The sequence below is a fragment of the Nonomuraea sp. NPDC003709 genome (assembly GCF_040610775.1).
GTDB classification, from domain to species: Bacteria; Actinomycetota; Actinomycetes; order Streptosporangiales; family Streptosporangiaceae; genus Nonomuraea; species Nonomuraea angiospora_A.
In genome coordinates, this window is the sequence record NZ_JBEXMW010000013.1 from 223,486 (window position 1) to 281,156 (window position 57,671).

Annotated in this window: 42 protein-coding genes and 1 pseudogene (2 of these 43 only partly in view); 22 read left to right on the top strand and 21 right to left on the bottom strand. The window is 69.6% G+C overall.

What is annotated here, in order from left to right; translation table 11 throughout:
- Positions 1 to 79, bottom strand: the start of a protein-coding gene (locus ABZX61_RS35255) for a response regulator transcription factor (protein WP_355200407.1). 608 nt of this gene lie to the left of the window's left edge; 79 of the gene's 687 nt are visible here — the first part of the coding sequence; it begins with the start codon at positions 77 to 79; its stop codon lies off the left edge, out of view.
- A complete protein-coding gene (locus ABZX61_RS35260) occupies positions 76 to 1,353 on the bottom strand; it encodes a histidine kinase (RefSeq protein WP_355200408.1) in 1,278 nt (425 codons plus the stop codon). The genes ABZX61_RS35255 and ABZX61_RS35260 overlap by 4 nt, the downstream gene beginning before the upstream one ends.
- A 93-nt stretch (positions 1,354 to 1,446) precedes the next feature.
- Between ABZX61_RS35260 and ABZX61_RS35265 the strand changes: the two genes are divergently transcribed.
- Both ABZX61_RS35265 and ABZX61_RS35270 read left to right on the top strand, forming a co-directional pair.
- The gene (locus ABZX61_RS35265) at positions 1,447 to 2,037 is read left to right on the top strand and encodes a DinB family protein (protein ID WP_355200409.1); all 591 of its coding nucleotides are present in this window, start codon (positions 1,447 to 1,449) and stop codon (positions 2,035 to 2,037) included.
- Positions 2,038 to 2,103: 66 nt separating this feature from the next.
- Complete coding sequence (locus ABZX61_RS35270) at positions 2,104 to 2,793, top strand: DUF899 family protein (protein WP_355200410.1); 690 nt, start codon at positions 2,104 to 2,106, stop codon at positions 2,791 to 2,793.
- Here ABZX61_RS35270 and ABZX61_RS35275 read toward each other — a convergent pair.
- Both ABZX61_RS35275 and ABZX61_RS35280 read right to left on the bottom strand, forming a co-directional pair.
- Positions 2,790 to 3,146: a hypothetical protein gene (locus tag ABZX61_RS35275; RefSeq protein WP_355200411.1), complete on the bottom strand. Its 357-nt coding sequence runs from the start codon at positions 3,144 to 3,146 to the stop codon at positions 2,790 to 2,792. The genes ABZX61_RS35270 and ABZX61_RS35275 overlap by 4 nt on opposite strands.
- A gap of 6 nt (positions 3,147 to 3,152) precedes the next feature.
- Positions 3,153 to 12,758, bottom strand: coding sequence for a LamG-like jellyroll fold domain-containing protein (locus tag ABZX61_RS35280; protein ID WP_355200412.1), 9,606 nt, complete (start codon positions 12,756 to 12,758; stop codon positions 3,153 to 3,155).
- Positions 12,759 to 12,918: 160 nt separating this feature from the next.
- On the opposite strand from ABZX61_RS35280, the gene ABZX61_RS35285 reads away from it, so the two are divergent.
- Positions 12,919 to 15,609: a LuxR family transcriptional regulator gene (locus ABZX61_RS35285; protein ID WP_355200413.1), complete on the top strand. Its 2,691-nt coding sequence runs from the start codon at positions 12,919 to 12,921 to the stop codon at positions 15,607 to 15,609.
- 15 nt (positions 15,610 to 15,624) lie between these two features.
- Here the strand turns inward: ABZX61_RS35285 and ABZX61_RS35290 are convergent, their stop codons facing one another.
- Positions 15,625 to 16,278: a hypothetical protein gene (locus tag ABZX61_RS35290; RefSeq protein ID WP_355200414.1), complete on the bottom strand. Its 654-nt coding sequence runs from the start codon at positions 16,276 to 16,278 to the stop codon at positions 15,625 to 15,627.
- A gap of 213 nt (positions 16,279 to 16,491) precedes the next feature.
- Between ABZX61_RS35290 and ABZX61_RS35295 the strand changes: the two genes are divergently transcribed.
- Genes ABZX61_RS35295 through ABZX61_RS35315 form a run of 5 tightly spaced genes read left to right on the top strand, consistent with a single transcriptional unit; the run spans position 16,492 to position 23,102 of the window.
- On the top strand, positions 16,492 to 17,214 hold the full coding sequence (locus ABZX61_RS35295) for a sulfotransferase family protein (protein ID WP_355200415.1): 723 nt from the start codon (positions 16,492 to 16,494) through the stop codon (positions 17,212 to 17,214).
- Between the two features lie 49 nt (positions 17,215 to 17,263).
- Positions 17,264 to 17,872: a TetR family transcriptional regulator gene (locus tag ABZX61_RS35300; protein ID WP_355200416.1), complete on the top strand. Its 609-nt coding sequence runs from the start codon at positions 17,264 to 17,266 to the stop codon at positions 17,870 to 17,872.
- A gap of 9 nt (positions 17,873 to 17,881) precedes the next feature.
- Positions 17,882 to 18,409 carry an SET domain-containing protein-lysine N-methyltransferase gene (locus tag ABZX61_RS35305; RefSeq protein ID WP_355200417.1) on the top strand — a complete coding sequence of 176 codons (528 nt, stop codon included), beginning with the start codon at positions 17,882 to 17,884 and terminating at the stop codon, positions 18,407 to 18,409.
- A 51-nt stretch (positions 18,410 to 18,460) separates the two neighbouring features.
- The gene (locus ABZX61_RS35310) at positions 18,461 to 22,642 is read left to right on the top strand and encodes a hypothetical protein (RefSeq protein WP_355200418.1); all 4,182 of its coding nucleotides are present in this window, start codon (positions 18,461 to 18,463) and stop codon (positions 22,640 to 22,642) included.
- 52 nt (positions 22,643 to 22,694) lie between these two features.
- Complete coding sequence (locus ABZX61_RS35315) at positions 22,695 to 23,102, top strand: RNA-binding S4 domain-containing protein (RefSeq protein ID WP_355200419.1); 408 nt, start codon at positions 22,695 to 22,697, stop codon at positions 23,100 to 23,102.
- 548 nt (positions 23,103 to 23,650) lie between these two features.
- Here ABZX61_RS35315 and ABZX61_RS35320 read toward each other — a convergent pair.
- Positions 23,651 to 24,064 (bottom strand): hypothetical protein, encoded by a 414-nt coding sequence (locus tag ABZX61_RS35320; RefSeq protein ID WP_355200420.1) that lies wholly within the window; start codon positions 24,062 to 24,064, stop codon positions 23,651 to 23,653.
- A gap of 197 nt (positions 24,065 to 24,261) precedes the next feature.
- Positions 24,262 to 25,521, bottom strand: a complete 1,260-nt coding sequence (locus ABZX61_RS35325) for a cytochrome P450 (protein ID WP_355200421.1) — start codon at positions 25,519 to 25,521, stop codon at positions 24,262 to 24,264.
- A gap of 255 nt (positions 25,522 to 25,776) precedes the next feature.
- On the opposite strand from ABZX61_RS35325, the gene ABZX61_RS35330 reads away from it, so the two are divergent.
- Complete coding sequence (locus tag ABZX61_RS35330; RefSeq protein ID WP_355200422.1) at positions 25,777 to 26,802, top strand: M36 family metallopeptidase; 1,026 nt, start codon at positions 25,777 to 25,779, stop codon at positions 26,800 to 26,802.
- Positions 26,803 to 27,131: 329 nt separating this feature from the next.
- Here ABZX61_RS35330 and ABZX61_RS35335 read toward each other — a convergent pair whose 3' ends face one another.
- From ABZX61_RS35335 to ABZX61_RS35345, 3 genes are all read right to left on the bottom strand, one after another.
- The gene (locus tag ABZX61_RS35335) at positions 27,132 to 27,284 is read right to left on the bottom strand and encodes a hypothetical protein (RefSeq protein ID WP_350727303.1); all 153 of its coding nucleotides are present in this window, start codon (positions 27,282 to 27,284) and stop codon (positions 27,132 to 27,134) included.
- Between the two features lie 41 nt (positions 27,285 to 27,325).
- Positions 27,326 to 27,742, bottom strand: a complete 417-nt coding sequence (locus ABZX61_RS35340) for a DUF4189 domain-containing protein (protein ID WP_355200423.1) — start codon at positions 27,740 to 27,742, stop codon at positions 27,326 to 27,328.
- Positions 27,743 to 28,390: 648 nt separating this feature from the next.
- Positions 28,391 to 29,521: a helix-turn-helix domain-containing protein gene (locus tag ABZX61_RS35345; protein WP_355200424.1), complete on the bottom strand. Its 1,131-nt coding sequence runs from the start codon at positions 29,519 to 29,521 to the stop codon at positions 28,391 to 28,393.
- Between the two features lie 206 nt (positions 29,522 to 29,727).
- Between ABZX61_RS35345 and ABZX61_RS35350 the strand changes: the two genes are divergently transcribed.
- The 3 genes from ABZX61_RS35350 to ABZX61_RS35360 all read left to right on the top strand — a co-directional run bounded on the left by ABZX61_RS35350 (position 29,728) and on the right by ABZX61_RS35360 (position 34,309).
- Positions 29,728 to 30,981, top strand: coding sequence for an aminotransferase class I/II-fold pyridoxal phosphate-dependent enzyme (locus ABZX61_RS35350; protein ID WP_355200425.1), 1,254 nt, complete (start codon positions 29,728 to 29,730; stop codon positions 30,979 to 30,981).
- Between the two features lie 35 nt (positions 30,982 to 31,016).
- Positions 31,017 to 32,183: an acetamidase/formamidase family protein gene (locus tag ABZX61_RS35355; RefSeq protein WP_355200426.1), complete on the top strand. Its 1,167-nt coding sequence runs from the start codon at positions 31,017 to 31,019 to the stop codon at positions 32,181 to 32,183.
- 359 nt (positions 32,184 to 32,542) lie between these two features.
- Entirely contained in the window at positions 32,543 to 34,309 is a 1,767-nt protein-coding gene (locus ABZX61_RS35360) for a LuxR C-terminal-related transcriptional regulator (protein ID WP_355200427.1), read from the top strand.
- Here the strand turns inward: ABZX61_RS35360 and ABZX61_RS35365 are convergent.
- The 3 genes from ABZX61_RS35365 to ABZX61_RS35375 form a co-directional block, all read right to left on the bottom strand.
- On the bottom strand, positions 34,290 to 35,273 hold the full coding sequence (locus tag ABZX61_RS35365; protein ID WP_355200428.1) for a DUF5996 family protein: 984 nt from the start codon (positions 35,271 to 35,273) through the stop codon (positions 34,290 to 34,292). The two genes, ABZX61_RS35360 and ABZX61_RS35365, sit on opposite strands and share 20 nt — an antisense overlap.
- A gap of 1,119 nt (positions 35,274 to 36,392) precedes the next feature.
- On the bottom strand, positions 36,393 to 37,031 hold the full coding sequence (locus ABZX61_RS35370) for an aldo/keto reductase (protein ID WP_355200565.1): 639 nt from the start codon (positions 37,029 to 37,031) through the stop codon (positions 36,393 to 36,395).
- The gene (locus ABZX61_RS35375) at positions 36,922 to 37,365 is read right to left on the bottom strand and encodes an aldo/keto reductase (RefSeq protein WP_355200429.1); all 444 of its coding nucleotides are present in this window, start codon (positions 37,363 to 37,365) and stop codon (positions 36,922 to 36,924) included. Before ABZX61_RS35375 ends, ABZX61_RS35370 begins: the two co-directional genes overlap by 110 nt.
- Before the next feature lie 333 nt (positions 37,366 to 37,698).
- Between ABZX61_RS35375 and ABZX61_RS35380 the strand changes: the two genes are divergently transcribed.
- Together ABZX61_RS35380 and ABZX61_RS35385 are read left to right on the top strand one after the other, a co-directional pair.
- The gene (locus tag ABZX61_RS35380) at positions 37,699 to 38,658 is read left to right on the top strand and encodes a CPBP family intramembrane glutamic endopeptidase (protein ID WP_355200430.1); all 960 of its coding nucleotides are present in this window, start codon (positions 37,699 to 37,701) and stop codon (positions 38,656 to 38,658) included.
- Between the two features lie 27 nt (positions 38,659 to 38,685).
- Positions 38,686 to 39,426 (top strand): MerR family transcriptional regulator, encoded by a 741-nt coding sequence (locus ABZX61_RS35385; RefSeq protein WP_355200431.1) that lies wholly within the window; start codon positions 38,686 to 38,688, stop codon positions 39,424 to 39,426.
- On the opposite strand, the gene ABZX61_RS35390 is transcribed toward ABZX61_RS35385, so the two are convergent.
- The gene (locus ABZX61_RS35390) at positions 39,345 to 39,557 is read right to left on the bottom strand and encodes a Tn3 family transposase (protein WP_355200566.1); all 213 of its coding nucleotides are present in this window, start codon (positions 39,555 to 39,557) and stop codon (positions 39,345 to 39,347) included. The genes ABZX61_RS35385 and ABZX61_RS35390 overlap by 82 nt on opposite strands.
- Before the next feature lie 507 nt (positions 39,558 to 40,064).
- Here ABZX61_RS35390 and ABZX61_RS35395 point away from each other — a divergent pair.
- Positions 40,065 to 40,460 carry a nuclear transport factor 2 family protein gene (locus ABZX61_RS35395; RefSeq protein ID WP_355200432.1) on the top strand — a complete coding sequence of 132 codons (396 nt, stop codon included), beginning with the start codon at positions 40,065 to 40,067 and terminating at the stop codon, positions 40,458 to 40,460.
- Here the strand turns inward: ABZX61_RS35395 and ABZX61_RS35400 are convergent.
- The 4 genes and pseudogenes from ABZX61_RS35400 to ABZX61_RS35415 form a co-directional block, all read right to left on the bottom strand.
- Positions 40,348 to 41,340, bottom strand: a complete 993-nt coding sequence (locus ABZX61_RS35400) for a transposase (protein WP_355200433.1) — start codon at positions 41,338 to 41,340, stop codon at positions 40,348 to 40,350. The genes ABZX61_RS35395 and ABZX61_RS35400 overlap by 113 nt on opposite strands.
- Before the next feature lie 197 nt (positions 41,341 to 41,537).
- A pseudogene (locus ABZX61_RS35405) lies at positions 41,538 to 42,260 on the bottom strand (transposase); the annotation flags it as partial.
- A 178-nt stretch (positions 42,261 to 42,438) separates the two neighbouring features.
- The gene (locus ABZX61_RS35410; protein WP_355200434.1) at positions 42,439 to 43,185 is read right to left on the bottom strand and encodes a hypothetical protein; all 747 of its coding nucleotides are present in this window, start codon (positions 43,183 to 43,185) and stop codon (positions 42,439 to 42,441) included.
- 10 nt (positions 43,186 to 43,195) lie between these two features.
- Positions 43,196 to 43,798, bottom strand: coding sequence for a hypothetical protein (locus tag ABZX61_RS35415; RefSeq protein ID WP_355200435.1), 603 nt, complete (start codon positions 43,796 to 43,798; stop codon positions 43,196 to 43,198).
- Positions 43,799 to 44,594: 796 nt separating this feature from the next.
- Between ABZX61_RS35415 and ABZX61_RS35420 the strand changes: the two genes are divergently transcribed.
- The 3 genes from ABZX61_RS35420 (at position 44,595) to ABZX61_RS35430 (ending at position 46,226) form a co-directional block, all read left to right on the top strand.
- Positions 44,595 to 45,140 (top strand): hypothetical protein, encoded by a 546-nt coding sequence (locus tag ABZX61_RS35420; protein ID WP_355200436.1) that lies wholly within the window; start codon positions 44,595 to 44,597, stop codon positions 45,138 to 45,140.
- Positions 45,141 to 45,436: 296 nt separating this feature from the next.
- Positions 45,437 to 45,694 carry a hypothetical protein gene (locus ABZX61_RS35425; protein ID WP_355200568.1) on the top strand — a complete coding sequence of 86 codons (258 nt, stop codon included), beginning with the start codon at positions 45,437 to 45,439 and terminating at the stop codon, positions 45,692 to 45,694.
- A gap of 118 nt (positions 45,695 to 45,812) precedes the next feature.
- The gene (locus ABZX61_RS35430; protein WP_355200437.1) at positions 45,813 to 46,226 is read left to right on the top strand and encodes a hypothetical protein; all 414 of its coding nucleotides are present in this window, start codon (positions 45,813 to 45,815) and stop codon (positions 46,224 to 46,226) included.
- A 99-nt stretch (positions 46,227 to 46,325) separates the two neighbouring features.
- On the opposite strand, the gene ABZX61_RS35435 is transcribed toward ABZX61_RS35430, so the two are convergent.
- Positions 46,326 to 47,411: a prephenate dehydratase gene (locus ABZX61_RS35435; RefSeq protein ID WP_355200438.1), complete on the bottom strand. Its 1,086-nt coding sequence runs from the start codon at positions 47,409 to 47,411 to the stop codon at positions 46,326 to 46,328.
- Positions 47,412 to 47,935: 524 nt separating this feature from the next.
- Here ABZX61_RS35435 and ABZX61_RS35440 point away from each other — a divergent pair.
- The 4 genes from ABZX61_RS35440 to ABZX61_RS35455 all read left to right on the top strand — a co-directional run bounded on the left by ABZX61_RS35440 (position 47,936) and on the right by ABZX61_RS35455 (position 50,453).
- Positions 47,936 to 48,229: a hypothetical protein gene (locus ABZX61_RS35440; RefSeq protein WP_355200439.1), complete on the top strand. Its 294-nt coding sequence runs from the start codon at positions 47,936 to 47,938 to the stop codon at positions 48,227 to 48,229.
- 593 nt (positions 48,230 to 48,822) lie between these two features.
- Positions 48,823 to 49,200: a hypothetical protein gene (locus tag ABZX61_RS35445; protein WP_355200440.1), complete on the top strand. Its 378-nt coding sequence runs from the start codon at positions 48,823 to 48,825 to the stop codon at positions 49,198 to 49,200.
- 5 nt (positions 49,201 to 49,205) lie between these two features.
- On the top strand, positions 49,206 to 49,436 hold the full coding sequence (locus tag ABZX61_RS35450; RefSeq protein ID WP_355200441.1) for a hypothetical protein: 231 nt from the start codon (positions 49,206 to 49,208) through the stop codon (positions 49,434 to 49,436).
- A gap of 438 nt (positions 49,437 to 49,874) precedes the next feature.
- Entirely contained in the window at positions 49,875 to 50,453 is a 579-nt protein-coding gene (locus tag ABZX61_RS35455) for an alpha/beta fold hydrolase (protein WP_355200570.1), read from the top strand.
- Between the two features lie 575 nt (positions 50,454 to 51,028).
- Here ABZX61_RS35455 and ABZX61_RS35460 read toward each other — a convergent pair.
- Both ABZX61_RS35460 and ABZX61_RS35465 read right to left on the bottom strand, forming a co-directional pair.
- A complete protein-coding gene (locus ABZX61_RS35460; RefSeq protein ID WP_355200442.1) occupies positions 51,029 to 51,724 on the bottom strand; it encodes a DUF3027 domain-containing protein in 696 nt (231 codons plus the stop codon).
- A protein-coding gene (locus ABZX61_RS35465; RefSeq protein WP_355200443.1) for a DUF5615 family PIN-like protein crosses the window boundary here: on the bottom strand, positions 51,721 to 57,671 show its 3' portion. Its footprint extends 727 nt past the window's final position; the window shows 5,951 of its 6,678 coding nt (coding positions 728-6,678); its start codon lies off the right edge, out of view; it ends in the stop codon at positions 51,721 to 51,723. The genes ABZX61_RS35460 and ABZX61_RS35465 overlap by 4 nt, the downstream gene beginning before the upstream one ends.

The following is a 57,671-nucleotide window of genomic DNA, read 5'->3' on the forward strand; positions in this document are numbered from 1 at the left end:
CGAGGATCATCTCGAACCCCGTCCGTACCAGCTCCTGGTCGTCCACGAGGAAGACGCGGACGAGACGGCCGGGACTCATCGCTCGCCACTTCGCCCCGTGCCGCCCGGCGCGGCGGCAGAGCCCGCGGGTCGCGCGGAAGGCGGCAGAACGGCGACCGGGATCGCGGCATCGACCACGAACCCGCCGCCGGGGCGTGGACCTGCCTCCAGGGCCCCGCCCAGAGCGCGCAGGCGCTCCCGCATGCCGTCGAGGCCGTAGCCAGGCCTGGAGCCGTGGTCCGTGATCGCGTCGGCGACACCGACTCCGTCGTCCTCGACTCGTACCATGATCCCTCCCTGCGTCCGCGCGACCACCACATGCGCTGCCGCGTACGGGCCGGCGTGCTTCAACACGTTCGTCAGTGACTCCCGGACGACACGGAGCACAGCAAACCGTATCGCGGTGGGAACGTCGTCGAACGCGGCCGGCTCGGCTTCGACCTCCACGGCGAGTCCCGCCGCCCGTACCGAGTCGACGAGCTGCCGCAGCTCGGCAAGTCCCAGCCCGGCCCCGCGCAGTTCGTCCGGCCCGTCGGCGTCGGCCTCACGGAGAACCTCGATGACGCCACGCACCTCGGTGAGGGCCGACCGCGCGGTACGCCCGATGGTGGCGAAGACCCTTCCCGCGTCCCCGCGGTCCCAGGGGTGCGCGTGCTCGGCGGCGTACTCCGCGCCGTCGGCCTGCACGATCACGACGGTGAGAGAGTGGGCCACGATGTCGTGGATCTCCCGTGCGGCGGCGACACGTTGCTGCTGCACGACGAACCGTTCGCGGTGCAACCGGCTCTCCTCGAGCCGGGCACTGGCCTCACGCAGCGCACTCATGTTGGCCTGGCGGCCGCGGACGAGATTGCCGATGACCCAGACCAGCACCGACAGAATCCCCAGAACCACCGCGTTCTTGAACACGTTGACCAGGTATTCCGGCGGCGTGCTCCATCGGAGACCGGCGAGCACGCTCCCGGCCAGCGCGGCACCGAGGGCGAGCAGGCGGATCGGCAGAGAGACGACGTGCGCGGCAACGGTGTAGACGACGACCGCTTGCGCGATGTCGGCCGGCAACGGAATCGGCACCACCATGAGCTGGACGCCGAAGACCGCGGCCGACCAGAGGAGCACGGCGGCCGGGAAACGTCGCCGCACGACGAGCGGGAGAATGGCCGCCGTCGCGACGAGGAAGGCGGGCAGCCCCGCAAGAGCGCTCGGCAGGCCGGAAACCAGCCACATCAAACCGGTCAGTGCCAGATCCAGCCGCCTGGGGTGCTCGCGTGACCACTGGTCGATGCGTGCGGCGAGGAAAGTCCGCTGTCTCAAAGGGCTCCCGATCCTTCGTGACCGTCCCGCCGAAGCGGCCGCCCCAGGATAGAGGCCCGGCCGCCGGCGCGGACACCTGGCACAATGCCCGACATGCAGACATCGGACCCGAAAGCGGACCTCCATCACTATCTCAAGACCGTCCGCGCGTCCCTCCTGTGGAAGCTCGACGGCCTCTCCGAGTACGACGTCCGCCGCCCCCTGACTCCGACCGGCACCAATCTCCTCGGTCTGGTCAAACACCTGGCCGGCGTCGAGCTCGGTTATTTCGGCGACACCTTCGGCCGCCCGTCCGGCGAGCCGCTGCCCTGGCTCGAGCAGGACGCCGAGGCGAACGCGGACATGTGGGCGACGCCCGACGAGTCCCGCGAGCAGATCATCGCCCTCTACCGTCGCGCCTGGGCCCACGCGGACGCCACGATCGAGGAGCTGCCCCTGGACGCGACCGGTGAGGTCGCCTGGTGGCCGGCCGACCGCAACCCCGTCTCCCTGCACCGCGTCCTCGTCCACGTGCTCGCCGAGACCAACCGCCACGCCGGTCACGCCGACATCGTCCGCGAGCTGATCGACGGCGCCGTCGGCCGCCAGGACAACGACCTCCTGCCGGGCGCCGACGAGACGTGGTGGACGGACTACCGCGAACGCCTCGAACAGGCCGCCCAGAAGCAGGCCGGCCACCGATGAGTTTGACTGCCGGGCCTGGTCTCTACCGATGCACCTGCAAACCACGCACGTGATCAGTGAGGGACCATGAGCACGAACGCACTACCGCCCGTCGTCGACGCCGACACCTGGCAGCGTCAGCTCGAAGCACTGCGTGCCCGGGAGAAGGCCGCGACCCGGGAACTCGACGCCGTCGCCGCCCAGCGCCGCCGCCTGCCGATGGTGAGGATGCCGGACTACACCCTCGAGGGCGAGGACGGACCGGTTCGGCTGGCGGACGTCTTCGACGGCAAGAAGCAGCTGATCGTCTACAACCACATGTGGTTCCCGGGCAAGGAGTGGCAGTGCCCGGGCTGCACGGGGTTCACCTCGCAGTTCACCCGGCTGGAGTTCCTGGACAGCTACGATGCCCGCTTCGTCGTCGTCACCCAGGGCCCGATCGACGAGGCGCTCGCCTACAGGCGGCGGGTCGGGAACAGGATGACCTGGTACTCCACCGCGAACAGCCCGTTCGGCGCCGACGTCGGCGCACCACCCGGAGAGGGCTTCGCCGTCAACGTGTTCCTGCGTGACGACGACACCGTCTATCGCACCTGGCACACCAACGGCCGGGGCACCGAGCAGCTCACCCACACCTTCGCGCTGATCGACCTGCTGCCGTACGGGCGGCAGGAGGTGTGGCAGGACTCGCCCGACGGCTGGCCGCAGTCGCCCACCTACAGCCGGTGGTCCACCTCCGAGGACCTGGCCGCGCTCTACGGCCCGGACACCGCCTAGGCCGCAGGGGGGACGAGCTCGTAGTCCGGGATCGTGGCTTTCAGCCGCTGGTACGCCTGCTCGTCCGCCTCCCCCGCCGCCGCCTCGGGGATCTCGACGCTGCCGAGGTAAGGCCCCTTCAGGCAGTGGTCGCACCAGAAGTGGGCCTCACCGACGAGCAGGCGAGGGATCCGGAGCCGGTACACCAGGCGGAGGCAGGCCCGTCCGCAGTTCGGGCAGAGCCCGGAGATCGGTCCGGGCAGCTCGGCACGAGCCTGCTCGTAGGCGTGCAGCCAGCTCTCCCATCGGAGCGCCTCGTCATGGGTGTTCGGCAACGGGTCCGCCTCGGTGCTGTCCTCTGCGTACACGTCCATATTCCGTCACTGGTTACGTGGATGGTTGGCCCACCACTCGTCCTCGAAGGCGTAGGCCCGGTCCTCATACGGTCCCGCTTCTTCCTGGGACCTCGGATAGACGCCGCCCTGGCGCAGGTCCTCCACGTGGTACCGCTCGTGGGCGAGGGTGCGGGCCAGCAGTTCCTCGCTGCGGAAGGCCGCTCGCCGGAGCAGGACCGTCTGGTCGGGATAGGTCACCCCGGCCAGCCCGTCCATCCTCTTGTCGATCTTGATGGTCAGGTCGTCGATCCGGATGTCCCAGTCCTGGGCCACCCTCCGGACCGTGTCCATGTTCATCGGGAGCCTGGCGGCCCAGCGCGGCCGGTCGCCGGCGCGGGCCAGCACGAAGGGGTCGTCGGCGGCGAGCGGCCCGCGCGCCCCCGTGCCGGATCCGTCGCCGGCGCTCGCGGTCCCGAGCGGACCGGGTGTGGACAGGCAGGAGGAGCCGGCGCCCGTCACGCCGCGGCAGGGGTCCAGCCGCACCGCCGGGTCCTGCGGGACGCCCGGGCCCGGATCGACGCGGCAGTCCTGCATCGCGTCCGCGCCGAACACCCCCGAGCACTGGCCGACGACGTGCGGGGCCGGGGCGAACCCGCCGTTGGGCTGCCCGTCGCCCGCCCCGGCCTCGGTCGGCGTGAAGGCCACGCCGACCTTGTCCAGGATCTTGTCGATGGCGTTGTCGACCCTGTGCGTGAGCCCCTTGTCGAGCGCGTCGGCCAGCGAGGTGCCCGCCGGACCGGGCAGCCGGTCGTGGTCGATGGGGCCCGGCCTGGTCGCGCGCGTCTTCGCGGCGATGTCGGCGAGCTCCTGGGGCGTGGGCGGCGGAGGCGGAGGCGGAGGATCCGTCTTGGGTGTCTTGTGCGGCCCCTTCCCGCCCGTGCCGGGGGTGTCCTCGCCCGGGCCGCCGCCGGTCTTGCCCTTGCCCGGCGAGCTGCCGCCGTCCGGATACTCGATGTACGGCCCGCTGCCGTCCGGCCAGCCCTTCCACCAGTTGTTCTTCCACCACTTGCCCGCGAAGTAGCCCAGGCCCGCACCGACGCCGACCGCCGCGAGACAGTAGAGCCAGACCGGACCGCAGACCCGTGAGCCGCGCGCGGCCGCGCCGACCTCCCCGCCGCCGACGAGGATGTAGTCGGCCGCGTTCCAGATCGGCCGGGCGATGTCCACCTTGACGACCTTGATCACTTCTTTGGCCGTGCCGCACACGAAGGCGGGGCAGCCGAAGTGGCCGGTCGGGTCCACCCGGTTGAGCGGGTCGCCGTCCGCGTAGGTGAAGCGGTTGCCCTTCATCGACGGCACCGGATCCACCTCGAGCGTGTCCCTGCTGGGGAACGCGCCCGTGCCGGGGTCGTACCAGCGGGCGGCCATGTTGACCTTGCCGCTGGCCGGGTCGGTCCAGCCGCCCTGGTAGCCGACGCCCCGCTTGGTGCCCGAGCTGGCGACGACCTTCCCGTACGGGTCGTAGGCCACCGAATCGGTCAGCGCGCCCGCGCCGGTGAAGGTGGCGGTGAGGTCGCCGTGCCGGTCGGTGTAGGCGTACAGGCCCGCGACGGAGACGAGGTCGCCGGCCGGGTCCCTGCCGTAGAGCTCGGCGCCCGCCGCGGCCGGGGTGTTGCCCAGCCCGGAGTAGCTGAACGCGACGCCCGCGGTGGAGGCGAGCCGGTCCAGCCCGTCGTAGGCGTAGGTCGTGGCACCGTCGCTGATCATCCGGTCGAACGCGTCGTAGCTCGTCGCGCTCGCGCTTCCGCCGGTCGGCGTCCTGGATCTGAGGGTGCCGCGCGCCGTGTAGGCGTAGCCGGCCGATCCGTCGGAGACCAGTTGGTTGCGCGCGTCGTAGACGGCGGCGGCCGGGCCGGCCTTGGTCCGGTTGCCCGCGTCGTCGTACTCGTAGGCGACCGAGTTCCACGAGGTCAGCCTGCCCGCCAGGTCGTAGCCGTAGGTGTTGGCCCCGGCGCCCGCCGTACCGGTCGTGGTCTTGCTGGTGAGCCGGTCGGCGTCGTCGTAGCCGTAGCCGATGGCGGCCAGCGTCGCGCCCGCGGTGGTCTTGAGCGTGTCGGAGGTGGGCCGGTGCAGCGCGTCGTACTCGAAGGAGCGCTTGGCGCCGCCGTAGTCCACGCCCTTGAGCTGGTCCATCGAGTCGTAGGTGTAGGTCGCGGTCCCGCCGGTGAGCGGGTCGCGGACCGTGGCGAGGCGGCTGCCCGCGTCGTAGTCGTAGGTGGCGGTGCCCGCCTTGTCGGTGCGGGTCTTCATGCGGCCGTCGGAGTCGTAGGTGAAGGACGCCGTGCCGGACGGCCCCGCCGTGCTGACGAGATGGTCGCGATCGTCGTAGCCGAAGGTGTCGCCCCCGGCCGAGGTGAGCCGGCTCACGGCGTCGTAGCCGAAGCTGTGGGCGGTCGTGGCGCTCTCGGCGCCCGCGCCGGTCTCCGCGGTGAGCCGGTCCAGCGCGTCGAAGGTGCGGGCGACGGTGACCCCGCCCGGCTTGGTGACCTGGAAGGGACGGCCGGCCGCGTCGTAGTCGGTGATCGTCTGGCGCTGGGCGGGCGTGGTGTACGCCGTGGTCGCCGGGACGAGCATCGCCGTCTGGAGGTTCCACGGATTGTAGGCGTAGGAGGTCGCGTTGCCGTTGCCGTCGGTGAAGCGGGTCCGGTTGCCCACGGCGTCGTAGCCGAAGGTCGTGGTGACGGTGTGCGTGGACGTGGTCTTCTCGTGCTGGCCGGTCATCCGGTTCAGCGCGTCGTAGTCGTAGGTGGCGACCCCGCCGCCGGGTCGGTTGACGGTGACCGGGTTGCCCCCCGCGTCGTAGCCGATCGTCATCGACCGCAACTGGCCGCCCGACGCGTCGAGGTCGGCCATCGCGGTCGCCCGGCCGGCGCCGTCGTACGCCAGTGTGCTGCCGGTGCCGTCCGGTTTGGCGACCTTGGTCACCCGGCCGGCGTGGTCGCGGGTGTACCAGTGGGCCTGGTTCAGCGGGTTGACGTCGACCACGACCTCGCCCGCCGCGTTGTAGCCGAACTGGCTGCGCGCGCCCGACGGCGTGTTGACGTAGGTCAGGTTGCCCGCGTCGTCGTACTCGTAGGTCGTGGTGTACCCGGCCGCGGCCGGTGTGCGTTCGACGGCGGTGGTGGAGATCCGGCGGCCGAGGTCGTCGTACGTCGCCCCGGTCACCCGGCCCGCCTGGTCGCGCGTCCAGAGCCATTCGCCGGCCGCGTCGAAGCCCGACCGCGACCGGTTGCCGGCCGCGTCCGTGGTGGCGACCACGTTGCCCAGCTGGTTGTAGGTGTAGGTGTCGCCGTGGCCGAGCGCATCCACGACGCTCGTCATGCGGCCCAGCGCGTCGTACGTCCTGGTGGTGCTCCCGGTCACCGTGGCTCCGGCGCCGAGCTGCGTGTAGGCGGGCAGGGTGAGGACGAGCGGCCGGCTCATGGCGTCGTAGGTGATCGTGGTCTGGTAGCCCTCGGCGTCCTCGCTCGTCACGACGTCGCCGAAGCTGTTGAAGCCGGTCCGCGTCGTCGGCCTGACGTTGTACGGCGCGCCGCCGAAGTGCTCGATGGCGACCGTCGGCGCCTTGGTCGCGGTGAGCCGGCCCGCCTCGTCATAGGTGTAGTCGGTCACCGCGCCGCGCGGGTCGGTCATCGTCCGCGGCAGGCCCCGCTGGTCCCTGGTCCAGGCGGTCGTGAGCCATTTGTCGCCGTCCCAGACCTTCTGGGAGAGGGGCCGGCCCAGCGCGTCGAGGTCGTACGTGGTCCAGGTGTAGGCGCTGTTCTGGGCCTGGACCAGGGTGATCAGGTGATCGTCGTCGTCGTAGCCGTACGTGGTCTTGCGCTTGATGCCGGTGGGGTCCAGCAGGGCCTCGGTGGTGCGGTTGGCGGCGTCCACGGTGTACGCGGTCGTGCTCTTGCCGTTGCCGGTGATCCGCTGGATGAGGTTGCCCGCGCTGTCGTAGGTGTTCTGCTGGAGCGGGATGTCCCGGGTGGACCCGTCGGCGTTGCGGAAGCCCTCGGCCCAGACCGATTCGAGCAGGTTGTCGTCGAAGTAGCGGTAGCGAGTGGTACGGCCCATGGCGTCGGTGACCGTGGCCAGGCGCCCCGCCGGGTCGTAGGCGCGGGATTCGAGGACGAGCTCCTTGGGGGCGTCGTTGTCCAGCGGGTCGCCGACCCAGTTGGCGATGCTGGTGGTCAGCAGCAGGCCGGTCGGCCCGTAGGTGCGCCGGTGGTCGGCGCCGGTGGCGTCCACGGTGCTGGTGAGGTTGCCGTAGGAGTCATAGCCGTAGGTGGTGGTCTTGCCCGCGGCGTCCTTGACGGACGAGACGCGGGCCGCGGAGTCGTAGGTGTAGTTCGTGGTGCGGGTGGCGTCCTTGCCGGTGGGGTCCGTCTGCTCGACCTTGGAGACGTTGCCGTCGACGTCGTAGGTGTAGATGACCCACGGCAGGTGCTTGACGCCGCTGATCGCGTCCGTGGTCGCGGGGCCGACGGTGGCGGTGAGGTGGTTGAGCGCGTCGTACCCCATCGAGGTGACGACGCCGTTCGGGAACGTGTCGGAGACCTCGGTCACGGCGGTGGGCCGGCCGGCACCGTCGTAGTCGTACTTCGTGGTGAGCCCGGCCGGGTCCACCACCTGGGCGAGGTCGCCGTTCTGGCGGTAGCCGTACCGGGTGGTCCTGCCGCCGGGGGTGGTCACGGAGGCGAGCAGCCCGTCCGGGGTGGTGCCGCCGTCGACGGCGGCCTCGCTGCCGTCGGTGTAGGCGTATCTGGTGGTCCGGCCGGCGGATCCGCTCGCGGGAGGCGTGGTGACGCTGAGCAGGTCGCCCGAGATGTCGTAGGTGTAGCTGGTGCGGTGCGCCGGGTCGTTCCCGGCGCCGGCCCGGGCGTCGTACGCGCCGGTGAGCTTGTCGTTGCGGGGGTCCAGCGGGTCGCCGGAGTCCAGGTAGTAGGTGAAGTAGGAGGTCTGGCAGGAGCGCGGGCCCCGGCAGGTCACCTTCATGACCGGGTTGCCCCGGTCGTCGTTGAACAGCTGGGTGGTGTGCCCGTCCGGGTCGGTCACCGAGGCCAGGTTGCCGTTGAGGTCGTAGCCGTACCGCGTGGTGCCGCCCGAGGCGTCGTACAGCGAGGTCGGGCGGCCGCCGTGCCGGGGGTCGAAGCTGTAGACCATCGGCTTGTCGCCCGGGTCGGCGGCGAGCACGGTGGTGGCGGGGATGCCGAACGTCGCGACGTCCTGGTAGTGCGCCTCGATCGCGTCCGTGCTCAGGCTGCTCCAGTAGATCGCCACCTCGTCGATGGTGCCGGTGAAGTGGCCCAGGGTGTCGGAGGGCTTGGCGGGCCAGTTACCGGCGATGAAGCCGGCGCCGACGTAGACGTGGTTCTGGGCGATGGTGGACACCGGCCCCTTGGACCTGGTCCCGACCACGGCGCCGTCCAGCCAGAGCCACTGGGTGCCGCCGGAGGCCGTCAGCACGACGTGGTGCCAGCTCGCGTCGGTCACGCTCTTGCTCGTGGTGATCGGCGCGACCGCGGCGCCGTCCCAGAACTGGCCGCGCAGCTTGCCGTCCGTCCCGACGTACAGCGCGGGCGTGTAGTTCGCCTGCGGCCCGGCCGGGTCGGTGATGGCCTGGGCCTGGTAGGCGAGCAGGACGCCGGGCTTGGCGGTCTTGAACCACAGCTCGGCCGACAGATCTCCGCCGCCCTTGATCTCCCCGTCGGGGAGCTCCAGGTAGGAGGTGGAGCCGTTGAACCCGGCGGCCGTGTCGCCGCCGGTGGCCAGGAAGATGGGCGCGGTCTGGTTCAGGGAGACGTTGTGGTAGGTCGCGTCGGTGTCGCGCCCGTCGCCGTACGCCGCGCTGGCCGCCCGGGTGCCGGAGTACTCGGCCAGGCGGTAGTACTCGCGCGGCCGGGCGCCCAGGACCGCGCTCGGGTAGTACTCGGTGCTGGCCTGCGTCTGGGCGGGGTAGACCCGCCACTTCCCGCCGCCCGCGTCGGTGACCGAGGCGACGCGGTCGTTCTGGGCGTCGTACGCGAGCGTGGCCTGCAGCTTGCCCGAGGGCAGCTTGACCGTCTCCAGCACGCCCGTGTACTGCCCGGCCGCGTACTGGGCGGCGACCGACGTGGAACCGAGCGGGTGGGTGTAGAAGGCGGGGTCGTCGATCTGGCCGGTGAAGTGGCCGCGCGCGTCGGCGGGCGCTGCGGGGCACCAGCCCGAGGTGGTCGTGTAACCGGCCCCGACGCTGGCGTACGGCAGATGGGTGGCCTTGATCTGCTTGGTGCGGCTGGCCACCATCGACCCGTCCACGTACAGGCTCTGCCAGGTCCCGCTCGAGGTGAGCACCACGTGGTGCCAGGCCCCGTCGTTCACCGCCGCGGTCGACGCCATCGAGCCGCAGCTGCCGTCGTCGGCCATCTGGCCGTGCAGCTTCCCGTCGGTCCCGACGTAGAGCATCGGCAGGAAGCCCCAGGGCAGCGGGCCCCGGGAGTCCTCCAGCGTGTTCAGCTGCGCGCCGTACAGCACGCCGGCCTTGGTGGTCTTGAACCACATGCCGACCGCCGCGTAGGTGGTCTCGTCGGTGACGCTGTACGGCATGCGCAGGTACGAGCTCGTGCCGTTGAACGTCGCCGAGCCGTCCGTGGTCCCGGCCGGGGCGCCCGCCGCGCCGTAGGAGAGGTTGACCGCCTCCGCGTCGTCCTGGCCGACGAACAGCCGGGCCTCGTTGGACGCGCTCTGGTGCAGCCGGTAGTACATCGCGGGGGCGGCGTCCACGACGGCCGTCCGGTAGTGCGACACCATTTTGTAGGAGTATTTCGTGCAGGCCGTCGTCGTGCCGGGCGGGCAGACCTGGGCGAGCAGGCCGTAGCCGTAGCCGTAGGTCCACGCGGGCGCCCCCTGGGCGGGATCGGTGGCGACCGAGGTCACCACCCCGCTGTTCCAGGTGAAGTAGAGGCCGCGGCCGCTGACCTTGTTCACGACCTTGGCGAGGGTGCCGTCGCCGTTGTAGGTGAGGTACTCGGCGTGCTGGTCGTCGTCGTAGATCGCGGTCAACCGGCCGTTCGGGTCGAACACGTACGCGCCGCCGGACTTGTCGCGGAGGAACCAGGCCAGATCGGTCTTCACCAGGCTCACCGACCGGCCCTCGGGCGGGGCGTACGTGCCGTCGGGGTTGCGGCCGAAGCGCGCCTGCCGCCCGTCGGGGTAGGTGACCACGACGTTGCCGGTGAAGTCGTTGTCGGTGACGATCTTCATGTCGTAGGCGGTGGTCCAGCCCACGCCGAACATCCCCGTGCGCGAGTTCAGGCTGCTGTACGAGCGGGTGACCGCCAGCGCGGGGCCGGCGCTGGTGAGGCTCGCGTCCGTGGTGGTGGCCGCGTACTGGCCGGTCAGCGGGTCGATGCCCTTGACGGCGGCCGTGCCGGCGCTGTCGGAGACGTGTGAGGAGACCAGCGGCTGCGGCACGACCGTGCGGAACGTGCTCCACCCGGACGCCGGGCTGGAGTCCTTGCCGTCAGTGACCAGGACGCGCCACATGTACTGCTCGCCCCACTTGAGCTTGCCCTGCGGCACCGCCCAGCTCGCGGTCTGGGCACCGGTGTTGGAGTCGCCCGTGACCAGACCGGCCGCGGGGCACGTGTCGGGGTCGGAGACCAGGCAGACGTTGAAGATGAAGTTCAGCTCCCCGCCGGGCCACTCGTCCCCGTCATGACCGGAGGCCGTGAACTCCGGCGTCAGCGTGGACTCCACGTACCCGCTGCCCGGCCACATCGAGTCGATCTGGGGCGGCAGGTTGAGCACGGTCAGGCTCACGCACCAGACGGGTACGCCCCAGTCGGAGAAGAACTGCCCGTTCGTCACCATGTCCCAGCAGATCTGGTACGAGCCCGGGTTGAGCGGGTCGATCGTGGCGCTCACCTTCGCCGAGCCGTTGTTGCCGATCGTGGAGGGCAGCGCGGCGGCCGCGGTGGAGCTGCCCACGAAGGTGCCGCCGGTGGTGTAGACCTTGTAGCCCAGCTTGACCGTGCCGGGGGACCAGGAGTTCATCCCGTTGTTGATCACCGTGACGGGGAGCCGGCCGGCGCGGTTGGCGGTCACCGGCGGGTCGATCGTGGCGCCGGAGTCGATCGCGTACAGCGCTCGCCAGGGGCTGTAGTCCACCTGCAGGTACGGCGGGTTGGCCGAGTTGGCGCTGGCGAACTCCTTGAAGCTGTCGGCGGTCAGCGCCAGGCCGTTGTTGCCCGCGCCGTTGGCCCAGTCCGACAGGGCGGACAGGCCCGCGCTGTTGATCCCGATCCACGCCCAGGCGGCGCCGCCGCAGGTGACGCCGCCGGTGAAGCCGGCCGAGCCCCAGGTGTCGCCGAGGGTCACGCCGGGATAGGAGGCGATCGTGCCGACGTTCCAGCTGCTGGTGATGGCCTTCACCGTGACGGGGTTGGCCGAGCAGGAGTTCGACAGGGTGTTGTAGAGGAAGAGCGCGGCGCCGGTCACGTAGGCGTGGGGGATCTGGGAGGCGAGGTTGAAGTTGATGTAGGCGTTGTTGCGCTTGGTGCCGTCCTGGGAGCCGACCAGGAGCTGGTCGCTGCCGGAGTGGTTCGCGCCGGAGTGGTTGTCGACGTACGTGTCGGAGGCGGCGCCGCTGGTGGTGCGCACGTACGAGGAGGGGTCGACGACCACCGGGAACGCGCGGTCCTTGTCGCGCAGCCACTTCTGGTCGGCGCTGACGCGCAGGACGTCGCCGACGAGGGTGTAGCGGACCGCGTCGGAGCGGGCGCCCTTGGCGTCCAGCATGAATCCGGCGGGGACGGTGATGCGGACGGCGCCCCGCTCATCCGCGAACTCCACGCCCTGCGACGAGCTTCGCGCCGTCAAGCCCTTGGCCTGGAAGGGGAAGTCCCAGGGGCCGGTCGCGGCCTGGCGCGAGGTCAGGACCAGCGACTCCTTGATACCGTTCCAGGTCGCCTCGACCTCGATGTCCGTCTCAGGCAGCACTCCACGATATTTCGCGATATTTCGCGAAATAGTGGCCTTGGTGCTTTTTGCGCCTTGGAGGGCGAAGGACAGGCTGTGCTCCGCGTCCAGGGTGAGCGATTGGAGCCTGGGGTCGGCGGCGTCGTCGGCCACCTCGACCCCGACGTCGTTGGCCGCCTGCCGCCAGCGCCCGTCCGCGCCGGTCAGGTTGACGTCGATGTCCGCCCACTCCCCCGTGGCCGTCCGGTAACGCACTGGCCTGGAGTACGTGCGCACGGTGTAGGTGTGGTCGGGGTTCTGGAAGACCTTCGACGTCGCGTCTCCCAGCGTGGGCACCGCCTTGCTCTGCTCGGCGACGAACCCGTGGGCTTCCCTCTTGCCCGGTTTGCCGGTCGCCTTGCCCACCCGCTGCGGGGTGTTCGACAGCCGGGAGACAGGCTCGGGCGGCTTCGGGGCCTCCCGCGGCACGGTCCCCTTGGGCGGCTTGGCGGTGGCTCGCTCCGGCGACTCGGTCTTCGCCCGGGTCGCCTCCGCCGTCGCCTGGTGGGCGCGGTTCGCCGCCGAGCCCAGCAACTGCTCGGGGAGCGTGGGCTCCTCGGGAGCCGCGTAGGCTGCCTGACCTGCTACGCCGATGACAAGAGTGGTCACCGTCAGTGCAGCGCAAAGACGGATGGCCCAACGGTTCCTCACGGCGGCGACCGTAATCGCGGCCCGTCCGTCCCACATCAGTACGGATGACGTGGATCAAGCACGTCTGAATGTTCCCGGTTAGGTATGAGATCCACTACGAGTCCGGTACTCTCGCCTCGTGCTGCACGGGCGCATCGCGGAGCAGGCCGGAATCACGCGACTTCTCGCTGGTGAGAGCGGCGCCTTGATGGTCCGCGGGGAAGCCGGGGCGGGCAAGAGCGCGTTGCTCGACTTCGCGGCCGAGATCGCTGGTGATCAAATCGTGCTGCGCGCCTCCGGCACGCCCGAGGAGTCCCACCTTCCGTACGGCGGCCTGCACATGCTGCTGGCGACCACCCGCCCGCACTGGAAACACCTGCCCGCCGGGCAACGCGACCTCCTCGACCGCCTGGGCGAGCCGGAGCCCCTGGGACAGGTTCCCGGCGAACCCGCCTGGCCGCGCTCGCCGTACCTGCCGGTCTGGAACCTCCTGCGCCACCTGGCGGGACGGCGGCCCGTGCTCTGCCTGATCGACGACGCGCACTGGCTGGACCGGGAGAGCCTGGCGGTCCTGTCCTTCTGCGTCCGCCGCCTCGCCGCCGCGCGCGTGGTGATCCTGGTGGCCGCCGAGGGCGAGCTGCCCGCGCTGCGGGAGATCGACGAGCTGGACCTGCGGGGTGTCGACAGGCAGGCGGCGCTGGACATCGTCGCCGAGTGCCGGCCGGGCATCGTCCCGCAGGTGCGTGAGCGGATCGTCGCGGATGCTCGCGGCAATCCGCTGGCCCTGCGCGAGCTGGCCGCGGGGATCGGCCCCGCGCAGGTCGAGGGCAGGCTGTCGCCGCTGGGCCTCCACACCGGCTGGCCCGGACGTTCGCGGCGGGCCGACCAGCTGTACGGCGAGCGCTTACGCGCGCTGCCCGACCGGACCCGCTCACTCCTCCTGCTGGCCGCCGCCGACCCCGCGGCCTCCCTCTCCGAGCTCCTCGCCGCCGCCCGAGCGACCCCGGGCGATCTGGAGCCTGCCGAGACCGCCCAGCTGGTCGAGGTGCGGCCGGCCGGGCTCACCCCTCGCCACCTGCTGATCCTGGTCGCCGCCTACCAGTCCGCGCCGGTCTCGGCCCGCATCGCCGCACACCGGGCCCTGGCCGAGGCGTCGCCCGAGCGGCGGGTCTGGCATCTCGCCGCCGCCGCGCTGGAGCCGGACGAGGAGATCGCGCGCGAGCTGGCGGCCATCGGGACGTCGTCGGCGCTGGAGCGCGCGGCCGAGCTGACCGCCGACCCCGAGTCACGCGCCCGGCACCATGCCGCCGCCGCGCTCGCCGCGTGCGACGCGGGGCACCTGCGCCGCGCGGCGGACCTGGCGACCCGCGCGTCCAAGCTGAGTACCGCACCCTCGACGCTGGCCTCCGCCGCCCGCGTGCTGGCCACCGTGGAGGCCGAGATCGGCTCGCCGGCCAAGGCCGCACGGATGCTGCTGGACTCGGTGGCCAGGATCGACGACGACGACCACGCGACGGCCATCGTCATGATCGCCGACGCGATCCGCCTGTTCGGCTACAGCGGCGACGAGGGGCTGGCCGGCCAGATCGCCGCCGCCGTCTGGGCGGCGCCGGCGGCTTCGCAGGTCGCGTGGCCGGAGACCCAGCCCACCTGGTCCGCTCCCCTGGCCCGGTCGCTCCCCCCGCTGGCGAAGATCATGGCGGGCGGCCCGTTCAGCGGCTTCGCCGCCATCGGCGAGCTGGTCGAGCACACGCCAGCCCTGGCCACCCAGCAGGCCATCACCGCCACCTCTTTGGGCCTGATGGCCGCCGACGCCGGCGCGGCGCTCCGCCTCACCTCCACGCTGGTGGCCGACTGCCGTCACCAGGACCTGATGGGGCTCCTGCCGTACGCCCTGCAGCTCCAGTCCCACGCGCTCCTGCTGAGCGGCCGCAACGCCGAAGCCCTCAGGCAGGCCACCGAGGGGCTGAAGCTCGCCGGTGAGCTCGGCCAGACCCACCGGGTCGGCCACCTGAGCGGCGTGGTCGCGCTGATCGCCGCGATGAACGGCGACGAGAAGCGCTGCCGGGCCTACGCCGAGTCGAGCCTGGCCCACTGCGCCGACCACGACGCGCCGGCCAGCGCCGCGCTGGCCACCTGGGCGCTCGGCCTGCTTGAGCTGGGGCTGGGCCGGGCGGGCGCCGCTGTGGACCTTCTCGAGCGCGTGGTCATCGGCCCGGCGCACCACCCGGTGATCGCGGTCCGCTGCGCGGCCGACCTGGTCGACGCGGCGGTCCAGGCCGACCTGCCCGGCGCCGCCGTCGAGCCCCTCGCCCTGCTGGAGCAGTGGGCGAAGGACACGCGCCAGCGCTGGATAGGCGCGGTGGCGCTCCGGTGCCGGGCGCTGGTCGCGCCGGACGGCGAGGCGGAACCGCTCTTCGTCGGCGCGCTCGACCTGCACGGCCCGCCCCAGGCGTCCTTCCAGCGGGCCAGGACCGAGCTCGCCTACGGGCAGTGGCTCCGCCGTACCAGGCGCAGGTCCGAGGCCCGCTCCCACCTGCGGGCCGCGCATGCCGCGTTCGAGCAGCTGGGCGGGCTCCCCTGGGCGGAGCGCGCCGCGACCGAGCTGAGCGCGGCCGGGGAGCCGAGCCCGGCGGAGCCGCTGCCGGCAGCCCTGCGCGGGCTGACGCCGCAGGAGCGGCACGTGGTGTTCCTCGCCGCGCAGGGGGCGTCCAACCGGGAGATCGCCGCCCGGCTCTTCCTCAGCCCGCGGACCGTCGGCTACCACCTCTACCGCGCCTTCCCCAAGCTCGGCATCACCTCGCGGACCGAGCTGGCGAATCTGCTGTAGAGGCGGCGGGCGGCCTCAGGGGTAGAACGCGGCCAGCTTGGCCTTGATCTTGGCGACGGTGCCGTCGAAGGGCATGAGCTGCGGGTCGCCGTGCCGGTAGTCGAGGAGCTGGACGGCGTACACGGCGCGACCCTGGCGGACCACGGCGACCCAGAAGTGGTAGGTCAGGGTCGAGTACGGGTTCGTGGCGGCGGTGACCCGCAGGACCTCCACGCCGTCCGCCTCACCCGCCCGGGCGATGTCGAACACCGCCGAGCCACTCTCGCCCGGCTGGTTGCGGTCGACGCAGGTCGCCAGGTCGGCCCGCCATTGCCGCTCGAAGGCGGCCGCGCCGTCCGCGCTCGGGAAGACCCAGACGTCGTTGTAGGAGTGGAACCACGTCGGCGTGGAGAATCTCGCGCTGACGCCCGCGCTCGCGCCGGTGTCGCGCCCGTACTCCCAGCAGGTCGGGCCGGTGACGCCGGGCTCGAAGTACGGGTTGACCCATGGGTCCCCGTACGACTCGCCGGCCGGGGGCTGATCCGCCTTGGTCAGCAGCACGCCGCGGTCGACTCCGGCCTGGGCGGTCGAGGCCAGTGGGACGGAGGCGGCCGCGGGGAGGGCGGTGAGGAGCATCGCGCAGACGACGGTGGCACCGCTCAGAGCAGCCCGGACTGCGGATAAGTGCATGTGGTGTCCTCTCTCCGAAACTTGACTCCATTGATCATCCGATGTCATGCGGGAGAGTCATGCAGATTCGGCAATCGTGATCGAAGCGCAACAAAGATCACGGGCATCGCGGCATGATCCCCTACCGACGGAAAAATGTACAGCCGTTGAGTTTTGTCGCCCGTCCTCCTAGCCTGAGGGCGACCGTCATCGCGGACGACAGGGGAACTCGGCATGATGAAAGTCATCGGCGCGGGCCTTCCACGCACCGGCACCACGTCAATGAAAGCCGCGTTGGAGCGGCTGGGCTTCACCCCCTGCTACCACATGGTCGAGGTGATGACCCATCCCGGCCACGTCGATCACTGGCTGGAGGCCACCGCCGGGAAGGTCCGGACCCGGGAGGACTGGGACCGGGTCTTCGAGGACGGCTACCAGGCGGAGGTGGACTGGCCCGCCAGCTTCTACTGGCGGGAGCTGGCCGACGCCTATCCCGAGGCGAAAGTCATCCTCACCGTACGTGACCCGCACAAGTGGGACCCGAGCATCCGGATGTTGCTGTCCGGCGAGAACCGTCCGGCCCCTTCGGACGAGATGCCCGAGCAGATCCGCCAGCTCTTCACGACCATGCAGCGCATGCGGCCCGCTCTGGACCAGATGGGGCGCTCCCTTTTCGGCCCCGACTGGACCTTCGGGAACGACCCCGGCGACGAGGACCTGGTCGTCGCGGCCTTCAACCGGCACTCGGAGACGGTGAAGCAGAGCATCCCGGCGGATCGGCTGCTGGTGTTCGACGTGCGGGAGGGGTGGGAGCCGCTGTGCGCCTTCCTCGGCGTGGACGTCCCGGCCGGCGAGCCGTTCCCGCATCTGAACGACGCCGAGTCGATGCGGCAGGCGTTCGAGCGGATGAAGGCGGGCGACATGTCCGGCTTCCCGCTCGGCCGGCCCGGCGGCTGACAGGCCGGTAGTCGATAGCATCGGCCTGCGCAGGAAGAGGTGACCAGCAGTGACCGATGTCATCGAGCAGGCCGGCAACGGTGAGAGAAAGGGCGAGCGCACCCGCCGCCGCATCCTGGAGGCAGGGCGGCGGGTGTTCGGCGAGGTGGGCTACGACCGCGCCACCATCCGGGCCATCGCCGCCGAGGCGCAGGTGGACAAGTCCTCGGTGATCCAGTATTTCGGCACCAAGGAGCAACTCTTCCGCGAGGCCCTCGACCTCCGCATCAACGTGGACGCGCTCACCGTGGACGGCGACCCGGCGGCCTCGGCGGAAAGGTACCTGCGCGCCATGCTCGAACGCTGGGCCGCCGCCCCCGACAGCCCCATGGCCGTGCTCCTGCGCACCAGCCTGACCAGCGAGGAGGCCGCCGACCTGCTACGCAGGCACATCACCGCCGAGGCCATCGACCGCATCGCCTTCCACCTGGAGGGCCCGGACCCGCGGCTGCGGGCGGCGCTGGCCGGGGCCGTCATGTTCGGCATCACCTTCCACCGCCACCTGCTGCGCACTCCCGATCTGGCCGGCGCCCCGCTGGACGACGTCCTGCGCCTGGCCGTCCCGCTCATCCACGAACTCCTCGCACCGCCGCCCGCGACCGCCACCCGAGAACCCTGACGGCCCGCCATGATGAGCTGGACCTACGAGGCCGAATGTTGGCTCACCTCAAGCGCTCGGCCCCGGCTCTCCTCGATCCACGGCACCGGGCTGTTCGCCATCAAGCGGATCCGCCAGGACGAGGTCGTGATGCGGCTCGGCGGACGCGTCATCGGCGATGAGACTCTGGCCCGCCTCACACCGCCCTACAGCAGCCTCACCGTCGCCGAAGGCGTCCACCTGCTTCTCGATCCCGCTCACCCGGTGCGCTACGGCAACCACTCCTGCGACCCCACTCTCTGGCACCGTGACGCGACAACGGTGATCGCACGACGCGACATCGATCCAGGCGAGGAGCTCACCATCGACTACGCCACGCACACCGGCGTCGAAGCGTGGTCGATGGCCTGCCGCTGTGACACGCCTTCGTGCCGTCGCGTCGTCACCGGCCACGACTGGCGGCTGTCACGGCTGCAGGCCGCCTACAGCACCCATTGGAGCCCGCCCCTGCTCGAACGCATCGAGGCGACCTCTGTGGTCGGCGACCAGCCGGAGTGACCGCTCCGCAAACCCCCGGCGGGGAGAAGTGCTTTCTGCGACGATGGCCGCATGGACGGGAGGGGCCAGGACCACACGGTCAACGTCGTGACCGGCGACGTACACGGGGCCCTCGTCCAGGCCGGGTCCGTCAGCGGCGGCGTCCACGTCCACATGCCGTCGCACCGCTCCGCCTCGCCGCGGAGCCGGGCTGCCGAGCGGCCGTCGTGGCTGGCCCGTCTGTCCGACGGCACGGCCGGCGTACTGCTGGGCCCGCGCCGGATTCTCGCCCTCGGGTCTCCGTCGTCGGCCGAGACACTGGTCGACCTGCCTTTCGGCGGGATACACGGGCGTTCGGCCACGGTCGCGCTGCGCGGGCCCACCGCCACGGTGCTGGAGTTGACCGAGCCCGTCGACGTCATCGGGGCGCCGTTGGCCGCGCCGGCCCTCGGCGAGGGGCACGAGTTCGTCACGCACGGGTTTCCGGGCGGCGGGAACGACATCGCCCAGGTCCGGGGTGTCCTCGACGGTCCGGCCGGGCCCGCAGGACAGTGGTTCGGCGTGCGCCCGGTCGCGGCGTCGTGGCAGTCCGACGCCGGGTTCGCCGGGGCGCCGGTGTTCGACCGGGAGGCCGACGCGGTCGTGGGTCTGCTCGCTCCGGGCTCGGGCGGCGCCCGGGTGCTTCCGCTCGCGACCCTGCTGGAGCCCTGGCCGTGGCTGCGCGGCCTGCTGGGGTGGCGGCTCGACCACGACCCGGCGCTGCGTACCCACTGGTTGCCCCGGGCCCGCGGGTCGGAGGTCGAGTCGGACTCCGGCGCCTCGTACTTCACCGGCCGCACCGAGGCCCGGCGGGAGGTCTGTGGCTGGCTCGAGAGCGGTCCGCCACTGCTGGTGGTCACCGGCGGCCCGGGGACGGGCAAGTCGGCCCTGCTCGCCCATATTCTCGTCGGCACGGATGCGCGGTGGGCGACGAGCGTGCCGGCCGACGGGCCGCGACCGGCCCTGGGCGCCGTCGACGTCGCCGTGCACCTCAAGGGCCGCACCTTCGACGAGGTCGTGGACCGGCTCGCTGTACTGTCGGACGTACGCGCGGCCGATCCGGGGGAACTACTGGTCGCGCTGCGCGAGCGGCAGGCGGCGGCCGGCCGGCCGGTCACCGTGATGTGCGACGCGCTCGACGAAGCCGCCACCGTCGAGGAGTCGCTGAGGATCGCGCGGCTGCTGAGCGAGCTGGCCGGCGCGGGCGTGGCGCGCGTCGTCGTCGGGGTCCGGACCGCGCCGGCGGGGAGCACGCGCGCCCGCGTCCGGCGAGCCTGGGGACGCTCGACGCCGACCATCGACCTGGAGTCCGAACGTTACCTGCGCCGCGACGACATCGCCGAGTACGTCGCCCGGCGTCTGGCCGGCGAGGACACCGAGGGCCGCTACCGCGACACGCCCGCCCTCGCGGGCATCGCGGCGGAGGTCGCCGCGCGATCCCGGCACAGCTTCCTCGTCGCCCAGCTCACCAGCCGCTGGCTCCTCCTCCCGGGCACCCCGGTACCCCAGGTCGGCGTCGCCCCGGACGAGGAGCTGCCCGCGACCGTCGGCGAGGCCATGGAGAAGTACCTCGACGCGTTCGGCCCGGACAAGGCCCTCGTCGAGCGGATCCTCACGGCGCTGGCGTTCGCCGCGGGCGGTGGACTGCCCCGCAACGACCTGTGGCTCCGGCTCGCGGAGGCCCTCAGCCCGGGGTACACCGCGTCGGCCGCCGACCTCACGCGGGTGTTCGACTCCGCCGCCTCGTACCTGGTCGAGGTCACGGTCCGCCCGGACGGCTCGCCGACCTACCGTCTGTACCACGAGGTCCTCGACGAGCACCTGCGTGCGAACTGCCCGGTCCGCGCCCCGCACAGCGCCGTCGTGCGAACTCTGGCGGGCTCGGTCCCCGTACGGGAGGGCCGCCGGGTGTGGACGGACGCGGACCCGTACGTGCTCACCCAGCTCGCCGGGCACGCGGCGCGCGCGGGCTCCCTGGACGACCTGATCACGGACGGCGGCTTCCTCGTTCACGCCGATCCGAGCCCGCTGCTCGCCGTCCTGCACGAGGCGGTGACCACGGAGGGCCGCCTGGCGGTGGCGTGCTATCGCGCCTCCAGCGCCGACCACCGGCACCTCGACCCGAGCGCCCGCGCCCGGGTGCTCGCCCTCGACGCCGCGCGGCTCGGCGCCCCGGACCTCCATGCGCAGTTCACGCGGGAGTCGCCGGCCTGGCCCGTCCGGTTCGCGACGGGAGCCCGCCAGCACGGGGCCCTGCTCGCCACGCTGAACGCCCGCCAGGGCAACATCAGCTCGATCGCGGCCGGGATGTACAACGGCCGCCCCGTCGCGGTCAGCGGCAGCGAGGGCGGCCGCATGCGCCTGTGGGACGTCGCCGACCAGCGCCCGATCGGCAGCGTGATCGAGGGCTTGCCGTGGTCGTCCTACCAGTCGCCGGAGCTCGCGCTGACGACGCTCGACGGCTGCCTGCTGGCCGTCGTCGGCGGGTCGAACCGGGTGCAGGTGTGGGACCTCCTGGCGGCGCGCCTGATCGCCGAGCGGACCATCGCTCGCGGCTCGATCCACCAGGTCGCGGTGACGGAGCTCGACGGCCGGCCGCTGTGGGTGAGCGTCGGCGACGAGGGCATGCATGTGTGGGATCTGCGCACCCACGACCTCATCGCGGGCCCCCTGGGGGAACGTCTCTACTCCGTCGCCTTCGCCGAGCTGGACGGCGATCCCGTCGTGGTCACGGGAGGGCGGTCCGCCGTGCGGGTCTGGGATCTGCGATCAGGGCGCGAGATCGGCCCGGCGATGGACAGCCCCGAGCCGGTCTTCCACCTCGCGGTGACCGAGGTGGCGGGACGACCCGTCGCCATCACCGGGAGCGGGGACGGCTCCGGCACGCTGCGGCTCTGGGATCTCCGCGAACGCCGCGCGATGGGCGAGCCCCGGACCGATCATGGCTGGTCGGTGTCCGGCATCGCCGTCACCGAGCTCGACGGCCGTCCCGTCGCGGTGACCTCGTCCGGGCACAACCAGCCGGGTCCCGACGACGAAGACACCACCTTGCTGGTGTGGGACCTGCTGGACTGGCGACTCCTGGGCCGGCCGCTGACCGGGCACACCCAGGGGACCCAGGCCGTCGCGGTCACGCAGGTCGAGGGCCGTCCGGTGGCCGTGACCGGAGGCGGGTGGGACGGCACCGTACGGCTGTGGGACCTGACCCTCGCCGACCAGCAGCTCGGCACCCCGGCACCCGGACACGGGCAGCACATCATGGAGTTGGCCGTGCTCGACCGCGGCCGGCACCGCCTCGCCCTGTCGGTCGGCCTGGACGAGACCGCGTTCCTGTGGGACCTCGAGGCGCGCCGTGTCATAGCGCGGGCGCCCGTCGGCTTCACCCAGGTCGCCGGGATCGACGAGCTCGACGGCCATCCCCTGGTGGTGCTCGCGGGGATCGGTTTCGCCGAGGTCCAGCACCCCGGCACCGGGCTCCGTGTACCCCTCACGACCCGTGACCCGGCCGAGCCGCCCTACGCCGAGAGCGTCGAGGCGGGAACGACCGGACGGCTCAACGGGCGGCCGGTCGCGGCGCTCGTATCGGCGGGAGAAGTGCTGCGGCTCTACGACCTCGCCACGGGAGAGCTCCTCGGCCCGCCGGTCGACGTCAGCGTCCAGGACGAGCAGCGCGAGCCGGTGGACCGGCCGGCGGCCGTGTCGCTGCTGGCCGTGAACGGCAGGCCGGCCGCCGTGGTGCTCACCGGGCACCAGTACACGGGCGAGAGATTCTTCGTCGGCCTCTGGGAACTCACGGACGGTTCGCACCTCGCCTGGCTCGAACCGGCGGCCTCCCCGGCCGTCGCGACCACGACCGTCGCCGGCCGGCCGGTGGTGGTCACGGCCGGCACGCAGGGAACCCTCCGCGTGTGGGACGCGGCGGGGCGGCAGACCCTGCGCACGATCCCGACCGGCGCGGACCGCATCCGCTTTCTCGCCGCCGGTGTGCTCCACGGGCGTCCGGTCGTGCTCGCCGCGAGCCACGACGGCCCCGTGACCACGTGGGACCTGACGACCGGCACGGCCCTGGACGAGATCCGGCTGCCCGACACCTGCCGGGGATTCGCCCTCGGCGAGCGCGGCGTGCTCGTCATCGGGATCCAGAACGACATCGCCGTCATCGAGACCGAGATCCAGGGCGTCGTCCCGGAACTCGGCACGCCGTCCGAGCCGTGAGCCTCCTGTCGCGCGATCGACGGGTTGTCACGTCACTCAGTACAGTGTCGGGGTGTCAGGTGAGCAGGTGAGTGCGCGGGTGGACAGCTGGATCTGGTCGGTGCGGCTGACCAGGACCCGTTCGATCGCGTCCGACGCCTGCCGGGGCGGTCACGTCCGGGTCAACGGGGTACGGGTCAAGCCCGCGCACGTCGTCCGGGTCGGTGACGAGATCCGGCTGCGGCACGAGGGGCGCGAACGCATTGTGGTCGTCTCCCGGATCATCACCAAGCGCGTCGGCGCCGCCGTGGCCGCCGAGTGCTACGTCGACAAGAGCCCTCCGCCTCCTCCGCGCGAGGAGGCGGTGACGGTGGCCGTCCGGGCTCGTGGCGCGGGTCGCCCTACCAAACGCGAGCGCCGCAGCATCGACAAGCTGCTCGGGCGCCGGGCGGCCGAGGAGCGGGGGCCCGCCCCCGAGTGAACGGTTGGCCGCGTCGCTGAAGTGGGTGAGACCAGGGCGGTTTCTCCACAGCTATCGCATGGCCGCAGGCGGGGCGGTACAACGACAACCGGGTAGTCGACGGCAAGAGCGCCAGAACAAGCAGAACCGGTTCTTCGTGGACACCAAGACACCCGGCCATCCGATGGTGCTGCGTCACGAAGTGGCAGTGCAACGGCGCCAGGTCGGACGCCCCAGGCCGGACCGGGCCGATCGAGCCGTCCTGGCGGCCTTGGCCCGGTGGCTGCCGGCGGTGCTGCGCGCCCATCGGCTGGTTACCCCGGCGACGCTGCCGGCGTGGCATCGTCGTCTGCTACGACGGGCCTGGACCTAGATCAGCGAGGCGACCGTGCGGCGCATTCCGCGCTCCCGCCGCTTCGCTCCGGCGCCCCGTCATCTCCTGGCGCCCCTTTCTACGTTTGCCGGCCAAGGGGCTCCTGGCCTGCGACTTCTTCCACGTTGAGACGATCTTCCGGCAGCGCCTCCACGTGTTGTTCGTGATGGAGGTCCGTACTTTGCCGAGCGCTGGATCAGGACGGTGCGCGCCAGTCCGGGGAGGTGGAGATGGTCATGATGGCTCCCACCGCCGTGATCATCGTTGGCCCGACCAACCTTAGCCAGTACAAGTCAGGCAGACCGTCGAAACGAGTCACCAGCCCGTCGGCTTCACTGGGCCACGTCGTGGCCGTGCGCAACAGCGGCATGAGAGTGATCTCGTCGACGAGTGACGATGCGATGTCCGGACCCTTGTCGACGGTGACGTGCCGCACGTCCTCCAGCAGCAGGCTCACCATCGGCCATTTCAGGGTCTGGACGATCTTGATGTCGAGATAGTCGCGCTCGCCGAGAGCCGCGAAGGCCACCGTGTCGAGGAAGCCACCGGCGCAGTGCGCAAGCACCGCGCCGGCTCGCTCACAGGTCATCTGAACCGTGTTGTCCACCATGGGTTGCTCAGCATGGCAGGTTCTCGCCCGTGTGGTGGGACAACGTCTTGTCGCCGGGTCCTGACGGCGTGTGACAGGGCGTACGAGCACGCACCGAGCACGGCCGACATCACTCACGATCACTCCACCGATGACGACAGCCACCCCTGATCCTGTCTCCGCTGTTGCAGTCGGCGGTCTCGCCCGAGTCGGCACGCTCAGCCGTCCTTCATGACGTAGCGGATGGGCAGGCGTTTGAGCCCGCCGACGAATGTGGTGGCGGTCCACACGGGCTCGCCGTCGAGCTCGACGCTCGCCAGCCTGGGGACGAGTTCGGCGAAGAGCGCGCGGATCTCCATGCGGGCGAGCGCGGCGCCCAGGCAGTAGTGGATGCCGAAGCCGAAGGCCAGGTGCCTGTTGGGGTCGCGGCCGACGTCGAAGCGGAACGGTTCGGCGAAGACCTCCTCGTCCCTGTTGGCCGACGGGTACGACAGCAGCACGGATTCGCCCTTCATGATTGGCGTGCCGTTGACCTGGCTGTCAGCGGAGGCGGTGCGCATGAACTCCTTCACAGGGCTCACCCACCGGATCATCTCCTCGACAGCCGTCGGCAGCAGGCCGGGGTCGTCCCGCAGTCGCCGCAGCTCGTCCGGGTGCCGGATGAGCGCCTCCAGGCCGCCCGCGATGGTGGAGCTGGTGGTGTCGTGCCCGGCCGTGGCAATGAGGATGTAGTAGGAGGCGGCGGTGTTGTCGTCCAGCGGCCGGCCGTCGATGCGGGCGTTGGCGATCTCCGAGGCGAGGTCGCCGGTCGGCCTGGCCCTGCGTTCGGCCGTCAGCTCGTGGAAGTAGGCGAAGAGGTCCTCCAGCACGGAGGTGTGGCCCTGCGGGCTGCCGCCGCGCCCGGTCTCCTCGTCGTGCTGGCCGAACAACTCCTGCGTGAGCCGCAACATGCGCGGGAAGTCCGACTCGGGCAGGCCCAGCAGGGTAAGGATGACGTAGAGCGGATAGTGCACGGCCACCTGGCGGGCGAAGTCGCACGCGCCGCCGTACTCTGCCATCCGGTCCACGTGCAGGCGGGCGAGCTCTCGGACCCGCATCTCCAGGGCGCGCATGGCCTTGGGGCGGAACCAGTCGGCCCCGACGGCACGCAGGACGCGGTGCTCCGGATCGTCCATGTGGACGATGCTCCTGAGCGCGGTCCCCCGCGCCCGGCGCGTTTCGAGTGCGGCGTCGAGGTCCGCGGTCCTCAGCACGGGGCGCGGGGCGCTGAGCCACAGGGTGTGGTCCCGCTCGATCTCCAGCACGTCGGCGTGGCGGGTGACCGCCCAGAACGGGGTGTATCCGGGGACCTCCACGCGGTGGACGGGAGATTCACGGCGCAGCAGCGCGAGTGCCTCGTGAAGGCGGGTCTCGTCGGTGTACGCGGCGGGCCTGGCAAACGTCCGGCCGGCTTCGCTCACGGACATGGTGGGGTTCACGGTGAAGCCTCCTGTCTCATCGGGTGGCGCGACATCCAGCCGGGTCCCTTCGGCGCCGTACAGGCCAGGAGGTGCCATTCCCGCGGCGCCGTGTCCCCATGCGGGGAGTCGATTCGATCAGGACCAGGGATCTACTGCTGACCCGGTTCTCTCTGAACGTCGGTGGGGACAAACGTTGCCGCACCGACACGGGGGTGACAAAAGGATCATTGATCCCGTAAGTTCACCGGATTCCCACCAATTGGAGGATCTACGGTGAGCACCCCCCAACGTCGTATGGCTGCGGCCTGCTTGGCGTTCGGCACCATCACGGCGCTCCTCGCGCCGGGCACCGCCCAGGCCACGACCGAGCCGACCGCCACCGTCTTCTACCCCAACGCGGTCCAGAGCACGGGCGACGAGTCCCTCGTCGACGACCACGACCGCGACGGCGCGGCCTTCGCCCCGGCGTACCGCACCGTCACCCTCACCGACCTGGACAGCTCCGGCACCCTCACCGGGCGCTACGTCACGGTCAAGAGCGAGACCGGCAAGGCCGCCAAGACCGTGGACGGTGCCTTCCCGACCTGGCACCGCGACACCGACCAGTTCGAGCAGGTCATGGGCTACTACTGGGTCACCACCGCCCAGCAGTACATCCAGTCACTGGGCTTCGGCTCCCGGCTGCGCCCGGTGAACCAGCGCCAGATCGAGCTGCGGATCAACCAGTACGGCGGCGACAACTCCTTCTTCAGGGAGGACAAGGCCAACATCACCCTCGGCAAGGGAGGCGTGGACGACGCCGAGGACGGCGAGGTGATCGTCCATGAGTACGGCCACTCCGTGCAGGACGGCCAGGTGACCGGCTTCGGCACGACCCTGGAATCGGGCGCGATCGGGGAGGCCTTCGGCGACTACCTCGCCGTGGCCGTCAGCAGCTGGAAGACCGGCGTACCCACGCGGACCCCCGAGGCATGCGTGGCCGACTGGGACTCGGTCCCCTACACGTCGAGGGCCCCGCACTGCCTGCGCCGACTGGACGGCACCAAGCACTACCCCGAGGACATGGTCGGCGAGGTGCACGCGGACGGCGAGATCTGGTCGTCAGCCCTGTACGACATCCGCACCAGGCTTGGTGACACGCTGGGCAGCACGGTCATCATCGACGCGCAGTTCGACTTCGCCAAGGACACCACCTTCAAGGCGGCGGCCGAGGCCACGGTGAACGCGGCACAGCGGCACGGCGGCGACACTGCCGCGGCAGCCGTACGTGCCGCGTTCACCTCCAGAGGGCTTCTCTAGCTCTGCCGGAGCGCGGCCATCGAGATCGGGATGGAGTAGGCGGTGGCACCTCCGCCTACTCCGCCCTCACACAACCTCCAGCCCATGGCCGAAGACGGCCCCGCCTTCACGAGGAGCACTGTTTTGACCTGTGAGGCTCAGAAACTCGGTGCGAAGCCTTCGTCCGAAGAGCATGAGGCTGAGGAGCGCCAAGCTGCTGGTCAGGGTCGCCTGGGATCGTACGCCGTTACTCGGGGCCTGCGTGTTCATCAAGAGTCCACCACAGAGCCATCCCCGGCGGCCTCATCCACGCCAGATCGGCAGCTAACGCCACCCCGAGAACCGGCAGGTCAAAGGCCGAATCCTGTAATTGAGCCCCGCAGCGTCCGCATGCCACGCATGAACGCGGTCATGGAAGCGCCGTCCCGGATCCCATCACCGATCCGGCTGGAATCGTCGACCTGAACGTACGCCGACGAGACCGGCTGGGTGGAGTCCTTCACGAATACTCCCGTGCCGCTTGAACTGCACGGACGGGCCAGCGTTATCCCCATCGCCTGGTGCATTGATAGGCGATCCAGCGACCGCCGCCCGCATTGGCTACGGCGTTCCTCTTCGCCCTGGCGGGCGTGCTCCCCCTGCCGCCCCAAAAGACGTTTCTCCTGGAATTGTAGGCGACAGCGCCGCACCCGTTGACGAAGGTCACAAGGACTTTGCAGCTGGAGCGGCCGCATTCTCTCAGTGCCCGCCGTTTGGCGGAAGCCAGTGTTCTGTAGTCCCAGGACCTGCCGGTCCGGCCGTTCCGCGCCACAGCGATGGCACCGTAATAGTAACGTGCTTGACTTTTCCCCGCAGTAGCCGATGTAGCCGCAACGGCTGCCACGGGAGACGCCATAGCCAGCGCCCCGCTCGCCATAAAGACGCAAGCGGCCATAGCAGTGAGCCTCTTGCCTAGCTGCATGATGTCTTCCCTTCGTGCCGTCCAAGCGGACGGCAGCGTGGTTCGTGAGGAGAGTCTGTATTGTGCCACTTGCAAACCACTTAAACCGATAGATGCTCAAGGGAGCAATGTGAAGGCCGTCAGCGGAACGGGCAGGAGTTAAGCCGCTTGCGCGCCTCGCGGAGCGGCGCCGAGCCAATCCCGTTGCATAGGGCTTGAGCTGCACGTTCTTCAAAGCGTCGTCTATACGTGTCCCGCTCAGAAACCCGATTTCGTGCTCTGAACTGGGGTTTGCTGTGCGCGGAGGTGTTCCTGGTCACCCCTGTGACACTCTTGCGCCAGCACCGCAATCTTGTGGCGTGTCCCTCCAGGTCACAGCGCAAGCACGACAAGCGTCACGCGCAGAGGCCCGAGGTGGTCTGGAACCTCGTCTTCCCGGAACCAGACGGGACCGTATTGTGCCGGCCTCACGCGGTCAACAGGTGATCGGAACAGTCGCGGCGCCATCGGAGCGATCAACCGCGGTGGGGAGGCTCTTGTCCACGTGACAGGACCTGAGCCACGGCGGCGCTCCCAAACCCGCGTGTGATCGCCACTCCGGAGCGGGGACCTTCAACGACCCGCCGGAGGAGAACGTCGTGGCGGTCACGATCAATGTCTCCGCTCAGATCACCAGGAGCGCCCGTTCGAGGGCCGGCCGCTGAGACGGCGTGCCTTCAAGGCGAGGTGCAGGTGGGAGCGCACCAGCCCGTCGCGAAGATCCGCCCCGAGGGTCGTGGCTATCCGGTCGAGCCGGTAGTACACCGTGGTGCGGTGCAGATGCAGCGACGCCGCCGTGCGCTGGACATCACAGCCGGCATCGAGGTACGTCTCCAGGGTCCGCACAAGCTCTTCATCATTTTCGAGCGGGACGAGCACCGGATCAGGCCCCGGCGCGACGGGAAGCAACATGCGGTACGGCCCGGCGCCCGACCACGGTAGAACGCGCGGCAAGGCCGGATCCAACGCGGCCACCCCGGCCGCCGCCCTGGCTTGTCCGTACGCCTCGCGCACCGCGCGAACTTCGAAAGGCACCGGGTCACCGATCCCGATGGCGAAGGGACGACGGGCGGACTTGCGCAGCGCCTCGTCCAAGGCCGTGGGACCGCTGGGACCAGACAAGAGCAGGGCGGTCACGTGCGTGGGAGCGACGAAGCAAGGAAGCGCCCGCGGTAGAGCCGTGCCGAGGCGCTCCAGCTCGGCGGCGGACAAGGCGGGCACCTGCCGGCGGTCGCGACTGATCGGCACGCCGACGCAGATGAGAACCTCGGAGGAGAGCAGCGACGGCTCGAGCACAGCCAGCCGATCACGGGCTCCTTCCCCGGTTCGGTCCGGATCGAGCAACCAGCGGATCAAGTCCTCGCGCTCGTCGCGCCGCCCTGCCAGGACCCGGGCCAGTTCGGCGGCGGCACCCTGCAGCGCGCCGAGCGCAGTCTCGTCGAGCGCCTTACCGTCCGCGGAGGCCCACAGGTAGCCGAGGCATCGCCCATCACGCCGGATGGGGACACAGAAGCGAGCCCGTATGCCGAGCTCGGCGTTCGGGGGCAGGCGGACGACCTCCGTGGCCTTGGAGATCCCGTACCGGTTCTGCCACTCACGAATCTCAGGCGCGACCCGGCGCGACATGACCGAGGCGACGCGGGCCGGGTCCGCGTGCGCGTCCTGCTTGCTGTAGCCGAGCATTCGGCCATCCGTCGAGTCGACGAACAGTCCGCGGCCCAGCCGCTGAGCGAGGTCTTCGAGCAGGTCTTGAAGATCCATGCATGACTCTCCCTCCACCGTGCGACAAATGTCGAGACCGATACGGCACGATCTCGGCGTCGATCCGATGTGCCGGCCGCCTGTCGCTGCTTACCGTCGAACCGCACGAGCCCGAACCGGGAGATGAGACCGTGATGCGTGCCCGCTTTCCCCGACCCTGGATCTCCGCCGCGACCGAACGGCTGACGCGCGAGGTAGCAGGCGCCGTGGCTGGGCGATCCCCCGCCGCCACGTTGGAGGAGATCGGCCGCCTGGTGGCCTGGAATGACCGCATTCACCAGGCTGAGGCGGTCAATCTCAATCCTGCGACGAACGTCATGAATCCCCGGGCCGAGGCGCTGCTGTCGGCTGGGCTCGGCACACGTCCCTCACTCGGCCATCCGGCGGAGAAGTACGAGACGGGCCTGGAGGCCATCGAACGGATCGAGATCATCGCCGCCGAGCTGGCCGCGCAGGTCTTCAACGCCGACTACGCCGAGGTCCGCGTCGGCTCCGGCGCGCTTGCCAACCTGTACGCCTTCATGGCGACCTGCCGCCCCGGCGACACGATCATCGTTCCACCCACGAGCGTCGGCGGCCACGTCACCCACCACGCTGAGGGCGCCGCCGGACTGTACGGACTCACCACCGTCCCCGCCCCCGCCGACGTGGGCGGCTACACGGTCGACCTGACTGGGCTGCGGGAAATGGCCATGCGGCTCCGTCCGAAGTTGATCACCATTGGTGGCAGCCTCAACCTCTTCCCCCACCCGATCGCGGCCGTGCGGGAGATCGCCGACTCCGCCGGAGCACGCGTGCTCTGCGATGCCGCCCACATGTGCGGCATCATCGCCGGTGGGGTCTGGCCGAACCCGCTGCGCGAGGGCGCGCACCTGGTCACGATGAGCACGTACAAGAGCCTCGGGGGGCCGCCCGGCGGGCTGGTGGTCACGGACGATGAGGAACTGGCGCAGCGTCTTGACGCCATCGCCTACCCCGGGTTGACCGCCAACTCCGACGCCGGTCGCATCGCCGCACTGGCCGTCACGATGCTCGACTGGCAGGCGGAGGGGGCCGCCTACGCGCAGGCAATGGTGGCGAACGCGGCCCGGCTCGCGGCCGAACTGCGAGCACTGGACGTGCCGGTGTTCGCGGATGGGACCAGGTCGCACCAGTTCGCCGTGCCCGCCCACCGCTTCGGCGGAGGGCAGTGCGCCTCCCGCCGGCTGCGAGTCGCCAACCTGCTCGCAAGTGGCATCGGCCTGCCTATGGCGCCGGTGGCCGGCGACCTGAACGGCCTGCGGCTCGGCACCCCGGAGATCACCCGTATCGGCATGAACGAGGACGACATGCCCGCTCTGGCCGCCTTCATCGCCCGTGCTCTCGCCTCCGACAGCGTGCCGGCCACGCTGGCGGCCGAGGTCACCGCATGGCGTGCGCCCTTCACCGAAGTGCGCTTCACAGCGGTCCCTCACCGGTAAGGACCGCGTCACGCCCCCCTCGACCAGTAAGGACCATGATGGAGCCGCTTTCCCGTTACAGCGACCGCTATTTGGATGTGCCCCGGCTGACCTGCCAGGTCGGGGTCCCGCTCGCCGATCAGCCCAAGATCGGGCACAACCGCTGGCATCCCGAGATCCCACCGGCCGTGACGGTGGATCCAGGCGGCGAGGTGATCCTGGAGTCAGCCGCTTATGACGACTACCAGATCCACGACAACGGCAGTCTCGACGAGTTGCGCCACGTCGATCTGTCCCGCATGCATCCGCTGACCGGCCCGGTGCACGTCGATGGCGCACGGCCCGGTGACGTGCTGGTCGCGGAGGTGCTCGGCGTCGAACCGCTGAGCGGCATCGCCTTCGCCAACATCCTGCCCGGCACGCCCGGACTGCTTGGCGAGATCTTCCCTGACGGTTATCGCTCGACGTGGTACGCCCGCGGCGGCATCGCCGAGTCGCCGGAGGTGCCAGGCGTGCGCATCCCCGCCCAGCCCCATGCCGGAACCATGGGGGTCGCGCCATCGTACGAGCTGATGCGCCTGTGGGACGAGCGCGAGAAGCCCCTCTACGCCGACGATCGCGCCTTCCCGCCGGATCCGCGCAACGCGTTGCTGCGCGGCCTCGGAGCCGACGCCGCCCGGATGGCGGCCCGAACCCAGCCGCCCCGGGAGAACGGCGGCAACATGGATATCAACACTCTCGGTCCGGGGGCCACGGTCTACTTCCCAGTGTTCGTGGAGGGCGCACTACTGTCGCTCGGCGACCATCATCTCGCGGCAGCGGACGGGGAGTGCAGCTTCAACGCGATGGAGATGGACGGCCGCACCTGGCTACGGCTGCGTCTGATCAAGGACGGCATGGCCCGTCACCGAATCACCACGCCGATCGTCCGTCCGGCGCCCCTGGTCGCGCAGTTCGGTGCCGACCGCTATCTCGGCTTCACCGGTTTCTGCTTCCGCGGCAAGGAGCAGCGGTATCAGGACGCGAGCTTCGCCGCCCAAGAGGCGGTGCGCCGGGCCGTGGACTACCTGACAGGGCTGGGCTACAGCGGCGAGCAGGCGTACGTGATCCTGAGCGTCGCACCCGTCGAGATCCGCGTCAGCTGCATCGTCACCATTCCCAATCCGACGGTGACGCTCTACCTGCCGATCGACATCTTCGACCGGGACGTCTTGCCGAGCTGACATCCAGCCCCGGCCAGGTCGGCGATCACACCGTTCTCAGCGCCTCGGTCGGTGACAGGCGTGCGGCGCGCACGGCGGCAGGAGGCCCGCGACGATCGGCCCCGGCGGCTTGCATCGCCTGCGAGTTGTGAGCGCGGTCCTCCCGCCGGCGCGTCGAGACCCGCACGAGCTGCTGTTCCGGCCGCCGCCCCGGAGCACGCCGTGGACCTGCGGGGCACGATCCGGCTGGTCCGCGAGGTGCCAGGGTTGATGGCACTGATCGCCGGCTCCTCCGCGTCTCAGGGGCCCGGCTGGAGTTCCGGCACCCGCTGATCCGGGCGGCGGTCTACGACGGCGCCCCCTTCCTGGACCGGCAGGCCATGCACCGGGCGCTGGCCACCGCGCTGCCGACAGATGCCACCGCGGAACGGGCCTGGCACCTGGCCGCCGCCGCCGACGGGCCGGACGAGGACGTCGCCACCCTGCTGGAGCAGGCCGCCGAGCAGTGTCTGCGACGCAGCGCGGGTCCGATGGCGGCTCGCATGCTGCGTCGGGCCGCGGAGCTCACGCCGACGCCGGCCGCGGCTGCGCCCCGGCTGGCCGCCGCCGCCCGTGCCGCATGGGACGCCGGCCGCGCGGAGACAGCGCGGCAGCTGCTCGAGGACGCCGAACGCCTGTGCGGTGAGCTTCCCGTCGCGCGGCTGAGCGGCGGATTGCGCGGGATCCTCGAGTTCGCCAACGGCATGCCCGAGCGTGCCCATCGCTACCTGGTCTGCGACATGGCCGTGGTCCCCGAGGCCCACCGCGCGGTGGAGCTGGGAACGGTGGCGGTCCGCGCCGCGTGGTCGGCCGGTCGGCCCGACCTCCAGCAGGAGGCGCTCCAGCAACTGCGGGCCGTGAACACCGACGGTGACCCCGCTCTGTCGGAGCTGTTGCCCGTGCTGCGGAACTGGTGGTCCTGCTATGACCAAACCGGTGAGGTCACCCCGACCTCCCTGACCATGGCCAGCGGCACGGTCGGCCGGCTCGGTACGGCCGCGTGTGAGCTGCTCCCGCCCGTGCCATTGGTCCAGGCCTGGGGCATCGAGGGCGGGCTGCTCGATGTGCTGCGGGTGCAGGCCGCACAGCTGCGGCGTCGGCACGAGCTCACCGCACTGGCAGTGGTGTGCTCGCAGACCGCGATCCTCGACCTCGGTGCGGGCCGGTGGGATGCCGCCGAGGCCGCGGCGACCGAGGGGCTGCAGCTGGCCGAGGAGGTCGGGGCGGATCACGTGGCGACGCAGTGCCACTCGTCTCTCGGGTCGTTGGCCGCCGCCCGGGGCGACAGCCGCGCCGTCGCCGAGCACACCACCCGGATCCTGCAGGTCTCGGTTCCGCGTGGGGTGCGAGCGCTCAGCGCATCGGCGTACTGGCACCGTGGACGGGCGGCGCTGTTCGACGGTCATCCCCAGGAGGCGCTGAGCGACCTGCTGTGTCTCACCGAGCCCGGCCACGAGGCCGCTCACCCCACCTTCGCGTTGTTCGCCGCCGTGGACACCGTCGAGGCGGCGGTGCAGGTCGGGAACACCGACGTCGTCGAGGCTCAGGTCGTCATGGTGGAGGAGTGGGCACAGCGTACGGGCGCGATTTGGGCCCGCACGGCCAGCCGCCGTCTCCGCGCCCTCGTCCAGGGGGGATCGGCGGCCGAGGTCTCGTTCCGAGCCGCTCTGGACGTCGTGGGGGCGGCGGGTGATCCGTTCGAGTATGCCCGCACCCGGCTGCTGTACGGGGAGTGGTTGCGGCGGGCGCGCCGTCGGGCCGATGCCCGGCTCCAACTCGCCGGGGCCGCCAAGGTCTTCGACCGTCTGGGGGCGGGCCCGCTGCGGGCGCGGGCGCTGCGCGAGCAAGCCCTGACCCAACGACCGGCCGCCCCCCGCGTACCCGATCCCGCAACGGCAGCCGGGCTGACCGCGCAGGAGCTGCGGGTCGCGCGGCTGGCCGCGGACGGTCTGACCAACCGGGAGATCGCGGCGCAACTGTTGATCAGCCCTCGCACGGTCGGACACCACCTCGCCAATGTCTACCCCAAGCTGGGCATCACCTCCCGCGCCGACCTGGCCCAGATCGGCTTCGCGGGGGGCCTACGGTTCAGTACGGCCGGTGACTGACCCGGCGGTGGTCCTTGTTTCCTTGAGGTGCAGGGGTCCGGTGCCACCGGAAGGGGTCGTCTTCCAGCGCGGGGCGGTCCCATTGTCCGCGGTTCGCGGCGGCTTCATAGGTGGTGTGGAGGAATTCGGTGACCGCGCGGTCGGGGTCGGGTGCGGCGCGGGCGGCCTCGTAGGGCAGCAGGAACTGCTGGAACTCGGTGCTGAAGTAGGCCCCTTCGGGGCCGACCGGCTGATCGGCGAACCCATCGGGCTCGGGGTAGGCGTAGGAGTAGAAGGCGCCTTCCTCTCCACCGCCGGGCCAGAACCCGCAGCTGGACAGTTCCCGGGAATATCCCTCGACCATGACCCAGTCCCCGCAGTTGGGTACTCCACCAGGGTGCGGCGGAGCCGCCCTTCCGGAGAAGCGGGTGCAGGCGAGGTCCATCCCTCCCCAGAAGAAGTGCACCGGGCTGACCTTGCCGACGAAGTGCGAACGGAACTCGCCGATCACCCGGTTCGCCTGCAGCAACTGTCGCCAGAACAGGGTGACCGCCTCGCCGTCGTAGGAGGCGTGGACGTGGTCTTCGGCGAAGGGGATCGCCGGCTCGACCTCGTTGGGGTGCGGCCGGATCGGTGCCTCGATCCCGAGCTGCTCGAGCATGTCCAGGACCCGGGTGTAGAACTCGGCGACCGGCATCGGCCGGAGCGGGAGGCTCCGCGTGCCGCCGTCGCTGCTGCGGACCTCGAGCCGGTGGCCGACGAAGTCGAACTCGATCTCGAAGGCGCCTGTGCGGTGCGGGATGGCCGACGTCGTCAACCCGCGCGGGCTGACGTACAGGGTCACCTGCCACCAGTGGTTGAGCAGCGGAGCGTGGGCCATGCGAATCTTGCCCACGATCTGGGTCCACATGTGCAGGGTCTCGCGGGTGGGGGTCCAGTCCGAGACCCGCAGGCTCGGCCAGCTCGTCGTGGCGGGGCTGGTCATCGGTTATCACGTCCTTCGCGGCGCCACGAGAGAGTGGCGGTCGTGGTGTTCATGTCCCCGCGGACGGGCTCCACCGGTCATCGGTGAATTCCGCGCCCTCGTGCGACAACGTTGGGCGGCGGCGCGGGGCCCGCAGTGCCCGACAACGACCCGCAGCAAGACCGATATCGGCCCCTTGCGCATCGGGGCGTCGGTGACGTAGATGCCGGTTACGACTAGGCGGACCAGGACCTCCTCGTCGAGACGGACCCCGGCCTCGACGTCGATCCAGACGAAGGAACCGTCTTCTCCTTGAGTACGGCGGCGCGTGCGGGGTGGCTCACGTGCCAAGTATGGGGCGCCGCGGCCCCCGACGGATCGGTCGGTCAATCTGTCGGTCCATCGTGATCGATGAGGGGCGATGGTCGGGCGTCGGAAGGTACGGACTCCGGACTCGTGGTGTGGGGTGAGCTGGGTATCGGACGCATCCGGGGCACCGCAAGGGCGCGCTCACCGTCGAACCACGCTCGCTCTGCCCGGCTGGCGGCCGCGGAAGTGGTCCGGGAAAACGCTCGCTGACCACTGGGGCCGACGGGAAGGCGTTCGTTCTGGAGTCGTTGGCGGCGGTGGGGCCGCCTCAGGATCACCTGCGCATGCGGGCGGTCGCGGAGCGGATTCGGTGGAGAGTCGAGTACGACCGGGCGTTGCCGCCCGCGAGCCCGCCGGATTTCTCGCCAACTCGGTCGGCGGCCTGACCGCCATTTCAACCACCATCGCCCGCATCTAAGCCGTTCGCTTCGCCCGCCGTTGCACGAACCTGGTGAGGTGATCGACATGGCCTCCCCGATGCACCGTCGAAGGACCGTCACTGGACTGATCAGCGAGTGCCGGAAAGCAGCCTGATCGCCCTGCGAACGCCCAGTTCGGCAATGGTATTCGCCGTTCTGGCACCCCACAGGAGTCTCCGTAGCGGAAATGCCGGGATCGGTCCGACAGCTGCCAGATCCGATCGCGGGCATGCTGGGCCGCCTTGTGCCGAGGTCGGCCAGTGGCACGGGCAACCAGATTCTGGCAACGCCCCAGCGCGGCTCGGGCCAATGCCACAACCGTCGCCGGGCTCTCGGTTTCTCCTGGCCTCGGTCAGGAGGAGGCTGCGGTCAGGGTCTGCAGCTCGTCGTCTGACAGGTGCAGGTCCTGCATGGCGAAGAGCGCCGGCAGTTGCTCGACGGTGCGCGCGGAGGCGATCGGCGCGGTCACAGTCGGCTGCTGAGCGAGCCAGGCCAGCGCCACCGTGGCCATCTCCACCCCCTGCGCCGTCGCGACCTGCTGCAACGCGTCGAGCACCTGCACGCCCCGTTCGGTGTCCACGTAGCCCCCAGCGAGTCCGGGAAGGTTGCGCACGTTGTCGACCCGCTTCCCGGGGCGGTACTTTCCGGTGAGGAAACCGGCGGCGAGTGCGAAATACGGAACGCAGGCCAGCCCTTCACGCTGTACGACTTCTCGCCGCGCACCCTCGTAGGTGTCGCGCGAGACAAGGTTGTACTGCGGCTGGAGCGCCACGAAACGGGCCAGACCTTCACGATCGGAGAAGGCCAGGAACTCAGACAGCCGTTCGGGGTTGATGTTGGAGGCCGCGATGGCGCGCACCTTCCCGGCCTTCACGAGGTCGTCAAGCGCACCGATGATCTCGTCTACGGGGATGGATTCGTCCCGGTCGTAGTGGATGTAGTAGAGGGTCGATACGGTCGGTACGCAGGCGCCGTAGGAACTCCTCGGCAGCCGCCTTGATGGTGGCGGGCGCAAGGCCCATGTACTTCGGGTGGTCGCCCACCTTGGTTGCGACTATCACCTCGTCGCGGTTGCGGTGGGTGGCGAGCCAGTCGCCGATGATGGTCTCGGACTGGCCCGGCTCGTTGCCCTGTTCGGGGAAGTAGTTCATGTAGGAGTCGGAGGTGTCGATGAAGTTGCCGCCTGCGGCAACGTAGGCGTCGAGCACGGCGGACCACTGTGCTTTGTCGGCGGTCCAGCCGAAGACGTTGCCGCCCAGGCAGGAAGGGGAGACGAGGAGACCGGACGCCCCGAGGGCGCGAAGTTCAGTCGTGTTCAAGGTCAACTTGTGCTCCGCGCCAGCAATTCCGCGCCGGCTGCATCGCTGATCCCGGCGCGCACGAGGCTCGGGGACTTCCTGCGCCGCTCCCCCGCGACACGCCCCGGCGTGCCCGTGGAGACCGCCCCGACCTGCGGCTCGGCGCCCGCTCAAGATCGCCAAGGACGTAAGGCTGGCGTGTGCTCTACCTACCGGGGTGTGAGACCACAGCAGCCCCCGGCCCCAGAACTCCTGGAGGCGCTGCAGCGGGGATGGCGGGGAGACACGCTTGAGTGTGCCCCCAGGACACAGTGTTCGCTAGTGCGTGGAACACCCATCTCGACCCAGGAGGACCGCCCGATGTCCGTGCCAGAACCCGGCCAGACCCCGGCCACGGCAGCGCGCCCGAGCTCACCGCACCAGGCCGACGACCCGGCATCCGGACGTCGCGAGCCGGGTGTCGACGGCTCCCGGCCGTTCGGTGCCCACGTCCGCATGAGCTGGTGGAGGCCGCTGGTCGTCCTCGTCGTGCCGCCGGTCGTGATGGTGCTCCTGCAGATCCTGCTGTACCAGGTCGTGGGCGTCATCGAGGGCAGCGACGACCCGATGTCCGCCACCTTCACCCCGCTGAAGCTCCTGGCCATCAACCTGAGCGTGGGCATCTCGGGCGTGGTGGCGATCCTGCTGCTGGCACGGCTGGCGAAGGTGCCGTGGCGCAGCCTGATCAGCTCGCCACGGGCGTTCGACGGTCGACGCCTGGCGCAGTACCTGCTCGGCGCGGCCCTGCTGGTGGGCGCCGGCATCGGCGTGGTGGCGCTGGTTGCCCCCGAGTCCCCAGGCTGGGTCGCGTTCGGTGTCTCCGGGACGACGATCCTCATGCTGGTGATCACCGTGCTGAGCACCCCGCTCCAGTCCGTCGGCGAGGAGCTGATGTTCCGCAGCGCCATGCTGCCCGCCGCCGCGTCCTGGGTGCGCGCGGTCCGCCCGGCCCTCGCCGTCGGTCTGGTGGTCTCCAGCCTGGCCTTCGCGGTCGTTCACGGCTCCAGCGACCCCTGGCTGTTCGGCTACTACACCTTCATCGGCGTTGCCACGGGACTGATGGCGATCATCAGCCGCGGCATCGAGGCGCCGGCCGCGTTCCACATCGCCAACAACGTCCTGTTCTCGAGCGTCAACACGCTGATGGCAGACGGCGAGGGATACACCATCGACCGGTCCACCGACACCGGTGACGCGGCCCTGCTGATCCTCGCCGCCGTCAACATCGCCATGGTCGTCCTCGTCTGGGTGCGCGAGCGACGTACACGGATCACGACCTAGAATCGGCACCGGACGAGGTGAGGGCCCATGACCTGGAGCACACGCGAAATCGCCGACCTGGCGGGCACCACGGTGAAGACGGTGCGCTACTACCACCAGGTCGGACTGCTCGACGAGCCCGACCGCGAGCCCAACGGCTACAAGCGCTACGAGGTGCACCACCTGACGCGGCTCCTGCAGATCAAGCGCCTGACCGGGCTCGGTGTGCCGCTCGCGCAGGTGGCCGAGATGGGCACAAGCGGCGAAGGGCAGGCCTCGGTCTTCCGGACCGTCGACGCCGAGCTCGAGGCGACGGTCCGGCGGCTGGAGAGCATCCGGCGAGAGCTGGCCATCCTGGCGCAGCCGGGTGCGTCACCGGAGGTGCCGACCAGCTTCAGCGGCCTCGTCCAGGACCTACGCGACAACGACCGCGCCCTGCTGACGATCTACGCCCAGCTCTTCTCGGACGAGTCGATGGAGGCCCTGCGCCGGACGCTCGAGGCACACCCGAACGACGATCTCGACCAGGCGTTCCGCGACCTGCCCGAAGACGCCGACGATGCCACCCGGCAGGCCCTCGCCGAGCAGCTCGCGCCCTTCATCGTCCCGGGCGCCACCGCACACGGGGTGACGCTGGAGCCGCGGGCCACCACGCCAGGCCAGGCCGAGGCGGCGCGGCGCGCCGTCGGTCACGCCCTCATGGCGCTCTACAACCCCGCGCAGGTCGACGTGCTCCGTCGAGCGCACCTGCTCCACGAGGCCGCCGACGACGGTGACGACGCCCCGTAACCCCCCTCGATGATGTAGACCGCCTCCCACACCCCGCACGGCACGAACCTGGAGAACAGCGCGATGTAGTTGTCGGCGATGTGGTGGTAGCCGAGATGGCGGAACCAGCGCAGGTGCCGGGTGGTCCGGATAAAATCTCCAGCAGCGAGCGTTCCGGCAGCCGGTCCTTGACGGCCGTGGCCAGTTTGAGCGCCTCGGCGCTGTTCCCGGCGACTTGCGGGCCTTGAGCGAGGGTCGGCCCTGTTCGTCGATGGTCAGGTCGGCGTTGTCCGGGTCGCTCGCATCCACGGCCGCGGCCACGTTCTTCATACGGGTCTTCATCTGCGTCACGAACTCCGAGGCCGTGTCAGGCAGGCCGACCTCGGCGCAGTAGGTGGCCAGGTGCGGCTGGCATGCCTCCAGCACGATCCGCTTGACCTCGCCGTAGTCACGCATCTCCGCGGCGTCCAGCGCCCGCGCCTCAGCCGCGAAATGGGTGATCTTGGAGGCGGGCACCCCCTTGAGCCAGGCGTGCGCTTGACCATGTTCCTGGCACACGGTGTGGCATGGGAGACCACCGACTTCGAGTCGGCGCGAGCAACGGCCTACCCGTACCGAAGGGAACCAGGTATGACCTCCGCACAGAACGTTCTGAGGGCATGAAGTTTCCGGTCGTCAAAAGGCTGATCGAAGCCATCAACGCGCATGACCTCGAGTCCCTCACCGCCACCTTTGCCCACGATTTCAGCAGCACATGGCCTACCCACCCTGCCCGGTCTTTCGCCGGTTCCGAAGAGGTGCGCAAGAATTGGGAGTTCATTCTCGCCCAGTTCCCGGATATCCAGGTCTCGGTGACCGGGTATGTCGAGTCCGCGGACGAGTTCTGGGGCGAGTTCCACTACCTTCGCCCGGGTGCGTTCGACATGCGCGGCGTAATCATCGTCAAGGTACGCGCGGATGAGATCGTCCAGTCGCGGTTCTACATGGAGGAGGTCGACGAGACGTCGGTCCCGCACCCCATGCCCGGAGTCGCCGGAGCGCCCACCACGAATTGACGGGGCGGTGGGAACGGGTTGGCCGGGTGGGGTAAACGCCCGGAGTGTCGTGGTCGGCCAAGCGGAGGACGTTGGTGCCCGCCGCGGTGAGGACGTGCTGGACGTGGGTTTTGGCGAGGCCTTTGTAGTGGCATTCGCGTAGTCCGTAGGCGCGGGTGGTTTCGGAGATGGTGGCTTCGCAACCGGCGCGGAGCGCGTAGCGGGCCTTCCATGCATCGGTGTGCTGGTCGGCTCGATTCTGGGTCTGGATTTCCTGCAAGGGCTGAGGCAGCAGGGTGAGGTGCCGGCCTTTGCCGCTGGCGTCGCTGGTGCAGGACTGGCGGTCGGGGCAGGCTCGGCACGCTGCCCGGGGAAAGAGGACGGACAGGCGGGGCGGCCGTCGTCGAGGGCGGGCTTCCAGAGTGGGCTGGTCACGTCGTTGGGGCAGGTAACCGTGCGCCCTCGTCGTCGACGGCGTGCTCGACGCCCGGTCCTGGGTCGGCAACACCCAGCAGATCCTGGACGAGCGGATCAACTCCTCGGGCGGCTCGGCCAAGGCGCTGACCGAGATCCTCCGGCGCTGCGACAAGGCCGGCGAGACGGCCTGCGTCTTCGCGGCCGGCGACCCGGTGCAGACCTTCGACACCATCACCCGCAAGCTCAAGGCGAAGCCACTGGTACTGGAGGGTGTCACGCTCACATACGCGGACTTCGTCGTCGCGGTTTTCGACGGCCTGAACCTGCCGACCGCCGGTGAAGAGGTCACCACCCTCGCGGCCGAGATCTGGGCCGCGCTCGACGGCGATTCCGCAGCCCTCCTTAAACGACTCGAGGCCGCCGCGACGACCAGGCCGGACGGCAACGCGCCGTACGACAACCGCGTTGATTCGGCTTTCGCCATCCTCTGCACCGACGGCCTGTTCCCGGCCGAGGCCGCGCAGTGGCCGGCCGCCGTGGCCGCCCGGGAGAAGGCCGCCCTACACTTCGGCGGCGCGTTGGCCTGGAACGACAGCGCGTGTGCCAGCAGCACCTGGACCGTGCGGGACGAGGACGCGTACACCGGCCCGTTCAACCGGGCAGGCGCAGGACGGCCTGCTGCACCTCCTCGGTGAGGGGGAACCCGATCGAGTACGACAGCCGGCGGGCCGGTTTGGTGAGCCAGGCTAGGAACTCGTGCGTGCCGCCGCCCGAGTCGGTGCGGATGAGCACCTGCCGCCGACGGTGCTTGGGCAGCTGGGCCAGCGCGTGGCGGGTGGCCTCGATGTGGTCGGCGGCGGTGTTGGAGCCGGCGTTGCCCGGTCGTAGCACGATGGCCAAGGGTTGGCCGGAGCCGCCTGGGCCGTGGTCGGCGAAGACCGTCATCAATGGGTGGAAGCCGAAGGTGTGTTTCCAGGTCGGGGCGGCGTGTTGTTTGTCGGAGTGGGCGATGACGATGGTGGCGTCCAGGTCGAGCGGGATCAGCTCGCCGTCGCTGCCCGGCGCCGCGGTTGCGGCCAGTTCCCAGGCGCTCTGGCGGGCGAGGGAGCGGGCGGCGCGCAGGGCTTTGAGCGCTTTGACCTCGTCGCGGGCGAGCCGGTCGATCAGGCGGGAGACGGTCGGGTCGGAGGGTATGGGGCCGAACAGCTCGGGCTGGGCGCGCAGCAGGGCGATGTCTGCCAGGCAGTCCCCGCCGAGGGCGATGGCCAGGCCGGCCACGATCTTGCCGGGGTCGTGCACCGCCCGCTCGGGCCGCCAGCGCTCCAGTTGCGCCGACAGTGCCTGGTCCAGCCCGGTGACGTGCAGGGTTTTGAGCAGCAGCAGGCTTCCGGCGTGGGGCAGCAGCCCGGTGCCGTCGGCGGACGCGGTGATGGTCTTCACGTGGAAAGTGCTTCTTGATCTGGCGTGGACAGAACTCTAGACAAGCCCGACCCTCCCAGCTCAGAAGCACTTTTCTCGTGGAGTCGATCAACCCGCGCGAAATTCACCGCGAAGGCCCGAGGCTAACAAGGGCCCGTCGTGGTCAGCCGCAGGCGGCCGTCGGCGACGGTCCGAACTGCTGCCTTTCCCCAGGCGGGGTCGCCTTCAGCTTGGCGGCGAGGGCGTCCGCGCTGTTGCCTGCCATTTCCTCTTCCAGCCCGGCGTCCGGACCGGCGTCGGCCGCCAGCGTGCGCGCCTCGGCGACGCTCTGCGCACGGCCCTCCATCTCTCCCTGGCCGATGACGTCGCCGTCGAAAGGCAACTCCGAACCCTCACCGAGCCCCATCCACTTCGCGGGCTCCGGAGCGTCGTCCTCGGCGCAGTGCGGCCCTTCCCAGGCGATGGCCAGGATGTACTGGTGCCCTGGCTCGATACGCGGCCGATCGTATATGGCCGTCACGGTCGGACTGTTCAGGTTCCCCTCGGTGAAGGTCCAACCGGACGCGTTGTACTCCCACCCCTTCGGGGCCGTTTGGGCCGCGTCCTCCCGCGACCACAGCACTTCCTTGACCTCCAGATTCACCTTCCGCCCGATCAATCCTTCCCCTCGCTCGATTTCGATCTGGGCGGGCGGGATCGTCTGCTCGGAGGTGGCGTTGACGACAACCACATGGTCGGCGTACGTCACCCAGTCCGTGGCCGTGATGCTGGGCAGGCGGTCGTCTCCTTCGGCCATCACGATCCGGCGCGGCGCGGGTGCACCATCGGCGGCATTTACAGTGGCGACTCCCGCGACGGCGAGAGCCGCGGCAGCTCCGATACCGGTTGCGATATACGCAAAACGCTTCACCGAGGCCCTCCTAATAAGCGCCATTGATGTTCTCCCGGTTATTGGCGCCAAGGTCGTTATGGCCGGTGGAAGGGGTCACCAGACAGCCGAGGCGGGAATCGGTCTTGCTGAGCCGGGGGCTGGCGTTGTCGCCGTGCTGCAGGCCGACGGCGTGCCCGGTCTCATGGCACACTCTCGCGTAGTGGTAAGCCCCGGCGCCCCGAATGCGAATGTACTGCTGATCGCAGTTGTACGGCCGGTCGCCGTCCGCATTGCACCACGTCCTACCGGCCACACTGTCCGGGAGGCCGGTCGAGCCCTCCTGGTAGATGATGTCGGTCTCTCCGCTCCCCTCGAACACCGGCGACGAGTCGTAGTGGAAGGCTAAAGCCGTGGGACGGTACTCTCCGTCAATGGCGGCGTTCACCACCGACCGGTCTTCGGACTCCAGTTTGTATTCGCCGCTGCTGTCCATGTAGAAATAGACCTCGCGGTTGTCGGTCTGACACGGATAATGGCCCATGCCGAGCCAGCAGTTACTGCCGGTCTGCAGGGTCGGGAACATATTGTCGGTGGTGGCGGCCCAGGCCACCCCGACCGCCACCATCAACGGCACGAGCGCCATTGCGATCACACCGGTAACTCGTCGTCGAATGGGCCCGCGACTGAATGCTGACACTCTTCTCCTTCGCGAAGTCATGGAATATGACATGTACCGCGTGATGCAGGTGCCACTCTGGAACATGGGCATGAAACACGTACGGTGCCGCAATACTCCAGCCGCACTTACCGACCTTTGAGTTGTCGTCGCTGGTAGTGGCTTCGACCGGGCGCGACGTACTGGCGTTCAGCATGTCGAAGAACGACGGCAGATCAACTCATTGCGCAGAAGACGTGGGTAGAGCCCGGACAGAAGGAAGTTACGACACCGTTCTTCCGTTCCTCTTCCGTTCCTCTTCCGTTCATTGAGACCCGCAGTGAATGTTGTGCTCTGGCCAACGGCCACCGACGGGGTCCAAGGACTTCCCCAACCTGGTACTGGACAAATAACGGGTCGTAACCGCCCTCAATGAGGTGAGTGACGTAGGAGTGCCGCAGGCAATGCAGGCCGATCTCCGGCGGCAGACCCGCCGCCTCACGGTACTCGGCGAACCTGGCGCCCAGAGGATCCAGCTGCACGCGCGGCGAGCGCTCGCTCGGCCAGAGGGCAGTCCCCCTACGGGATGTCGGGAACAGGTCACGAAACTCGTTCACCCATTGGTCGACTACTCGCACCGACCAGGGAAAGACGGTCGGCACACTGCGCCGCTTGGGCGGACTACCCATCGAACGTAGAGCTCCGCCCAGGTCATGGCCATGTGAGGGCTTCGCGTGGCGTGCGCGAGCTCGGCCACTAGGAGTGGCAAACGCGTGCGGCATGATGATCGGCCGTGCTCCTTCGCCTGGCCTACCTCACCATCACGAACACTTTCGCCGCACTGCGGTTGCTGCCCACGAGCGGTCGGGACAAGGACGTCGAGATCCTCGCCCTGCGTCACCAGATCACCGTCCTTGAACGCCAACTCGGCGCCGACACCAGAGTCAGATTCGCCCCCGAGGACCGAACCTTTCTCGCCGCCCTCCTGACCTCGCTGCCCCGCGAGATCCTGCGCCGACTGCGGCTCCTCGTCCGACCGGACACCGTCCTGCGCTGGCACCGCGATCTGATGAAACGGCGTCACGCCCATACCTGCCGGCCGAAGCGGCACGGGCGCCCGCCCACCGTCCACTCCATCCGCGCCCTCATCCTGCGCCTGGTTAGAGAGAACCCCGGCTGGGGATATCGGCGGGTCCACGGTGACCTCACCACGCTCGGCATCAAGGTCGCACCTCCACCATCTGGGAGATCCTCAAGCAGGAATGCCTCGATCCAGCACCCGAACGGACATCTACTACCTGGGCCGACTTTCTACGCTCGCAAGCTGACGCCCTACTGAATTGCGATTTCATCGAGACCGTTAGCCTTAACGGCCAGCGCCAGTACGTCCTGCCCGTCATCGAGCACGCCACCCGACGGGTGCGCCTGCTCGGCACCACGGCTCACCCGAGGGCGAACCGGGTTCTCCAGGCGATAAGGAACCTGGTGGTGGACCTGGACGATGCGGGCTGCCGGGCGCGCTTTCTGCTCCGAGATCGGGATGGGAAGTTCCTGGCGCTCATGGACGAGGTCCTCGCTGAGGCCAGTATCCAGACGGTGCTCACCGGTATTCGGATGCCGCGGATGAACTCGATCATGGAGCGGTGGGTGCAGTCGTGCCGTCACGAGCTTTTCGACCGCTGCCTCGTATGGAACGAACGCCATCTTCGGCACGCCCTGCGTGAGTACGAACGCTTCTACAACCAGCACCGAGCACATCAAGCCATGAACCAAGCAGCCCCACTGCGTCCCACCCCAGACCCGATCACAGACCCCGAACGAATCATCGACCTGAACATACGCCGACGAGACCGACTCGGCGGCGTCCTCCACGAATACTCACCTGCGGCTTGAACTGCATGGATGGAGTTTTCGGCAGGCGCAATGTCGCTCGATCCGGCGGGGCTGTGACGATGTCGGGGCGCCCTGGCCCACGCTCACCTTCGCCTGCTCGCTGACTCTGGCCAGGCGGGTGTGGCCCAAGCGCAGCGCGGGCGAGCACCGCTACCGCCTGCTCGACCTGGCCAGGGTGGTGTTCCCGGAGGCTGGGCTGTTCCAGAGCGTGGGATTTCCCGAGTACCTGCACGCCGATCCGGTCGAGGATGCCGAAGCGGCGGCGCGGGTGGTGCTGGCCGCGCAGCGGGCGATGGGCACTAATACCCTGGCCGGCCTGTTTGGCGCGGCCGGGCTGGCGTTGTGGCGTTGTGAGCCGGATCGGTGCCAGAGCACCGAGCGGGCCTGGACCTCGCGCCATCCCGTCCGGATCCCGCACCCCTGCGCGATCAGCTATGGGCAGGGGCCGTGGTCGGACGCCCGGCGGCGCGCGGTCTGCCAGGACATCCGTGCGAACTTGCGTGGGAACCCGTTGCTTCTTGAAAGGTGCTAGCTGCTGGCCTCGGTATGACCGCCCCGCCCCCGGGGCAAATGCCGGATTTACTGCGGTCGCAGCGGCCCCGTGACATGCCCTGGCTCCCCGTCTCGAGACTCAGTAGGTGCGGGACGGGTCGGCCGGGTAGACCCCGAGGATCTTCACGTCTGTGGTGAAGAACGCCAACTCCTCCAGCGCGTTCTTCAGGCCGGGGTCCTCGGGGTGCCCGTCAACCTCGGCGAGGAACTGGGTTGCGGCGAAGTGGCCGCCGACCATGTAGCTCTCCAGCTTGGTCATGTTGATGCCGTTGGTCGCGAACCCGCCGAGAGCCTTGTAGAGCGCGGCCGGCAGGTTGCGGACGTTGAAGACGAACGAGGTGACCACCGGGCCCTCGCCGCGCGGTGCCTGCACGAAGTCCGGACTGAGCACCACGAACCGGGTGGTGTTGTGCTCCTCGTCCTCGACGTCGCGGGCGAGGATGTGCAGGCCGTAGATCTCCGCCGCGAGCGGCGGCGCAATCGCCGCCTGGGTCGGATCGCCCGCCTCAGCCACCTCGCGAGCAGCGCCGGCGGTGTCACCGGCGATCACCGGCACCAGGTCGTGCTCACGGATGATCCGGCGGCACTGTCCGAGGGCATGCACATGGCTGTGCACCGCCTTGATCGTGTCCAGGGTCGCACCCGGCGGCGCCATCAGGTTGAACTGGATGCGCAGGAAGTGCTCGCCGATGATGTACAGGTCCGAGGTCGGCAGGAAGTGGTGGATGTCGGCTACCCGGCCGGCGATCGAGTTGTCGATCGGGATCATCGCCAGCTCGGCCTCCCCATTCTGCACCACCGCGAACACATCCTCGAAGGACGCGCACGGCACCGTTTGCCAGTCGGGGTAGTGGTGCTTGCACACCATGTGGGAGTTCGAGCCGGGCTCGCCCTGGTAGGCGATACGTCGTGCGGTCACCCCAGCAGTTTCCCACGCAGCCGGGTGCGGGAGCTCGACGCCGCCGAGCGGACCCGGGAGCGCCTGCAGATCGCCCGCGAGACCGTACTGGGACCGGCTGGCGAGGACGGCATCCCAGGGCCCGGGCCACTGCCGCCGGGCTGCCCCGAGATTCTTGCGAAGCGCAGGAATTCCGGCAAACCGACGCACACCTTTGGCAGCGTGCATGGTCTGCCGCCTATTGACCTGGCCAAGCATGCCCATCATGGCGGGGACGGTCTCCGCTCCGCTCCTGACGTTGTTCTGCGTTCATCGGCGCCAGGTGTCATTACGATGCGCGGCCACCAACATTGATCTGCGCCCCAACGTGCGGTTTCCCTGGCGCTGTGGGGGCGGTGAGTCGTTGTACGAGGTCGTCCCGGGCAGCGGCTGGCTTTCCGGCTTGCCCGATCCGGTAGGCGAGTTGGTGCCGGTGGTCGGCGTGTGCGGGTGTTCGGTGCCGAGTGTGCGGGTCGGTGTGTGGACAGCAGATCGGCGAATTGGTCACGGGCCGAGTGTCCTGAGTTCACTTACATTTCGGTGCCAAATCGACTGCGCTGGGTAGACCTTCGCCGCCTGCTGCGCGTGTGCTTTTCGGAGGCGCGATCGCCGAGGCGGCGGGGGCATGCCCGCGGTGAGAGCGTGAGGGCGGGGCGAAAGAGGCCATCATGGCGAAGCGGGGCACACCGGCGTGATGTCTTGTCATCGAAAGGCGCTCGAAAGCCCCGCCACGGACAGCGCAGGCGGCGCTGGTGGTTCGCGCCCTGGGCGAGCCTGGCCGCGGCGGCATCGCCGGGTACACCCAAGGCGGCTGGCCCGCGGCGGCCGGCGGCGCCGCGGGCGGCGTCAGGGCGTTGTTCGGTGGTGCACACATCGCCACCGCCCAGCAGCGCCGCATCCAGCGCGCTGAGCGGGAGCGGCTCCTCGAAACCCTGCACCACCCCGGAGCCTCCCGGAACGGCAGCATCGGCGAACTGCTCGATGGCCGCTGGTCGCCCATGCCGCTACGCGGCCGGAAGTCCCAGCTGGCTCTCATGAACGCCTGACTCCACGACGAGCAGGCCCCGGCGATACTGGTCATCACCGGCATTGCCGGCGTGGGCAAGACCGCCCTGGCCCTCGCTTCGCCGACGCCCAGAACGCCGACCCCCGGCGCCCTGACGCCTGGGCTCGCGGCTGGCTCGCCGACAACGCCGGCGCGGCGATCGTCGCCACCGCAGCCCATTGCGGCGATCCCGCCCTGGTCCTCATCGACAGTGCGGCCTCCCGCCCGGACATCATCGATCTGCTGCGCACCCTGGCCAGCCACCAGCGGGCGCAGCCTGGACCCTCTGGCCGTCGGCCACGTCGCCGACGTTTCACCAGGGGCGGCTCCGGCGACAGCACGCCGATCCGGCTGCTGCTGATCGAACGCGACATCGCCGCAATCAACGTCCTCACCGAACGGGTCGATACCGGCGACAAGGGCCTGCTGGAACAGTGCGCCACCCTCGAACTCGGGCTGCTCGGCGAGCTCGAGGACTGGCGTCGCTGGTTCTCCGAAGCCACCCAAGCCTTCGCGACCGCGATGGACCGGCCCACCCCGCCGCCGCCCTCCGCCGGGTGGAGACCCGACACCACCCAGCCACTGGTGTACCTGATGGCGCAAGCCCTGCTGAGCGTGCTCGACCCCGCCGGGTTTCCCGACCCCCGCGATGGCACGCGCCGCTCCTGGACGCTGACGCCGCTGCCGCAGGTGATGGACGCTCTGGTGGACCACGAGGCCGCCTGGTGGCGGGCCACCCGCCACGTGCCCGGCACCGGCGTGGCCGACCTGACTGACCTGCTCGCCCGCCGGGTCGTCGCTCTGGTGTGCCTGCTGTGCCCGGCCAACCGCGACGACACCGTCGCGATTTTGCGCCGCATTCCGGAACTGGCCGGCAGCAGCGCTGAACGCCGGGCGGCCATCACCGACTGGGTGCGCCGTCTCTACGGAAGCTCACGCGCCGTAAGCGTCGGCACCGGCCACAAACGATGATCACCATGCCGGGGCGTGTGCGGGTAGCTCCCGACCTGCTCAACGACCACCTCATCGTCACCGAACTGCGTCACGAGCCCGCACTGCGGCCCGCCCTCTTGCACGGCCTGTCCGACGGTCGCGCCGGATGGGCGCTGCAGACGCTGGCCCGCGCCGCCCACACCTATCCCGAGGCCGCAGACTGGTTCGCCGCCTCCTGGACGAACATCCCCGCCTGGTCACCTTCGCGGCGCTGACCGCCGCGGCCAGTTCCGCCCGCTCCGCGTTGGACCGGCACCTGGCCGCGCGCATCCGCGCCGGCGGACTGCCGGTCGGGCAGCTCGCGGAGCTGGACGCCATACTGCCGGACAATGCCCTGCCGCACACCCAGCTCGCCATCGCAGAAGCGCTGAACCACCACTACGTGACCGGATCCAAGTTGGCTCTGGCCCAGGCCGTCTCTCGCCTGGCTCTCGCGTTACAGCTAGTCGGCGACCTGCATCAGGCGCGTGCTGTCCCCAACGCAAGCCGCAACCGGACCGCCCGCCCTCATCGACCTGACCAACCAACGAGTACACCGCAGAGGCATCCTCGGCCTCATCAACGAGTACCAGATCGCCAGCTGAAACCACCGAGAATCCGCAGGTCAAAGTCCTATTATTGAGCCCCACACGGTTATGGACTGGGCTCCGCTCATGTGGCTGGGAACTTCCATGGGCGGCATGATCGCGCAGTGGTTGGGGGTGCACGCGCCGGACCGGGTCCGGTCTTTGACGGTGATGTCCAGCTCGCCGATGGGGCATGATCTGAGGCCGGTGTGGGCACGGGCGCTGGCCGGGGAGCCGGCCGACCCGGATGATCTACCGCCGCCGTCGCCGGCGTTTCTCGCGCATAGGGCCGCCGGGCTGCCGCCGGGAGTGGAGTCCAACGTGGCCTTGTTCCGGGTCTTCAACGGGCCGGTTCGGCCGTTCGACGAGCCGGCCGCCCGGACGTTGCTGGAGCTGGCGCTGTCGCGGGCTACCGACCCGGCGACCGCTGCCAACCATAGCCGGGCCGCGTGGACGGACGCCCCTGACCTGCTCGCCCCGCTGTCGTCGATCACTGCTCCGACCTCGATCGTGCACGGCGACCAGGATCCGGTCTATCTGCTCGGTCACGGCGAGGCCCTGGCGGCCGCGATTCCGGGCGCGGTACTGCACGTCGTATCCGGAATGGGCCATGTCATGACTTCGCCCGGCCTGCCCGAGGAGGTCGCCGACCTGATCCGGCTGTGATCCGCCTTGCGGGGGCGGGCGGTACAGGCGTTCGGATCGTCCTCACAGTAGCCGCAAACAACGTGCTCGCCCGCAGGCGTTGTCGTCGCCACGGTTCTGGTGACCGTGGCATGGCCGTTCACCAGGTCCACCTCGTCTCCGGCTAACGATGTGGGCCGTCGATGATGCCTTTCGTGCGCATCATCCGACTCCCGACCTACGCCCCAAAAACTGAACCCCGTCGAGGGCGTCTGATCTTCGCTCCGCCGGGGGTTAACCAACCTCCTCGTCGCCGACCTGACCGGCCTCGTCCGCGTCGTCAAGCGCAAGCTCAAGAAGATCCAGTATCGGCCGCACCTGCTCACCCTCGAGACCCCGGCAGGCCCATGGCCGACTCTACGAATTCAACCTGTGTAGCGGGAGATGATCCCACCCAAGCACCTACAGTAAGACCGCCCGCACTCCGCGTCAGCACCGCGTCCGAGGCGGCAGGCGGACCCGGCCGATGGTGATGCAGGACAGCGACCCGAAGCTCCTGGGCGCCGCACCCGAGGTTACGGCAGAAGAGCTCGACAGTTGCCGCTCTACTGGAGAGATCATGGACCTCCCATCGCCTGCCTGCGCTCGGCGGCCATCCGCCTGACGCGTTTTGTGCGCCCCGCTTGGGCGAGGATGTCCAGCATCGCGAGGTCCGAACTTGTCGCCGCCAACCGTTGTTGCATCCAGTCCGACCAATCGTCGGGCACACCGGTCGGTCCGCCCGCCAAGAAGTCGAGGTCTCTTACCCGTGCCTCAGTATGCTCCCGGTCCTCCCCCGGCGGCACGAGCTCGATCCACTCCTGCCGCTCGCTCGCGCCCACCGCCTCCAGCGCACGCAGAACCACGGCCAGCGCCATCCCCCGGTCGGGCTCATCAGCGAGGGCATCGCGGAGCAACGCCAGGCCGCGCTCGTCCATATCGTCCAGAGCGTGCAGGTACAGCCTCCACCGCCGGTGAGCCTCATGGTCCTCCGGCGTGGACCAGGCTCCCGCCTCCTGGAACGCCTCACACCCGTCATGCTCGAAACGGACCTGGCCGTCGAAGGGTGAAGCCGGGTTCGCGCACGCGCCGTAGTCTCTGCCCAGTTCCCCGGAAAGCGGCAACCAGAACCGGCAACTGCCGCACTGCTCGTAGTACCACTGCTCCCGATAATCGGGATCCTCGGTACGCCGATGCCGCTCCGCGATCCACCGCCGGTGGATCGCGGAAAGCTCGGCTGAGTTCGGGCCGGCGTGGCCGGGAATGCCTGTCATTTGCCGGTGATGATCCTCAGGATCGCCGCGAAACTACTGATCTTCGAGTTTATCTGGATCGCGTTCCGTCCGAAACCGCCATCCATTTGCCGCCCGCGATCCCGAGTCACCACCTTCGCGCCGAGTTGCTCGGCGAGCCGAGCGAGTTCCGGGTCCTTCGCGCCCTTGAGGCCCATCTCCTGGACACTCCGGGCGTCGAATCCCTGCTTTCGCAGGAAGGCGGCCAGGCCGGGAGAGAGGTTCTCGTCGACGAGCAGCCGCTCGCCCACCCCGCTGAACCCGGCCTTTTTCGCCAGGGCCCGCTTCATCGCCGCCGCGAGATCGCACGACGGGTTGTCGTTGTGAACCAGGACGTCGGTGCTCGCCGCCGCCACGTGGTAGGTGTGCGGGCCCGCGACGGTGAGGTTGTAGACGTCCTGCTTAGCGCTGGTCCACTTGGCGACCGCCGCGACCTGGACGTGCGTACCGGCTCCGGTCTTGAGCCACATGCCTGGCGACAGCCGGGTGGCGCCCACCCATGCCTTCAGATCCTCCACCCAGAACGGGTGTTCGGCGGTCGCGATCACCACTCCCGAGCCGTCCTCGGTCCGGACTGAGATCCGCACCAGGTTCTTGGCGCCCTCGCCGGTGATACGCGCCAGCACGGGCTGGGCCGACCTTTCGCCCGTTTCCGGATCGGTCGCCAGGACATGATCGCCCACGTCGACGTCTTCGATCGGCTTGGTGCTTCCGTCAGCCATCACGACCAAGGTGCCGGGAACGAAGCTGTTGCAGTCGCCTAATTCCTTGGTCGCCGCTTCCCTGACTCGCTCGGCGATCTTGAGTTTGTCCTTCGCCGCGAGCCAGTTCTTGAAGGCGCTGATGGCGTCGCCGGCATGCTTCCAGACGCGTTTGCCTAGCTCATAGGCCTTCTTCCACTTCCAGGGCAGGGCGTACTTCGCCGCGAGCTTGCCGGCGAGGCCGCCTGCCAGCGAGCCGAGGATGTTGAGTGCGGTCTCTCCGCAGGCTCCCAGGTCTCCGGTGGTGAAGCACTTGATTCCGGCGGTGATGCCGAGTTCGTCGGCCGCGATCTTCGCGATGCCCAGGACGGCGTCGATGAGCGCCTTGAGCTGCCGTTGCACTTCGTCCTGGGCGGCGCGCACGGCGGCGTCCGCCTCCTGCTTGCGCTTGGCCTTGCATGCGACGCTCTTGGGCTTGGCACACGCGTCAGCGGAGCCCGCGTCGTCGATCACTTTCAATCCCGTGGGGTCGGAGGCGCCCACGGGATTGTTGCCGGCGTAGGAGTAGGGATTGGTCCATTGCGGTTTGGTCAAGTCCAGGAGCGGGTCCGTGGACACGAACTTGGCGATCGCAGGGTCGTAGTAACGGGCCGACAGGTAATTCAGGCCGGTGGCCGAGTCCTCGACCTTGCCGAGGAAACCCCTGTCGGTAAAGGGCAGATCATCGCCTCCGCGCCGCTGCCCGTAGGGAAGGTAACGCTCGCGGGAGACCTGACCTGTGCTGTCGTTCACGGCGAGCTGAGTGGACCCATGCATGCCCGAGGCCAGCCACTGGATGCCGCCCGAGGTCCGCATCGCGACCACGGCGCCGTCAGGACCGGAGTAATAGCGGGTGGCCTTGGCGATGCCACCGGTCGCACGTACCTCCATGCCGCCGAGGTAGAGGGTGGAGGAGCCGTCGGGGTCGCGGCGAATGAGCCGCTCGCCTTCGGCGTCGTAGACCATCGACGTCTCGGCGCCGTTGACGACGGCCTTGTCCATCTGCCCCAGGGCGTTCCAGGTGAACGTGGACTGCTTGCCGTCGACCGTGCGGGCGACGAGCTGACCGGCGGCATCGTAGCCATAGGTGTCGGTGCGGCCGGGGCGGGTGATGGAGGTGACGGCATTGGGCCGGGTCGCGGACGCGCCCGGTGTCGGGTAGCCGTAGGTGGAGGTGACACCGTTGTCGGTGACGGTCTGGAGGTTGCCGACCGGGTCGTAGGTGAATGACTGGTTGTACGGGTCGATGCCCTGGCCGTCACCGCCCGTGCACGTGGCACTGGCGGTGGTGAAGGCGGTGGTCAGACGGTCGAGGCCGTCGTATCCGAAGCACTCGTACTGACCGGCCGGGGTGTCCTGGATGCGGGTGAGCTGGCCGCCCTTGTTGTAGGTGAAGGTGTCGTCCTGGGCGATCTGCGAGCCGGAGGTCGTGGTGAGACGGCTGAGCCAGCCAGTGCCCTCGTCCCAGGTGTAGGTGCGCTTGACCTGGGAGTTGGCCCCGTAGGAGCGCTCGTTGAGCCGCGCGGTGGCAGAGAAGACCGTTTCCTTGACGTAGGTGGTGCCACCGCCGTAGTCGGAGGTGAGGTCCTTGACCAGCCCGAGATCGGTGTAGCCGAAGGTGAGCGTCTCGGATGCCAGATCGCCCTTGCCGGGCATGCCCTGGCGGATCAGGTTGCCGGCCGCGTCGTAGCTCGCGGTGAACTCGTACTCGCCCTCCAACGCCCCCTCGGTGGCCGGGATGCTCAGCTTGGTGCCGGTCGCCCGGTAGGAGTTGTCGTACGAGGTGATGGCATCGACATAGGCGCTGGAGCCGGAGTAGCGAATGGCGGCCGTGGGATGCCCCTTGGCAATGGAGTCATAAGTCCATTCAGCGAGCCTGGTTCCCGTCTGCGGCTCGCCTGACCATTGGCTGACGCGCCTGCCCAGATCATCGTAGACAGTGGAGACCTTGCCGCCGTTGCCGTCAATGGTCCATGACGGCCGGCCTGCGGCGTCGTAGCCGTACGAGGACGACCCGGCGTCGGGGTCGGTAGCCGCCGTGCGGCGGCTGAGCCAGTCGTACGCAAACGTGCGGCCGTTGCCGTTGGCATCGGTGATCTTTGAGAGGTTGCCGGCCGCGTTGTAGCTGTAGGTGGTGTCGTGGTGAGTGGTGCCGTCCTTCCACTCCTCAGTCTTTACGGTGCGGTCGAAGACGTCGGAGACGGTGACGGTCTTACCACCGACCGGCGGAGCGACCTCGATCCGGTCCAGGCCGGGGTAGGCGGTCGTAGTGCGGCGAAACTCGGTGGCCAGGTGGTAGTCGATGACCGCAGTCGGGCGTTCCATGCTGTCGTAGACGGTCTTGGTCCACGACGGGAGCGCGGTCAATGACGGGTTCAGCAAGCCGCTGCCGGGGGCTCCCGTGTTGTGCACCGGTTGGGAGGACGCCGCCTGGAGGCCGCGAGTGTCGTAGGCGGTCACCAGGACCACGCGGCCACCGGCCGGCGAATCGGTCTGGGTTTCACGCGACCGGCCGAAGCCGTCCTCGTAGCTGTAGGTGGACAAGTATGTCGTGCCGCGCAGCAGTTTGCGCAGCGTGGTCTTGGCCGGAGCGGTGGGCTGGCCAAGGTTGCCGTCAAAGGGAATGTCGTAGGCGACGGTCGCGGTCGGGGTGCTGCGTGGCTGACCGGGCTCCCAAAGCGCCGACGCCCGTCCGAGTGCGTCGTAGCCGACTTCAGTGGTCTTGTTGTTGGCGTCGACGAGCTTGGTGGGTAGGCCATTGCGGTGCGAGGACGTGGTGGTGACGGTGTGGCCGAGCGGGTTGGTGACCGTGACTCCCTGGTACGGCCATCCCATCGCAGGCTGGTAGGTGGTGGTGGTGACCTTGCCCATGGCATCGGTGGCAGTCAGCGGGCGGCCGTAGTCGTCGAAGGTGCCCTTGGTGACCGAGATCGACGTCGCACTGGCGTAGGAACGCGTCTCGGTGACGTTGCCGTCGGAAGGGGTGTTGGTGGCCGGGTCGGTGCCGCCGTCATACAAGGTGATGGACTTGCCGATCAGCGTGCCGCTGGTGCAGCTGTCGCCGGAGCGCTTCTCGGCCACTGAGGGCAGGCTGGTGATGCCGTTGGCCGGGTTGCGGGCGTACGTAATGCTGGTGCAGGTGTTGTCGGTGGCGATGGAGGTGTCGCCGTAGTCGTTGACCGTGATGGGCTGGCCGTCGCCGTTGTAGAGAGTGCGCTGGTCGCTCCAGCGCCAGGTGCCGCCGGTGACCAGTTCGCGGGTGCGTTCGCGGGTGCGGTGGACGAAGGCCGGGTCCAGGACGCCGGGGCCGGTGCCGGTGGAGGCGACCTGGTATTCGTAGCGGGTGGATTCGGCCTCGGTGTAGGCGCGCGGGTCGGTGGCGGTCAACTTCCAGGTCTGCTCCTGCAGCAGCTGGCCTTGCAGGGCGAGGGAGTCGGTGGCGGTGGTGCCCTCGAAGGTGGTGATGGTGGCGCCGTCGATGCCGCGGTAGAAGGTGTCGGAGGTGACGGTGTAGCCGTTCGGATCGCTGCCGGAGCCGCGGGTGGTGCGGACGGTGCCGTAGCCGCGCCAGTCGCTGCCGCTGGGGGCCAGATCGGGCTGGGCGAAGAAGAGCGGGTTGGTCCAGCGCGGCCCGCCGAGGTAGTCGTAGCTGGTGACCATGTCGGGCGAGCCGCCGACCAGGTCACGCTCGACCACCTTCATCGCGAGCTGTTTGAAGAAGCGGCCCCAGCTCTCGTAGCCGGTCTCCTCGTTGTAGTCGTAGTCGACCTTGTAGCAGTCGCCGGTGCCGTCGGGTAAGTAGCTGGTGCCGTCGCGGCCCTTGCCGCCGCCGCACGGGTCGGCCTGGCCGTAGGTGACCTCGATCCGGCCGCCCATCCCGTTGCCGATCCCGGCCACCCGGGGCACCATGCGCCAGGACAGGAAGTCGGTCCAGTCCGACCAGTTGTCGTAGTCCATCCGGCCCGCGACCATGGTGGCGTCGAAGCTCACCGGTGGCAGCTTCTGCGACGTCGTGCCGGCCAGGCCGGTCTGCTGCACGCTGTCCAGCCACAGCACCGGGTCATAGGCGGGGCCGAAGTCGGTCCGGGTGTAGACCCACCGGTAGCGGAAGTCGGTACGCGTGTCCGGCTCCCACGCCCCGCTGGTGGGGTTCTTGGATTCGGTGAGGATCGAATCAAGCTTGCGAGTGGAGTAGAAGGCGATCGCGTCGTTGGTGGTGCACGTGGGACCGCAGGTCAGGTCGGTCGGCACGTCCAGGCCGCCGCGGTCGGAGGTGGTGAACGTCATCCGCGAGGTCGGCGTGCTCCCGCTCACCTGGGTGTTGTGGCCGTAACTGATCTGCTTGAGGAAACCGCCCCGGTCGTACGGCAGCGCCCGGTAGACCTCATAATCGCAGCCGGGCATGCAGAAGTAGTTGGTCTCGCGTTCGTAGGTGTAGTCGATGACGTTCTCGTTGGCGTCGATCGACTGGTCCAGGTTCCACCGCCACACACCCGCGCAGGTGGGCGGGATCATGTCGTTGAAGTACCGGTCAGAGCACGGCTCGCCCCGCTGGTTGCCGATGTACTGCAGCTGCCACTGGGCGTCCTTGGTGTAGCCGAAGCGGTGCACCTGCCCGTCGGAGGAGGTGACCTTCCAGTACTCCAGCCCGTCGGCGCCGCCGGTCAGTTGCTCGATCTTCCAGCCGAAGTCCGGCACCGTCTTCCACAATCCGCTGGTGCGGTCCTTGACGATGGAGGCCGAGCGGCCGGCCAGGTTCAGCACCAGCTCCGACTGCGTGTAATCCTTGGTGACATCGGTCGCCAGCTCATCCGGCGACTCCCAGCACACTGCCGAAGCGTAGGGGCCGTTCTCGTCGGCGTACCAGATCAGTTCGGCGGTGTCGGGGTCGTACTCGTTCCGGGCCGTACAGCGGCGGTACTTGCGCTCGATGAACCCGGCCGACAGGTTCCAGCCGATCCCGGTCACGCCGGACTGGTTGTTGGTCCAGTTGCCTTCGCCGTCCACGGAGGAGGCGTCGTACTGCAGCGACAGGTTCGGCCCGTTGCCCACCGGCGACGGTGCCTCCGGCAGGGGGTAGTCGTAGGAGAACCCACCGCCCGAGGTGCCCGCTTGCCAGGTGCCCGACGGCTTCAGGTCGGTGGCGCCGAAGTTGCCGTCCGGGCCGGTCATGCCGGCCGCCAGCACGT

Coding starts and splice junctions, on each gene's coding strand:
- ABZX61_RS35310 (WP_355200418.1), top strand. CDS start 18,461: ATGGACGGGAGGGGCCAGGACCACACGGTCAACGTCGTGACCGGCGAC.
- ABZX61_RS35295 (WP_355200415.1), top strand. CDS start 16,492: ATGATGAAAGTCATCGGCGCGGGCCTTCCACGCACCGGCACCACGTCA.
- ABZX61_RS35395 (WP_355200432.1), top strand. CDS start 40,065: ATGAAGTTTCCGGTCGTCAAAAGGCTGATCGAAGCCATCAACGCGCAT.
- ABZX61_RS35445 (WP_355200440.1), top strand. CDS start 48,823: ATGGCGCAAGCCCTGCTGAGCGTGCTCGACCCCGCCGGGTTTCCCGAC.
- ABZX61_RS35380 (WP_355200430.1), top strand. CDS start 37,699: ATGTCCGTGCCAGAACCCGGCCAGACCCCGGCCACGGCAGCGCGCCCG.
- ABZX61_RS35265 (WP_355200409.1), top strand. CDS start 1,447: ATGCAGACATCGGACCCGAAAGCGGACCTCCATCACTATCTCAAGACC.
- ABZX61_RS35340 (WP_355200423.1), bottom strand. CDS start 27,742: ATGCAGCTAGGCAAGAGGCTCACTGCTATGGCCGCTTGCGTCTTTATG.
- ABZX61_RS35275 (WP_355200411.1), bottom strand. CDS start 3,146: ATGGACGTGTACGCAGAGGACAGCACCGAGGCGGACCCGTTGCCGAAC.
- ABZX61_RS35455 (WP_355200570.1), top strand. CDS start 49,875: ATGTGGCTGGGAACTTCCATGGGCGGCATGATCGCGCAGTGGTTGGGG.
- ABZX61_RS35385 (WP_355200431.1), top strand. CDS start 38,686: ATGACCTGGAGCACACGCGAAATCGCCGACCTGGCGGGCACCACGGTG.
- ABZX61_RS35365 (WP_355200428.1), bottom strand. CDS start 35,273: ATGACCAGCCCCGCCACGACGAGCTGGCCGAGCCTGCGGGTCTCGGAC.
- ABZX61_RS35270 (WP_355200410.1), top strand. CDS start 2,104: ATGAGCACGAACGCACTACCGCCCGTCGTCGACGCCGACACCTGGCAG.
- ABZX61_RS35355 (WP_355200426.1), top strand. CDS start 31,017: ATGATGGAGCCGCTTTCCCGTTACAGCGACCGCTATTTGGATGTGCCC.
- ABZX61_RS35435 (WP_355200438.1), bottom strand. CDS start 47,411: ATGATGGGCATGCTTGGCCAGGTCAATAGGCGGCAGACCATGCACGCT.
- ABZX61_RS35360 (WP_355200427.1), top strand. CDS start 32,543: ATGCACCGGGCGCTGGCCACCGCGCTGCCGACAGATGCCACCGCGGAA.
- ABZX61_RS35345 (WP_355200424.1), bottom strand. CDS start 29,521: ATGGATCTTCAAGACCTGCTCGAAGACCTCGCTCAGCGGCTGGGCCGC.
- ABZX61_RS35460 (WP_355200442.1), bottom strand. CDS start 51,724: ATGACAGGCATTCCCGGCCACGCCGGCCCGAACTCAGCCGAGCTTTCC.
- ABZX61_RS35290 (WP_355200414.1), bottom strand. CDS start 16,278: ATGCACTTATCCGCAGTCCGGGCTGCTCTGAGCGGTGCCACCGTCGTC.
- ABZX61_RS35400 (WP_355200433.1), bottom strand. CDS start 41,340: ATGGCGAAAGCCGAATCAACGCGGTTGTCGTACGGCGCGTTGCCGTCC.
- ABZX61_RS35425 (WP_355200568.1), top strand. CDS start 45,437: ATGGAGCGGTGGGTGCAGTCGTGCCGTCACGAGCTTTTCGACCGCTGC.
- ABZX61_RS35320 (WP_355200420.1), bottom strand. CDS start 24,064: ATGGTGGACAACACGGTTCAGATGACCTGTGAGCGAGCCGGCGCGGTG.
- ABZX61_RS35305 (WP_355200417.1), top strand. CDS start 17,882: ATGATGAGCTGGACCTACGAGGCCGAATGTTGGCTCACCTCAAGCGCT.
- ABZX61_RS35450 (WP_355200441.1), top strand. CDS start 49,206: ATGCCGGGGCGTGTGCGGGTAGCTCCCGACCTGCTCAACGACCACCTC.